44 protein-coding genes (2 of these 44 running past the window's edge) are annotated in these 57,671 nt (G+C 65.2%); 17 read left to right on the top strand and 27 right to left on the bottom strand.

The window, feature by feature from the left end; translation table 11 throughout:
• The 11 genes from QUV25_RS13235 to QUV25_RS13185 all read right to left on the bottom strand — a co-directional run.
• On the bottom strand, window positions 1-299 hold the 5' end (the start) of the coding sequence (locus QUV25_RS13235) for an acyl-CoA dehydrogenase (RefSeq protein ID WP_300864621.1). It extends 1,525 nt beyond the left edge of the window; only the first 299 of its 1,824 coding nucleotides appear in the window; it begins with the start codon at window positions 297-299; its stop codon lies off the left edge, out of view.
• 146 nt (window positions 300-445) lie between these two features.
• Complete coding sequence (locus QUV25_RS13230; protein WP_300864619.1) at window positions 446-1,621, bottom strand: acetyl-CoA C-acyltransferase; 1,176 nt, start codon at window positions 1,619-1,621, stop codon at window positions 446-448.
• Window positions 1,622-1,766: 145 nt separating this feature from the next.
• The gene (locus QUV25_RS13225) at window positions 1,767-3,881 is read right to left on the bottom strand and encodes a 3-hydroxyacyl-CoA dehydrogenase NAD-binding domain-containing protein (protein ID WP_300864617.1); all 2,115 of its coding nucleotides are present in this window, start codon (window positions 3,879-3,881) and stop codon (window positions 1,767-1,769) included.
• A gap of 302 nt (window positions 3,882-4,183) precedes the next feature.
• On the bottom strand, window positions 4,184-4,879 hold the full coding sequence (locus tag QUV25_RS13220) for an ABC transporter ATP-binding protein (RefSeq protein ID WP_300864615.1): 696 nt from the start codon (window positions 4,877-4,879) through the stop codon (window positions 4,184-4,186).
• A gap of 10 nt (window positions 4,880-4,889) precedes the next feature.
• Window positions 4,890-5,672 (bottom strand): ABC transporter ATP-binding protein, encoded by a 783-nt coding sequence (locus QUV25_RS13215; RefSeq protein ID WP_300864828.1) that lies wholly within the window; start codon window positions 5,670-5,672, stop codon window positions 4,890-4,892.
• A gap of 35 nt (window positions 5,673-5,707) precedes the next feature.
• Window positions 5,708-7,057 carry a branched-chain amino acid ABC transporter permease gene (locus tag QUV25_RS13210; protein WP_300864613.1) on the bottom strand — a complete coding sequence of 450 codons (1,350 nt, stop codon included), beginning with the start codon at window positions 7,055-7,057 and terminating at the stop codon, window positions 5,708-5,710.
• Window positions 7,058-7,061: 4 nt separating this feature from the next.
• Complete coding sequence (locus QUV25_RS13205; protein WP_300864611.1) at window positions 7,062-8,009, bottom strand: branched-chain amino acid ABC transporter permease; 948 nt, start codon at window positions 8,007-8,009, stop codon at window positions 7,062-7,064.
• A 147-nt stretch (window positions 8,010-8,156) separates the two neighbouring features.
• Window positions 8,157-9,389: a branched-chain amino acid ABC transporter substrate-binding protein gene (locus QUV25_RS13200; RefSeq protein ID WP_300864609.1), complete on the bottom strand. Its 1,233-nt coding sequence runs from the start codon at window positions 9,387-9,389 to the stop codon at window positions 8,157-8,159.
• Window positions 9,390-9,599: 210 nt separating this feature from the next.
• A complete protein-coding gene (locus tag QUV25_RS13195) occupies window positions 9,600-11,240 on the bottom strand; it encodes a 3-(methylthio)propionyl-CoA ligase (protein ID WP_300864607.1) in 1,641 nt (546 codons plus the stop codon).
• A gap of 167 nt (window positions 11,241-11,407) precedes the next feature.
• Window positions 11,408-12,979, bottom strand: coding sequence for a M81 family metallopeptidase (locus QUV25_RS13190; RefSeq protein ID WP_300864606.1), 1,572 nt, complete (start codon window positions 12,977-12,979; stop codon window positions 11,408-11,410).
• The gene (locus tag QUV25_RS13185) at window positions 12,979-13,977 is read right to left on the bottom strand and encodes a tripartite tricarboxylate transporter substrate binding protein (RefSeq protein WP_300864604.1); all 999 of its coding nucleotides are present in this window, start codon (window positions 13,975-13,977) and stop codon (window positions 12,979-12,981) included. The genes QUV25_RS13190 and QUV25_RS13185 overlap by 1 nt, the downstream gene beginning before the upstream one ends.
• A 144-nt stretch (window positions 13,978-14,121) precedes the next feature.
• Here QUV25_RS13185 and QUV25_RS13180 point away from each other — a divergent pair, with 144 nt between their 5' ends.
• Together QUV25_RS13180 and msrB are read left to right on the top strand one after the other, a co-directional pair.
• Window positions 14,122-15,201 (top strand): helix-turn-helix domain-containing protein, encoded by a 1,080-nt coding sequence (locus tag QUV25_RS13180; RefSeq protein ID WP_300864603.1) that lies wholly within the window; start codon window positions 14,122-14,124, stop codon window positions 15,199-15,201.
• A gap of 110 nt (window positions 15,202-15,311) precedes the next feature.
• Entirely contained in the window at window positions 15,312-15,725 is a 414-nt protein-coding gene (gene msrB, locus QUV25_RS13175) for a peptide-methionine (R)-S-oxide reductase MsrB (RefSeq protein ID WP_300864602.1), read from the top strand.
• Window positions 15,726-15,768: 43 nt separating this feature from the next.
• Here msrB and QUV25_RS13170 read toward each other — a convergent pair whose 3' ends face one another.
• Window positions 15,769-17,373 carry a hypothetical protein gene (locus QUV25_RS13170; protein WP_300864601.1) on the bottom strand — a complete coding sequence of 535 codons (1,605 nt, stop codon included), beginning with the start codon at window positions 17,371-17,373 and terminating at the stop codon, window positions 15,769-15,771.
• 360 nt (window positions 17,374-17,733) lie between these two features.
• Complete coding sequence (locus QUV25_RS13165; RefSeq protein WP_300864599.1) at window positions 17,734-18,744, bottom strand: DUF533 domain-containing protein; 1,011 nt, start codon at window positions 18,742-18,744, stop codon at window positions 17,734-17,736.
• Between the two features lie 140 nt (window positions 18,745-18,884).
• On the opposite strand from QUV25_RS13165, the gene QUV25_RS13160 reads away from it, so the two are divergent.
• From QUV25_RS13160 to QUV25_RS13140, 5 genes are all read left to right on the top strand, one after another.
• Window positions 18,885-19,433 (top strand): septation protein A, encoded by a 549-nt coding sequence (locus tag QUV25_RS13160; RefSeq protein WP_300864598.1) that lies wholly within the window; start codon window positions 18,885-18,887, stop codon window positions 19,431-19,433.
• Window positions 19,430-19,711 carry a BolA family transcriptional regulator gene (locus QUV25_RS13155; protein ID WP_300864597.1) on the top strand — a complete coding sequence of 94 codons (282 nt, stop codon included), beginning with the start codon at window positions 19,430-19,432 and terminating at the stop codon, window positions 19,709-19,711. Before QUV25_RS13160 ends, QUV25_RS13155 begins: the two co-directional genes overlap by 4 nt.
• Before the next feature lie 105 nt (window positions 19,712-19,816).
• Entirely contained in the window at window positions 19,817-20,596 is a 780-nt protein-coding gene (locus QUV25_RS13150; RefSeq protein ID WP_300864595.1) for a peptidylprolyl isomerase, read from the top strand.
• Window positions 20,597-20,772: 176 nt separating this feature from the next.
• Complete coding sequence (locus tag QUV25_RS13145; RefSeq protein ID WP_300864594.1) at window positions 20,773-22,119, top strand: glutamine synthetase family protein; 1,347 nt, start codon at window positions 20,773-20,775, stop codon at window positions 22,117-22,119.
• A 169-nt stretch (window positions 22,120-22,288) separates the two neighbouring features.
• Window positions 22,289-23,677, top strand: coding sequence for an aspartate aminotransferase family protein (locus tag QUV25_RS13140; protein WP_300864593.1), 1,389 nt, complete (start codon window positions 22,289-22,291; stop codon window positions 23,675-23,677).
• A gap of 1 nt (window position 23,678) precedes the next feature.
• Here QUV25_RS13140 and QUV25_RS13135 read toward each other — a convergent pair whose 3' ends face one another.
• The 7 genes from QUV25_RS13135 to purL form a co-directional block, all read right to left on the bottom strand.
• A complete protein-coding gene (locus QUV25_RS13135) occupies window positions 23,679-24,422 on the bottom strand; it encodes a heparan-alpha-glucosaminide N-acetyltransferase (RefSeq protein WP_300864592.1) in 744 nt (247 codons plus the stop codon).
• Window positions 24,419-25,201, bottom strand: a complete 783-nt coding sequence (locus tag QUV25_RS13130; protein ID WP_300864591.1) for an alpha/beta hydrolase — start codon at window positions 25,199-25,201, stop codon at window positions 24,419-24,421. Before QUV25_RS13130 ends, QUV25_RS13135 begins: the two co-directional genes overlap by 4 nt.
• A gap of 162 nt (window positions 25,202-25,363) precedes the next feature.
• On the bottom strand, window positions 25,364-25,738 hold the full coding sequence (locus QUV25_RS13125; protein WP_300864590.1) for a hypothetical protein: 375 nt from the start codon (window positions 25,736-25,738) through the stop codon (window positions 25,364-25,366).
• Between the two features lie 108 nt (window positions 25,739-25,846).
• Window positions 25,847-26,167 carry a heavy metal-binding domain-containing protein gene (locus QUV25_RS13120; RefSeq protein ID WP_300864589.1) on the bottom strand — a complete coding sequence of 107 codons (321 nt, stop codon included), beginning with the start codon at window positions 26,165-26,167 and terminating at the stop codon, window positions 25,847-25,849.
• A gap of 29 nt (window positions 26,168-26,196) precedes the next feature.
• Window positions 26,197-26,736, bottom strand: coding sequence for a hemerythrin domain-containing protein (locus QUV25_RS13115; protein WP_300864588.1), 540 nt, complete (start codon window positions 26,734-26,736; stop codon window positions 26,197-26,199).
• Between the two features lie 127 nt (window positions 26,737-26,863).
• Window positions 26,864-27,835 carry a DUF808 domain-containing protein gene (locus tag QUV25_RS13110; protein WP_300864587.1) on the bottom strand — a complete coding sequence of 324 codons (972 nt, stop codon included), beginning with the start codon at window positions 27,833-27,835 and terminating at the stop codon, window positions 26,864-26,866.
• A gap of 31 nt (window positions 27,836-27,866) precedes the next feature.
• Window positions 27,867-31,895, bottom strand: a complete 4,029-nt coding sequence (gene purL, locus QUV25_RS13105; RefSeq protein ID WP_300864586.1) for a phosphoribosylformylglycinamidine synthase — start codon at window positions 31,893-31,895, stop codon at window positions 27,867-27,869.
• Window positions 31,896-32,010: 115 nt separating this feature from the next.
• Between purL and map the strand changes: the two genes are divergently transcribed.
• Both map and QUV25_RS13095 read left to right on the top strand, forming a co-directional pair.
• On the top strand, window positions 32,011-32,838 hold the full coding sequence (gene map / locus QUV25_RS13100; RefSeq protein ID WP_300864585.1) for a type I methionyl aminopeptidase: 828 nt from the start codon (window positions 32,011-32,013) through the stop codon (window positions 32,836-32,838).
• 10 nt (window positions 32,839-32,848) lie between these two features.
• The gene (locus QUV25_RS13095; RefSeq protein ID WP_300864583.1) at window positions 32,849-35,605 is read left to right on the top strand and encodes a [protein-PII] uridylyltransferase; all 2,757 of its coding nucleotides are present in this window, start codon (window positions 32,849-32,851) and stop codon (window positions 35,603-35,605) included.
• A gap of 7 nt (window positions 35,606-35,612) precedes the next feature.
• Here the strand turns inward: QUV25_RS13095 and QUV25_RS13090 are convergent, their stop codons facing one another.
• From QUV25_RS13090 to def, 4 genes are all read right to left on the bottom strand, one after another.
• The gene (locus QUV25_RS13090; RefSeq protein WP_300864582.1) at window positions 35,613-38,771 is read right to left on the bottom strand and encodes an efflux RND transporter permease subunit; all 3,159 of its coding nucleotides are present in this window, start codon (window positions 38,769-38,771) and stop codon (window positions 35,613-35,615) included.
• Window positions 38,772-38,901: 130 nt separating this feature from the next.
• Window positions 38,902-40,035 carry an efflux RND transporter periplasmic adaptor subunit gene (locus QUV25_RS13085; protein ID WP_300864580.1) on the bottom strand — a complete coding sequence of 378 codons (1,134 nt, stop codon included), beginning with the start codon at window positions 40,033-40,035 and terminating at the stop codon, window positions 38,902-38,904.
• Window positions 40,032-41,480, bottom strand: a complete 1,449-nt coding sequence (locus QUV25_RS13080; RefSeq protein ID WP_300864578.1) for an efflux transporter outer membrane subunit — start codon at window positions 41,478-41,480, stop codon at window positions 40,032-40,034. The genes QUV25_RS13085 and QUV25_RS13080 overlap by 4 nt, the downstream gene beginning before the upstream one ends.
• A gap of 113 nt (window positions 41,481-41,593) precedes the next feature.
• On the bottom strand, window positions 41,594-42,133 hold the full coding sequence (gene def / locus QUV25_RS13075) for a peptide deformylase (RefSeq protein WP_300864577.1): 540 nt from the start codon (window positions 42,131-42,133) through the stop codon (window positions 41,594-41,596).
• 104 nt (window positions 42,134-42,237) lie between these two features.
• On the opposite strand from def, the gene QUV25_RS13070 reads away from it, so the two are divergent.
• The gene (locus QUV25_RS13070; RefSeq protein ID WP_300864575.1) at window positions 42,238-42,621 is read left to right on the top strand and encodes a hypothetical protein; all 384 of its coding nucleotides are present in this window, start codon (window positions 42,238-42,240) and stop codon (window positions 42,619-42,621) included.
• Between the two features lie 7 nt (window positions 42,622-42,628).
• Here QUV25_RS13070 and ligA read toward each other — a convergent pair whose 3' ends face one another.
• The 3 genes from ligA to smc form a co-directional block, all read right to left on the bottom strand.
• Window positions 42,629-44,719, bottom strand: coding sequence for an NAD-dependent DNA ligase LigA (ligA, locus tag QUV25_RS13065; protein ID WP_300864572.1), 2,091 nt, complete (start codon window positions 44,717-44,719; stop codon window positions 42,629-42,631).
• A 112-nt stretch (window positions 44,720-44,831) separates the two neighbouring features.
• Window positions 44,832-45,974: a cell division protein ZipA C-terminal FtsZ-binding domain-containing protein gene (locus tag QUV25_RS13060; RefSeq protein WP_300864570.1), complete on the bottom strand. Its 1,143-nt coding sequence runs from the start codon at window positions 45,972-45,974 to the stop codon at window positions 44,832-44,834.
• Between the two features lie 30 nt (window positions 45,975-46,004).
• Window positions 46,005-49,526, bottom strand: coding sequence for a chromosome segregation protein SMC (smc, locus tag QUV25_RS13055; protein WP_300864568.1), 3,522 nt, complete (start codon window positions 49,524-49,526; stop codon window positions 46,005-46,007).
• A gap of 147 nt (window positions 49,527-49,673) precedes the next feature.
• On the opposite strand from smc, the gene dapC reads away from it, so the two are divergent.
• From dapC to QUV25_RS13020, 7 genes are all read left to right on the top strand, one after another.
• Window positions 49,674-50,897 carry a succinyldiaminopimelate transaminase gene (dapC, locus tag QUV25_RS13050; RefSeq protein ID WP_300864565.1) on the top strand — a complete coding sequence of 408 codons (1,224 nt, stop codon included), beginning with the start codon at window positions 49,674-49,676 and terminating at the stop codon, window positions 50,895-50,897.
• 44 nt (window positions 50,898-50,941) lie between these two features.
• Window positions 50,942-51,766 (top strand): 2,3,4,5-tetrahydropyridine-2,6-dicarboxylate N-succinyltransferase, encoded by an 825-nt coding sequence (gene dapD, locus QUV25_RS13045; protein ID WP_300864563.1) that lies wholly within the window; start codon window positions 50,942-50,944, stop codon window positions 51,764-51,766.
• Window positions 51,767-51,907: 141 nt separating this feature from the next.
• A complete protein-coding gene (locus QUV25_RS13040; protein WP_300864561.1) occupies window positions 51,908-53,071 on the top strand; it encodes a PilT/PilU family type 4a pilus ATPase in 1,164 nt (387 codons plus the stop codon).
• Window positions 53,071-54,246 carry a succinyl-diaminopimelate desuccinylase gene (gene dapE, locus QUV25_RS13035; RefSeq protein WP_300864559.1) on the top strand — a complete coding sequence of 392 codons (1,176 nt, stop codon included), beginning with the start codon at window positions 53,071-53,073 and terminating at the stop codon, window positions 54,244-54,246. Before QUV25_RS13040 ends, dapE begins: the two co-directional genes overlap by 1 nt.
• A complete protein-coding gene (prmB, locus tag QUV25_RS13030; RefSeq protein WP_300864556.1) occupies window positions 54,243-55,136 on the top strand; it encodes a 50S ribosomal protein L3 N(5)-glutamine methyltransferase in 894 nt (297 codons plus the stop codon). The genes dapE and prmB overlap by 4 nt, the downstream gene beginning before the upstream one ends.
• Window positions 55,133-57,112 (top strand): ATP-binding cassette domain-containing protein, encoded by a 1,980-nt coding sequence (locus QUV25_RS13025; protein ID WP_300864555.1) that lies wholly within the window; start codon window positions 55,133-55,135, stop codon window positions 57,110-57,112. Before prmB ends, QUV25_RS13025 begins: the two co-directional genes overlap by 4 nt.
• Window positions 57,113-57,292: 180 nt before the next feature.
• Window positions 57,293-57,671, top strand: the 5' portion of a protein-coding gene (locus QUV25_RS13020; RefSeq protein WP_300864552.1) for a hypothetical protein. The gene runs 20 nt beyond the window's last position; only the first 379 of its 399 coding nucleotides appear in the window; it begins with the start codon at window positions 57,293-57,295; its stop codon lies off the right edge, out of view.

Genomic DNA, 57,671 nt, shown 5'->3' with positions numbered 1-57,671 from the left:
AGCTGCATGCCACCTATGTCGGCGTCCTGCGCAGCGCTCAGCATGCCACTCTCGGCATAGGCCTTGTGTGCTTCGTGCGTGGCCTGAGGCAGGATCACCTTCTCGCCATCAAAGTGCGGCTCCTGCGTGTCCACCAGCCGGTTGAATGGCGCGTATTTTTCGCGTGCGATGCGCTCGCAGGTGTCGAGCACCGCGTCGAAGGTTTCGCGCGAGTGGTCAGCAAAGCGCTCGCGCTGGTTGAGGCTTTCAACCGCCAACCAGTCGTTGAGCAGGAAATCGATCGTGGGGCGCAGGCTCATCAAAAGTCCAATCAAGCGTCATCAATGGCAACAACCACCCAAGGATGCCGTGGAACCGGCTCTGCCGGGCCACTGGCATCGCCCCCCTCTGGGGGGTGACGCGAGGCGGCGCGGGGGAGTGTTGTACGCCCGCGCAGCGCGCGGCGTCACAACACTTCAAACACCCCCGCCGCCCCCATGCCGCCGCCGATGCACATCGTCACGCACACCCGCTTGGCGCCACGGCGCTTGCCTTCGATCAGCGCGTGGCCGGTCAGCCGCTGCCCGCTCACGCCGTAGGGATGGCCCACGGCGATGGCGCCGCCGTTGACGTTCAGGCGGTCGGCCGGGATGCCCAGCTTGTCGCGGCAGTAGAGCACCTGCACCGCGAAGGCTTCGTTGAGTTCCCACAGGTCGATGTCGCTCACCTTCAGGCCCAGGCGCGAGAGCACCTTGGGAATGGCGAACACCGGGCCGATGCCCATTTCGTCGGGCTCACAGCCGGCGACGGCAAAACCCAGGAAGCGGCCCAGCGGCTGCAGGCCACGCTTTTCGGCCAGGGTCTCGTCCATCAGCACGCAGGCACCGGCGCCGTCGCTGAACTGGCTGGCGTTGCCGGCAGACACCAGGCCACCAGGCAGCGCCGAGCGCAGGCCGTGGATACCTTCGAAGGTTGTGCCGGCGCGGATGCCTTCGTCGTTCTCGACCGTCACCTCTTTGGTGATCAGGCCCAGTGTCTTGTCGGCGATACCGGCGGTGACGGTGATGGGCGCGATCTCGTCCTTGAACAGGCCTTTTTCCAGCGCAGCCGTGGCTTTCTGCTGGCTGGCGGCGCCGTACTCGTCCATGGCATCGCGGCCGATGCTGTAGCGCTTGGCCACGTTCTCCGCCGTTTGCAGCATGTTCCAGTAGATCTCGGGCTTGGACTTCATCAGCGCCGGGTCGGCCAGCATGTGGGTGTTCATTTCCTGCTGCACGCAGGAAATGCTTTCCACACCACCGGCCACATAAACACTGCCTTCGCCAGCGATGATGCGTTGCGCGGCCATGGCGATGGTTTGCAGGCCAGAAGAGCAGAAGCGGTTGACCGTCATGCCCGAGACGGTGATCGGCAGGCCGGCGCGCAGGGCGATCTGGCGCGCGATGTTGGCGCCGGTGGCGCCTTCGGGATTGGCGCAGCCCATGATGACGTCTTCCACCTCAGCGGCGTCGATGCCGGCGCGCTGCACGGCGTGCTGCACCGCGTGGCCGCCAAGCGTGGCGCCATGGGTCATGTTGAAAGCGCCCTTCCAGCTCTTGGCCAGGGGCGTGCGGGCGGTGGAAACGATGACGGCGTTGGTCATGATGATGTCCTAGTGATCTTGCGAGTTGAACAATGGCACGAGAGAAGAGATCCACCCCAGGGCGCCCGAGGAACCGGCTTTGCCGGGCCCAGGGTGCGTCCCCCCTTTGGGGGGACGACGCGAAGCGGCGCAGGGGGGCATCACTTCATGAGTTGAAAGTTTTGGCTTCAGCGACCAGGCGCGCGAGCAAGGGCGCGGGCTCCCAGAACTTCGCGTCGTCCAGCGGGTTCTTGGCGAAACGCTTCATGGCCTGCACCACGTTGAACAGACCGACCTCATCGGCATAGCGCAGCGGACCACCGCGGTGCACCGGGAAGCCGTAGCCAAAGATGTAGACCACGTCGATGTCGCTGGCCTTGTTGGCAATGCCCTCTTCCAGGATGTGCGCGGCTTCGTTCACCAGCGAGAACACCAGGCGCTGCACGATTTCTTCGTCGGAGATCTTGCGCGGCGTGATGCCGATGGCCTTGCGGTGGTCGGCAATCATTTGCTCGACCTCGGCATTCGGGATCGCGTCGCGCTTGCCCGGCACGTAGTCGTACCAGCCGGCGCCGGTCTTTTGACCAAACCGGCCCTTTTCGCACAGCAGGTCGGCGGTCTTGCTGTATTTCATGTCCGGCTTTTCCTGATAGCGGCGCTTGCGGATCGCCCAGCCGATGTCGTTGCCAGCCAGGTCGCCCATGCGGAACGGACCCATGGCCATGCCGAACTTCTCCATCGCCTTGTCGACCTGCTGCGGCGTGCAGCCTTCGTCCAGCAGAAAGCCGCCCTGGCGGCCGTACTGCTCGATCATGCGGTTGCCGATGAATCCGTCGCACACGCCAGACACCACCGCGGTCTTGCGGATCTTCTTGGCCACGGTCATCACAGTGGCCATCACGTCTTTGGCGGTCTTCTCGCCACGCACCACTTCAAGCAGCTTCATCACGTTGGCCGGGCTGAAGAAGTGCAGGCCCACCACGTCTTGCGGGCGCTGGGTGAAGGACGCGATCTTGTTGACGTCCAGGGTCGAGGTGTTGGATGCCAGGATGGCGCCGGGCTTCATCACCCGGTCGAGTTCCTTGAACACGGCTTCCTTGACGCCGATCTCTTCAAACACCGCTTCGATCACCAGATCGGCGTCTTTCAAGTCGTCGTAGCTCAGCGTGGTGCTCAGCAAGGCCATGCGCTGCTCGTACTTGTCCTGCTTGAGCTTGCCCTTCTTGACCTGGGCTTCGTAGTTCTTCTTGATGATGCCCACCCCCTTGTCGATGGCCTCTTGCTTCATCTCCAGAATCTTCACCGGCACACCGGCGTTCAGGAAGTTCATGGCGATGCCACCACCCATGGTGCCGGCGCCGATCACCGCCACCGACTGGATGTTGCGCTGTGGCGTGTCGGCCGGCACGTCCGGGATCTTGCTCGCGGCACGCTCGGCCAGAAACAGATGGCGCAGGGCGCGGCACTCGGGCGTCCACATCAGGTTGATGAAAATCTCGCGCTCGGTGACCATGCCCTGGTCGAACTTCTGCTTGGTCGCTGCTTCAACGGCGTCCACGCATTTGGCTGGCGCCGGGAAATTCTTGGCCATGCCTTTGACCATGTTGCGCGCGAAGGCGAAGTAGGCATCGCCCTTGGGGTGTTTGCACGGCAGGTTGCGCACCAGCGGCAGCGCCGAACCATCGGCGTGTTTGGCCGCGACTTCCTTGGCGAAAGCCAGCGCTTCTTCGGCCAGTGACTCCGGCGCCTTGGCCAGTTTGTCGAACAGCTTCTGGCCCGGCACGCTGGCCAGCAGTTCGCTCTTGACCGGCTCGCCCGAAACAATCATGTTGAGGGCGGCCTCTACGCCCAGCACGCGCGGCAGGCGCTGCGTGCCACCAGCACCGGGAATCAGGCCGAGCTTCACTTCGGGCAAGGCCACGTTGCAGCCGGGAGCGGTGATGCGGTAATGGCAACCCAGGGCGAGCTCCAGGCCGCCGCCCATGCACACGCTGTGGATGGCAGCCACCACCGGCTTGGTGGTATTTTCGATCGCCAGGATGACGCTCAGCAGGTTGGGCTCGGCCAGAGCTTCTGGCTTGCCAAATTCGCGGATGTCGGCGCCGCCCGAGAAGGCCTTGCCGGCGCCGGTGATCACGATCGCCTTGACGGATGCATCGGCCTCGGCCTTGGCCAGTCCCGCGGTGATGCCCTGGCGGGTGGACATGCCCAGGCCATTGACCGGCGGGTTGTTCATGGTGATGACGGCGACATCGCCGTGGACCTGGTACTCAGCGGTCATGGGATCTCCTCTGTGTGAAGCGGTGAAGGGAAAAGTCCGAAAAAAGAACGATCGTTCGATTCTAGAGTGCTTGTGTGACGCAACAAGGGGCACTTGTCGCGCGTGAGTCAAAGGTCCGAAGCTCCATCCGCGCCGCCTGCTGAGTTGAAGACGAAGCCAGCAACGCGGTTGTCCTGTGGCGATGGCCTCTCCGGCGCGAGATGTCTTCAACTCAGGAATGCCGTGGAACCGGCTCTGCCGGGCCACAGGCGTTGTCCCCCTCTCAGGGGGGTGACGCGCTGCAAGCGCGGCGCGGGGGGTAGTCAAACCTCCAGCCATTCCTTGCGCGTGCGCGGATCCGACCGCAGACTCTCAGGCGTGCCTGAAAACACAATGCTGCCGTGGCCCATGACCAACGCGCGGTCTGAGATGCTCATGGCAATGGTGAGTTTCTGTTCGATCAACAGCACGGAAATGCCGCTGGCTTTGAGCTTTTGCAGGTACTGACCCACCTGTTCGACGATCTTGGGCGCCAGGCCTTCGGTGGGCTCGTCGATGATGATCAGGTCGGGGGCACCCATCAGGGTGCGGCACAAGGTGAGCATCTGCTGTTCACCACCCGACAGCACGCCCGCCTCGGTGTGTTGCCGTTCCTTGAGGCGCGGGAACATGGTGTACATATCGTCAAAGCTCCAGCGCGAGCCTTTGCCGCTGCCCTTCTGGCCCAGCAGCAGGTTCTGATGCACCGTCAGTTTGGGGAAGATGTCGCGGTTCTCTGGCACATGGCCGATGCCCAGGTGGGCAATCTCAAAGGGTTTCTTGCCCAGGATCTCCTGGCCGCGCCACTCGATGCGCCCGGTGCTGTCCACCAGACCCATGATGGCCTTCGCGGTGGTGGAGCGACCCGAGCCGTTGCGTCCCAGCAGGGCCACTATCTCGCCCTTGCCGACCTCCAGGGACACGCCGTGCAACACGTGGCTCTTGCCGTAGTAGGCATGCAGGTTGTCGATTTTCAGCATGGCAATTTCCTCAGTGGCCTGCGGCCTGTTCGTCCGGGGTGCCGAGGTAGGCTTCCTGCACACGCGGGTTGGCGCGCACCGCGTCGGGGGTGTCGAAGGCCAGCACCTCGCCGTACACCACCACCGCAATCTTGTCGGCCAGTCCGAACACCACGCCCATGTCGTGCTCCACCGTCAGCAGGGTCTTGCCCACCGTGACCTCGCGGATCAGCTCGATGAACCGAGAGGTCTCGCTCTTGCTCATGCCGGCGGTGGGCTCGTCCAGCAGGATCACGCCGGCGCCACCCGCAATCGTGATGCCGATCTCCAGTGCGCGCTGCTCGGCGTAGGTGAGGTTCATGGCCAGCACATCGCGCTTCTTGTCCAGCCGGATCATGTGCATCAGCTCGTCGGCGCGTTCGTTGGCGTCGTCCAGGTCGGCCAGGAAGCGGAACAGCGTGTACTTGTAGCCCAGGCTCCAGAGCACGCCGCAGCGAAGGTTTTCAAACACCGACAGCTTGGGAAAGATGTTGGTGATCTGGAAGCTGCGCGAGAGCCCCATGCGGTTGATTTCGTAGGGCTTTTTGCCGTTGATGCGCTGGCCGGCCAGCAGCACGTCACCGCTGGTGGGCGAGAAGCGCCCCGAAATGAGGTTGAACAGGGTGGATTTGCCAGCGCCGTTGGGGCCGATGATGGCCACCCGCTCACCAGGGCGAACGGCAAGGTCAACCCCGCGGATGATCTCGGTCTTGCCGAAGCTCTTGCGCAGGTTGCGCAGCTCCAGCGCATAACCGCCGGCGGCCACATGGCTCATGTTCTGCTCGTGCGGGTGGGTCGGGTTGGTGCTGCTCACAGGGCCTCCCGCCGCTTGATTTCGATTTCGATTTCGGTCTGTATCGCGTTCCACTCACGCTTGAACTGGCGGCGCGCCAGCTCAAACAAAGCCAGCCCGGTCAACGCCACGAAGCCGGAGCCAAACCAGCTGTTGACGCTGCGCGCGTTGAGGGTGACGCCAAAAAAACTCAGCTCATCGCCCATGGCGGCATTGAGCTGCAGGTGGTAGACCATCTCGATCATGGCGCCCGCGCCCGCAAAGAACACCAACGCCAGCAGGCCCAGCGCGAGGTAGCTGGTCCAGATGCGGCGCAACATGCCAAACGCGGCCACGCGCACGTTCATCATGATCAGGCTGGCCACGCCGCCCGGCGCGTACATCACCATGAAGAGAAAGATCAGGCCCAGGTACAGCAGCCAGGCCTTGGTGAACTCGGACAGCAACACAAACGCCAGCACCATGAGGATGCCGCCGATGATGGGACCAAAGAAGAAGGTGGCGCCGCCCAGAAAGGTGAACAGCAGGTAGGCGCCTGAGCGGTAGCCGCTGACCACCTCGGAAGTGACGATCTCGAAGTTCAGCGCCGCCAGACCACCCGAAACCCCGGCGAAGAACGCCGCGATCACGAACGCGATGTAGCGCACCATCTGCGTGTTGTAGCCCACGAACTCCACGCGCTCGGGGTTGTCTCGCACCGCGTTGAGCATGCGGCCCAGCGGTGTGCGGGTGAAGGCAAACATGAGCACCGTGCAGACAAAGGTGTAGATAGCGATCAGGTAATAGAGCTGGATCTGCGGGCCAAAGTTGAAGCCCAGCATGTTGGCGATGCCGCCAGCTTCCGCTCCGGCCACTCGGTCGCCCGAGATACCCCCTTCTCCACCGAAGAAACCGGGGAACATCAGGGACATGGCCCAAACCAGCTCGCCAATGCCCAGCGTGATCATGGCAAAAGGCGTGGCCGCTTTCTTGGTCGTGACCCAGCCGAACAGCAGGGCAAACGCAGCGCCAGCCAGGCCACCGACGATGGGAAGCAGACTCACCGGCAGGCCGAGGTTGCCGTCGGAGATGCTGTTGAGCGTGTGGATCGCGAGAAACGAGCCCATGCCCGAATACACCGCGTGACCGAAGCTGAGCATGCCGCCCTGCCCGAGCAGCATGTTGTAGCTCAGGCAGACGATGATGGCGATACCCATCTGAGACAGCATGGTGTGCGACAGGCTGCTGGTCCAGATCATGGGCGCCACGAGCAGCAGCAGCGCAAACAGGCTCCAGATGATCCAGCGCCCCATGTTGATGGGCTTGAACTCGACGTAGCGGCGGTTTGCCGCGTGCTTGGGCGTCTTGGGCAGTGTGGTGGTGTTCATGGTGTCAGCCTTCGCGTGTACCGAGCAGCCCGCGGGGCCGGAAGATCAGGATCAGCACCAGGAACAGGTACGGCAGGATGGGAGCAACCTGGCTCACCTTGAGCTTCCACAACACATAACCAAAGGTCTCGCTGGTGATCTCCACGCCGACACGCGCCAGCAGGCTCATGAGCGACGAGTCGATGGCCACCGCAAAGGTCTGGATGACGCCGATCAGGATCGATGCGAGGAATGCCCCGGAAAGCGATCCCATGCCGCCGACGACCACCACCACGAAAATGATGGAGCCCACCGTGGCGGCCATGCCGGGCTCGGTCACGAAGGCGTTGCCACCAATCACTCCGGCCAGCCCGGCCAGCGCAGCGCCGCCGCCAAACACCAGCATGAAGACGCGCGGGACGTTGTGGCCCAGCGTCTCCACCGTTTCAGGATGCGTCAGCGCAGCCTGGATGACCAGGCCGATGCGGGTGCGCGTGAGCAATTGCCAGATGGCAATCAGCATCAGGATGGACACACCCATCATGAAACCTCGGTACATCGGGAACTGGGTGCCGTAGATGGTGAACAGCGGACCCGAGAGTTCATCGGGTACGCGGTAGTCGACCGAGCTGGTGCCCCAGACCAGCTGCACCAGCTCCAGGATGATGTAGCTCAGGCCGAAGGTGATGAGCAGTTCGGGCACATGGCCGAAAGCGTGGACCCGGCGCAGCGCGTACTTCTCGAACAGCGCTCCAAGGAGGCCCACCAGCAAGGGCGCCACCACCAGCGCCGGCCAGAAGCCGACAAACAACGTCGTGGTGTAGGCGATGTAGGCGCCCAGCATGTAGAAACTTGCGTGGGCGAAGTTCAGCACGCCCATCATGCTGAAAATCAGGGTGAGACCGGAGCTGAGCATGAACAGCAGCAAGCCGTAGCTCACGCCGTTCAGCATTGAAATGGTGAAAAGTTCCATGGCAGCCTGGCAAAGACAACGGTCAGAAAAAAGCCCGCTCGCCACCGGCATGCCAGCGGCCGAACGGGCCTGTCAGCGGAGAAAGACCCTGTAAGGGCCAGCCTGCCGCCGAGCCAGAGGTGGCCAGGCGACGGCGGGCCGATTCAATCAGGGCCGCTTCATGTTGCAGCTGGTTGGCGTGCTGGCCACATAGGGCTCCATCTGCTTGATCGGGGCAAAGGTGTAGCCGGTGTTTTCCACGCTGTACGGGAACTCCTTGGACACCTTTTGCCACTTGGTCACAAACATCGACTGCTGCAGCTGGTGATCGGTCTTGCGCATGGTGACCTCACCCGCAAAGCTCTTCACAGACAGCCCGCTCATTGCGGCAGCCACAGCCACCGGGTTGGTCGACTTGGCCTTGGCGATCGCTGCGCCCAGCAGGTTGACGCCGTTGTAGGTGGCATAGGTGTAGTAGTCGTCGTTGAACTGCTTCTTGAAGTCCGCAGACATCTTGCCGATTTCGCCCGTGTGGTTGGAGTGACCATAGGCGATCACGTACACCTCGCTGTCACCACCGGCCGCCAGCGCGGTCGGCGTACCGGTTACGCCAGCGTAATAGGTGTACATCGGAATCTTCAGACCGGCGTCGTTCAGGGCCTTGACGAACAGCGTCAGGTCGGTGCCCCAGTTGCCGGTGACGATGGTGTCGGCACCGGATTGCTTGATCTTGGCCACGTAGGGCGCGAAATCCTTCACCTGACCGATCGGGTGCAGGTCTTCACCGACGATCTTCACGTCAGGCCGCTTGCGGGCAATGCCTTCCTTGAAGTACCGGGCCACCTGCTGGCCGTGCGAGTAGTTCTGGTTGAGCAGGAACACGTTCTTGACCTTGGGCTGGTCCTTCATGAACGAGGTCAGCGCCTCCATCTTCATGGTGGTGTCGGCGTCAAGGCGGAAGTGCCAGTAGTCGCACTTCTCGTTGGTCAGCGACGGATCCACAGCCGCGTAGTTGAGATAGACCACCTCTTTGCCGGGATTGCGCGCGTTGTGCTTGCTCACCGCGTCGGAAATGGCGGCTGCTGCACCCGAGCCGTTGCCCTGGGTCACGTAGCGAAAACCCTGGTCAATGGCGGCGCGCAGCGCGTTCAGGCTCTCTTGCGGCGAGCCTTTGTTGTCAAAACCGACCACTTCGAACTTCACATTGGCAGGGTTGGCCTTGCCGCTCTTCGTGGTCGCTGCGAACTGCCAGCTCTTGAGCTGGTTCTGACCCACGTTGGCAAACGGGCCGGACAGCGGGTCGATGAAGGCGATGCGCACCGTCTCGCCACTCTGGGCATTGGCTGCAAAGGCGCAGGCGATCAGTGAGGCGGCGGTCAGGCTCTTGATGGCGAAATGCATGGGGTTGTCTCCGGTGGGTTGAAGTTGACAAGCAGCTTACAAGGCTGGCTGGTCCCGGGGCTCAGGGATAGCCCCTAGGGCCTATCGCACGCGCGACTTTCAACAGGCTCGTTTCGCCTGGCGCTTGGCTCGCGCCGCCCGATCGGCGCGGCAAGCGTTGACCGCCTCGCCTGTCCTGCGCCACCGTCGGGACGCGCGAGGCGGCCGGCATCAGCCTGGGAGGACGTAGTCCTTCAGCTGCTGGCGCAGCGTCATCTTCTGCATCTTGCCGGTGGCGCCCAGGGGAATCACGTCCACAAACACCACATCGTCCGGAATCTGCCACTTGGCGATCTTGCCCTCGTAGTGCGCCAGCAACTCCTCGCGGGTGACTTCCTTGCCAGGCTTCTTCACCACCACCACGATGGGGCGTTCGTCCCATTTGGGGTGCTTCATGCCCACGCAGGCGGCCATCGCCACGGCCGGGTGGGCCATGGCGATGTTCTCCACGTCGATCGAGCTGATCCATTCGCCGCCAGACTTGATCACATCCTTGCTGCGGTCGGTGATCTGCATGAAGCCGTCGGCGTCGATCACCGCCACGTCACCGGTAGGGAACCAGCCATGTCCCGCCTCGTCGCGAACCAGTGGGTCACCGCCCTCGCCCTTGAAGTAGCTGGCGATGATCCAGGGACCGCGCACCAGCAGGTCGCCGTAGGTCTTGCCGTCCCAGGGCAGTTCTTTGCCATCGGCGTCCACGATCTTCATGTCGACTCCGTACACCGCGCGGCCCTGCTTGAGCCGCACCTTCATCTGCTCGGCGGGCGTCAGTTCCATCTGATCGCGCTTGAGCGTGCACACCGTGCCCAGCGGCGACATCTCGGTCATGCCCCAGGCGTGCAGCACCTCCACGCCGTAGTCGTTGTTGAACGCTTCGATCATGGCCGGCGGGCAGGCTGAGCCGCCGATCACCGTGCGCTTGAGCGTGCTGAACTTCAGGCCCTCGGTCTGCATGTGGCCCAGCAGCATCTGCCAGACAGTGGGCACGCCGGCGGCCATGGTCACCTTTTCCGACTCCAGCAACTCGAAGATCGACTTGCCGTCCATCGCCGGACCTGGAAACACCAGGCTGCACCCGGTGGCCGCTGCCGAATAAGGCAGTCCCCAGGCGTTGACGTGAAACATCGGCACCACAGGCAGCACGCTGTCGCGTGCGCTCAGACACAGCGAGTCGGGCAGCGCCGCGCTGTAGGCGTGCAGGATGGTTGAGCGGTGTGAATACAGCGCCGCCTTGGGGTTGCCGGTGGTGCCGCTGGTGTAGCACATGCTCGAGGCCGAGTTTTCGTCGAACTCGGGCCAGATGTAGTCGGTCGACTGCTGGCCCATCCAGGCTTCGTAGGAGAGCAGACCTGGCAGACCGCTGTCGGCCGGCAGCTTGTCGGCATCGCAAAGCGCGATCCAGTGTTTGACGGTGGGGCAATGCGCGGCCACCGCCTTGACCAGGGGCAGAAAGGTCATGTCAAACGCCACCACCCGGTCTTCGGCGTGGTTGACGATCCAGGCCAGCTGCTCGGGATGCAGGCGCGGGTTGAGTGTGTGCAGCACGCGCTGCGAGCCGCTGACACCAAAGTACAGCTCCAGATGGCGGTAGCCGTTCCAGGCCAGGGTGGCGAATCGGTCTCCGACAGCCAGCCCCAGGCCGTTGATGGCGTTGGCTACCTGGCGCGAACGCTGGGCGATCTGGCCCCAGTCGGTGCGGTGGATGTCACCCTCGACCCGGCGCGACACGATCTGACCGCGAGCGTGGTGCCGCTCTGCGTGCACGATGAGAGAAGAGATCAGCAGCGGCTGACTTTGCATGTGTCCCAGCATGGGGAGTCTCCTGTTCTGGTTTGCGTGAAAACGAACGACCGTTCGAGGTCAGCCGGTGATGATGCACCAAATCGGATTCCGTGCGGACAAGTCGGCCAACGCAGCGGGCCCCTTGAGCGAGGAGAGTATCCATCGGATAGCCCGCTGGTTGCGGCAGGTTCGAAGCCTCAGTCGGGCGGCCATTGTGCGTCCGCATCCAGGGGGAATGCGGGTCTGGGCACGCGCTGCAGTGAAAGCCGGCTGAGTACCGGGGTGGTCAATCCGGGTCCATCGACCTCGATCACCCGGTGGGCTGGCGCAAAGTCGCTGAAGGCAGCGCGGAAATGCCCGCGGCTTTTGACCACGAGGGTGCGAATGGAATCTGTCGACTGCGCGAGATCGATGCCGAAGATGTCAAGCTGTGCCGGATCCAGCAACTGCTGCCGCTGGCTGATCACGATCACCTGGACCCCACCCAGCGACAGCAACGCGCTGGACCCCATGGATTGCGTGCTGCCCTGAACCAGACCTTTTCGCCCCACAAAGGTGCCATCGGACAGGGCCAGCACGCGCGCCTCATGGTCTAGCGGGTCGGCAAAGGCCTCGGGCGGACCCCCGGCATTGAAATGGGCCAGAAACCAGGCCCCTACCCCTTCCTGGTGGGCCCGGGCGGCCAGCAGCGGATCGGTGAAGACGCCGAGCAAGACCCGTTTCGCACCGGCCTTGAGCAAGGCGCTGAGCAGGGCCGTCGTGTTGCCGCCTCCGCCTCCACCAGGGTTGTCGCCCACGTCGGCCAGGATCAGCCTGGGCTGTCGCGGCAACAGGTGAGTCGGATCGGCGCCTGCGTCCACCGCCATCGCCACCGCGGTGTCCATGGGCGTGAGTGCCGTGAGAAATGCCTTTCGGGAGTCCCACACCCGCCGCGCCATTCCCGTGGCAGCCACCTGCGCCGCGTCGCGCGCACCTCGGGATGCGGTCACCACCACGCTGAAGCCACACTTCGCGCAATCGGCCAGCGGGAATCCACCGCAAAGGGAAATGTTCAGCACCCGCTCGTCTGGCCACGCCGCAGCCTCGTCCAGCAGGCGGGCATAGGGCGAGCCCGGCGCTATCAGCTGATCCGTGCTGGCTGGCAGAAACGGCAGCTTCTCCAGCACCACGACACCGGGCCCCTCGACCAGCATGCGCCGCATGAGCACCGCCGCTTCGGCGCCCCGCTCCCGCAAATCGACGTGAGGATTGGTCCGGTAGGCGACGAAGGCGGACAGCGCATCGGTCATGCGGCGCGACACGTTGGTGTGCAGGTCAAACACCGCCACCACAGGAACGTTGGGGCCCACCAGGGCACGGATGCGCTCGAAGAGCACGCCGTCCGGATCGTCTTCCTCAGTGGTCAAGGCCGCGCCGTGCGAGCTGATGAAGACACCATCGAGTGGCCCCGCCTCGGCCAGGCGACGCTCGACATCAGCCAGAAAGCGGGTCCACCAGACGTGATCCACCGGGCCACCTGGGTAGGCCAGGGCCATGCGCAACGCCACCGGTTCCCAATCGCCGCTGGCGCCCATGGTGGCCACAAACCCTTGGCTGTCCGGCAGGAGCCGGGGCGCCGGGGCGCGGAGTTCGGCCAGCAACTCGGCCCCTGCCCTGTCACAGGACTGCTCGAAGTGCGCACCGGTGGTGACCGGCGCCAGCCGATTGGCCTCCAGAAAGAAGCCGGCCAGGCCGATGCGCGGCGCTTTGGGCATGAGCCTGGTGCCCATCAGTCCAGCTTGATGCCTTGCACCAGCGGCCGGTACTTCGCCAGCTCGGCGGCGACAAATGCCTTCGTCTCCTCTGGCGACATCGTCGCTTTCAGTTCGACCCCCAGGCGGACCCGCTGCTCCACCGTGGCGGGAAGCATCAGGGCCTGGTTGATCGCGGCATTGAGACGGCTGACCACGGCGGCTGGCGTGCCGGCCGGGGCATAGACCACGCCCCAGGTCGACAGCTCCAGCCCCTTGAGCGCGGGAATATCCCCGAAGGACTGCGCATCCGGAATGGCCGCCAGGCGCTGTGCTGCGGTCACGCCAATCGCCTTCAGCCGGCCGCTGCGCACAAACCCCGCCGCGTTGGCGGCACTGGTGATGCCGACATCAATCTGCCCGCTCATCACGTCGTTGAGGATCTGGGCGCCGCCGCGATAGGGAATGTGCAGCATGAACACGCCGACCTTGGCCTTGAATGCCTCACCAATCACATGCTGGAAAGTGCCTACGCCCGGTGACCCGTAGCTGAGCTTGCCCGGATTGCGCTTGGCCATGGCGATGAACTCGTCCAGCGATTTCGCCGGAAAATCGGGGCGGGTCACAAACACCGCTGGCGTTCCTCCCACAAAAGCCACCGGCAGCAGGTCTTCAACCCGGTACGAAGCGCGTGGGTTGATGAGCGGCACCAGCAGCGCCTCGCTCAGCGATCCGTACAGCACCGTGTGGCCGTCGGGCGTGGCACGGGTCAGCTTCTGCACGCCGAGCGCACCGCCTGCACCTGCGGCGTTGTCGACGATCACGGGCTGACCGAGCAACCGACCCATCTCCTGCGTGATCATGCGAGCGCCGATGTCGCTGGCGCCGCCAGCCGTGTAGGGGACGATCATCGACACCGTGGTCGATGGAAAAGCGGTCTGCGCAAATGCCGCTGTGGTCAACGCCTGCGACAGGCCACCCGCGCACATGGCCAGCATCAGGCTGCGTCGGGTTGAGGTGAATCGAGCGAAAGGCATCTGGGTCTCCTGCAACAAATAGAAGTCGCAGTGTAGAAACCGCAGGGCTTTCGCCATAGGTGCAATTCCGCCAAGCTTGATGGCTATCCCGCCAGCCTGATGTGGCACCATCTGCACAGTTTCTGCCCAGAAAAAATGTCCGTGATGCCTGCCAGTTCATCCCGATCCATGCTGCGGCAGCCTTTGCAGCTGTGGGAAATCCTGCGGTGCGACGAAGGTCTGGAAGGCCCTCTTGGCGCTCTGGCTGATCTGCTTCGCATGGTCAACACCATCGCCAGACTCAGGGGGCTTCGCCACGAACGGGTGGCACTGCAACACAGAACGCCGACCGGCCGCATCACGCGCGGTATGGCGGCCATTCAAACCCGTGAAGCGTCGTCCAAGGAACAGATCGGCCGTGCCCGCCTGCCCTCGCCCTGGCTGCCAGACGTGCTGGTGGTGCCAGGATGGCAGGCACGCAACGGACCCCATCTGAACCGACTGGTTGCCAGGGACCGTGCGGCCTGTGACCGGCTGCGCGCTGTGCACGCCGCTGGGGGACAGGTAATCGGCCTCTTCACGGGTGTGGCTCTGCTGGCGGAAGCTGGCCTGCTGGACAACTCGCCTGCGGTCATTCCCTGGCCCTTTGTGCCGGCTGTGCTGCGCCATGCGCCCAGCCTGCAGATCGTCACCGGCGCGTCGCACGCCCAGCATCAGCGTGTCTGGACCGTGGATTCGCCGTTGCTGGCGACCGACGTCGCACTCATGGTGCTGCAGGCCGGGGGCCTGCAGGCACTCGCCGAATCGGCTCGCGCTGTGCTGCTGCACTCGCCACAGCGGCAGGGTCTGGTCCGTGCGGTGGCACAAGACGCTCGTTCCCGAGTGGGACTGGGCTCGCTTGAACGGGCGCGGCGCTGGCTGGAGGATCACCTGCATGAACCCTACAGCCTGTCAGACACGGCACGAGCCGCCGCCACCAGCGAACGATCGCTGTTGCGGCACTTTGGACAGGCGTTTGGACAGACCCCTTTGCAGATGCTGCACGAATTGCGCGTGACCCGAGCCCGCATGCTGCTGGAGACCACCTACCTCAGCAGCGAGGCCATTGCCGAGCGTTGCGGCTGGCGCGACCCGGTGATGCTGCGCGAGGTATTCCGACGTGCCACCGGCATGACGCCCGCTGCCTACCGCGAACGATTCCGGCTTCGCTCGTCCCGGCGTGAGTGGGGCAAGGACCTCGCTTGAGCGGAGCATGACCCTTCACCGGTGCGCAAGACGTCGCATCCTCGCACGGACGCTTGCGGCCGCTGCCACAATGCGCCGAGATGCCTGACGGGCAAAACCGGAGAATACCTATGAAGCCCTCGTTTCCCATCCAGAAATCCGAAGCCGAATGGCGCGCTGAGCTGGCGGCCAAGAAGGCCGAACCAATGGCCTACGAGGTGACCCGGCTGGCCTATACCGAACGCCCCTTCACCGGCAAATACGAGAAGATCTGGGCCGACGGCAGCTACCACTGCATCGCCTGCGGCAACCACCTCTTCGACGCCGACACCAAGTTCGACGCGCATTGCGGCTGGCCCAGCTTCTCAGAGGCGATTCCCGGCGCCATTACCGAAATTCGTGACACCAGCCACGGCATGGTGCGGGTGGAGACGGTGTGCAGCCAGTGCGGCGCCCACCTCGGGCACGTGTTCGACGACGGCCCCACGGCCACCGGGCTGCGCTACTGCATGAACTCGGCCTCGCTGGACCTGAAGCGCCGGTGATGTCGGCGGGTAGGCCTGCCGGGCCGCCCGTCGACGATCGGCCTCAGCCGCGCACGGCTTTCAGTGCGGTCAGCATCGGCTTCATCAGCTTGAGATCCAGGTTGATGGCTTTCTCCAGCTCTGCCAGGCCAGCTGCTGCCCCCTTGAGAATCATCGCCTCCTCGTCTTTCTCGCTGATCGCAAACACCGGCTTTTTCTGGGCTTCAAACAGGGCCATGACCGGCTTGGTGACTTTCATCGACGCTGACACGATCCCGCCCAGCACGTGGGCCTCCACCACATCCCAGGGCGGACAGCTCAGGCAGACCGGCCCCGGCTTGGGCACCTGCTTGGGTGGCAAGACGTCGACAAGGTAGTCCAGTCGAAGCATCTCGTGCAGTTTTGGGTTGAGTTCCAGCGTGAGGTCCAGCACCCAGGCGCGCACCCAGCATGGGCCCATCCGCTTGTGCAGGTACCGCGCCAGTGCTGCACCCAGCTCCACGGTGGTGGCGTCGCGCCTGAACTCTTCCAGACCTTCGTACTGGAAGTGGCTGGCAGAAAGGTAGAAGCGCGCCATGCAGCGGCGCTGCTGCGCCGTGGCCAGCCAAACGGCGATGTTGATGTAGTACTCGCGAATTTTGGCCCAGTTGCTCACGGCCTCTGTCGTGGCGCCGGTCGCCGCCGCGGCGCTGGTCAAGGCGTCGATGTTCATGCCCATCCAGTGGTGCCAGGTCGAATCCACGACCACACGGCCCAGGCCGATGCGCTGGCCGTCGTAAACGCTGATCATGGGAAAACGCTTGGCTGGCATTGGCACACCCGGGTGGAACGCCCGTTTCTCGTGCCAATAGGGCGGGTCGGCCAGCGTGGTGCCGTAAGCGATGACCTGCGGCAAGGGACGTACGCCCGCCTTGGTCGGGTACTCCGTTGCACTGGAGACATCGACCTGGAAGTTGCCCGGCGCGGTATCGAAACACATGCCCTCATGCGGATGGTCGGGCATGACATTGATGGGGCCGTGCGTGGGATGGCAGAGCACGGGATGGGGGGCATGCCAGCCAAACAGGCCGCCACTGCGCATCACAGGCACCCACTCGATGGGCTGAGGAACGGCATCCGACTGGGCGGCGTCGGGAATCACCGCGTAACCCGGTGGGCCCTGCGTCGCGTTTTGAGGCCGATTGGTGTCAATGCGACCTTCCGGATTGCGAGGCGGCACGCCCTGCGCGTTGGTCCAGCGCCGCATGGTGCCCACGCGTGGCACCTGGCGGCACAGGGCAGCGCCCAGATCTGCGTGGTCACCGGTAGCGAACACGCCACCTTGGCGCTGATCCATCCACTTCTGCAGGGCGGTGCGCTCCGGGGCGCTCAGGCTTCCAGCGCCACCATCAATGCCAAACAACCAGAGCTGGTGGTACTGGTTGAGCAAGGCGTCGGTGAAGGTGGTGGACGAACGGTGGGCGGTGGTCACCCGAAAATCCACCCAGCCACGAGCGGTGCTGTCCAGCAGACTGACCACCGCGCCGATCCCGAATCCGGAACCGAGTCCGATGCTGCCGTCGACCACCACCAGAATCTTCAGTGGTCCGCACAGCTTGAAGCGAGGTTTGAGCTCTCTGAGCGCCTCGATCACGTCGGGGCGCAAGTCCTGAATTGCCTGAATGTCCATGTTGCCTCTCCTGAAACCAGCCATGCCGCTGAGCGGGGCGCTGGCGTGCATGGCAACCGCAAGCGCTGTTCTATTGAGCGCGTGCAAAGGCGTGCTGGCCATCCTTCACAGGATGTAAAACGACCATCAGGTGGGGGAAATGGTGGGCGCTGCGTCCCACAGACATGAGGCAGCGCACGGTGGCAGGCGAATGCCCGGTGGACAGAAATGCCCTCAGGCGCTTCAGACGGGCGTCAAACGCCCGAGCTGATCGCCAGCGAAGTCACTCAACAGCTCAAGAGCCGGACACAAGATCCGTCCCGGGGAACGGGACCCTGCGGAAGGGTCATTCGGAGTGCGCTCAGGCAGTGGGCAGCGGGCTCATGCGGTCGGACTGCCGCGCACCATGGCCAGCACCTTGCCCGCGTCCAGGGTGGACGCGGTTTGCTGGATCTGCGGCAGGTATTGCGTCTGCATCTGCTTGGCTGGTGCCAGCAGACCCTGGAAGGTCTGTTGCAGCAACGCAGTGCTCATGACCCGACCGCCGGCGTAATAGCGCTTGGCCAGCTGACCCAAGGCGTAGGTGGTTGCAAAGGAAAACGCCATGCCCGTGGCGGCGCGCCCGATGCCACCCGCCATGCGACCGGCCGCCTTGCCGAGAAGGCCGCCGATCAGCTTGCGGCCAAATTGCTCGATGTATTGCGACGACAGACCCACGCCGGCGGCAGCGATGAATTCGCGGATGTGGCCCTGGTCCAGCTCCACGCCGTGCGCTTTTCCGATGTTGTAGACCATGCGGATCTGCAGCGGGATGATGGCCATCGAAGCCCAGGACTGAGGCAGCAGCTCAAGTGCGCCATTGAGCAGCGATGCGTTGAGGATGAGCTTGTCCATCTCGGCATCGGGCGGCGCGCTGACCGCCACGGCAACCGGTACGGGCGCGGCTGGGGTTGCGAGCGCGGCGGCAGTTGCCACCGTCGCCACCGTGCCCGCTGCAGGCGCCGCATGGTCAGATGCTTCGACCAGCTGGGCTTCCTGGCGCTCAAAACGCTCGGTCTCGCCGGCGTCCAGGCCCAGTCGCTGCTTGAGATCGTTCAGAAACGCGGTTTCTGCGGGCGATTTTCGACCGTCGGCGTCGCAGACACACACCGCCATCTCGTAGGCCAGCTGGCGCTGACCCGTGTCGGTCAGCCCCGCGACGGCGGTCTGCACCGTGGCCCGCTTGAGCAGCACGTCCTGGTAAAGCTGGGCCAGGCCAGCACCACCCGCCTCGCGACCGAGTGAGTCCGCGATGCCGCGAATCGCTTCGCGCTCGGCGTCCGCCTTGGCGCCGTCCGAGAAAGCGGCCAGCAGGGCTATGGTGAGAATGGCTTGTTGTTCGGCTGTGGTCATGATGAGGTGAAAAACAGGGTGGGACAGAAGAGCGCAGTTGCGCCACCGGGAGTGGACCCCGCCAGCGTGCCACAGTTCCGCACCGGGATGGCCGCAACCCCACGGCTGGCCTTGAGCGCTGCAGGCCCGATAATCGGCCCATGCGTTTCCTGATCGACTTTTTCCCAATTGTTTTTTTCGTCGGCGCCTACAAGCTGCACGACATCTACACCGCGACCGCCGTGCTCATGGCTGCCACCGTGGTGCAGACCGGAATCATCTACGCCATTGACCGCAAGCTGCAGACCATCCACAAGGTGACGCTGGTGCTGGTCATTGTCTTCGGTGCCCTCACCCTGGTCCTGCAAGACGAGCGCTTCATCAAGTGGAAGCCGACCGTGCTCTATGCCAGCATGGCCATTGTGCTCGGGGCAGCGCTGTGGATATGGAAAAAGAACTTCCTTCAGATGTTGCTGGGTACCCAGCTCACGCTGCCCGAGTCGGTCTGGGGCCGGCTGACGGTGATCTGGATCGCCTACTTCTTCTTCATGGCGGCGATCAACGCTTACGTGGCGGCGTACTACTCCACCGAAGCCTGGGTCAACTTCAAGCTCTGGGGTTACGTCTTTCCGGTGATCTTCATCGTCGGTCAGGGTCTTTACATCTCGCGATATCTGAAAGACGACGACGGTGAGGCGAGCAAATCATGAGCGCAGCACCAGACGCCATCCCCACCGCGCCGGCCATTGAGGCCACCTTGCGCGCCACGCTTTCGCCCAGTGTGCTGGAGGTGATCGACGAGAGCGCCGATCACGCTGGGCACGCAGGTTCCAACGGCCTGGGCTACGGCACCCATTTCCGGGTGCGCATCGGTGGCCCGGCCTTCGCCGGCCTCAGTCGGGTGACGCAGCATCGCCTTGTGTATGATGCCCTGCAAAAATTCACCGATGCCGGCCTGCACGCACTGGCCATCGAGATTCAGCGCTGACCAGGTCCGTCGGCTCGTTTACTTTCTGACACGAAATCAGTCCCTTGCGGCCGGGCACTTCGCCCACCGGCCAAAGTCTCACCCCTTTTCATTCCGAGATCCCTCATGAAACGCTCCCTGCACGCCCTTGCCGCGACCGCCCTGCTCGCCGCCGCTCCCTGGTCACTGGCCCAGAACGTGGCCATCGTCAACGGCAAGGCAGTGCCGCTGGCCCGCGTTGAAGCCCTGGCCCAGCAGGTCGCTGCCTCCGGTCGACCGGTGGACGACCAGGTGCGCGAACAGCTCAAGGAAGAAGTCATTCTGCGCGAGATCTTCATGCAGGAAGCCCAGAAACGCGGCATCGGCGCCACCGACGACTACAAGAACCAGATGGAGCTGGCACGCCAGACCATCATGATCCGCACGCTATTCGCCGACTACCAGAAGAAGAACCCGGTGACCGACGCTGACATCCAGGCCGAGTACGACAAGTTCGCGGCGGCCAACGGCGGCAAGGAATACCGCGCCCGCCACATCCTGGTCGACAAGGAAGACGAGGCCAAGGCCATCATCAAGTCGATCAAGGGCGGCGCCAAGTTTGAAGACATCGCCAAGAAGTCGTCCAAGGACCCAGGGTCCGGCGCCAACGGCGGCGACCTGGACTGGGCCGCTGCCGCCAGCTACGTCACAGAATTCTCGGAGGCCATGGTCAAGCTGGACAAGGGCCAGATGACCGAGGAGCCGGTGAAGAGCCAGTTCGGCTGGCACGTGATCCGCGTGGACGATGTTCGCCAGGCGCAACTGCCCAAGCTGGAAGACGTCAAGCCGCAGATCTCGCAGCAGATGCAGCAGCAAAAGCTCAGCGAATTCCAGCGCACGCTGCGCGAAAAGGCCAAGGTCGAGTAAGCGGAGCTTCGCGCATCGGACAGACAGCGCGGCTTAGGTCGCGCTTTTTTTTTGCCCGTGCGCAAGCTGGTGACCGCTCTTGTACCCGCGGGTGGCTCCTCGCAGGCCAGGCCAAGCGGACAGCCGAGAGCCGCTGCTGCTGACCATAATGCCGTCAACCTTATCGGATTGCAGCCATGACACCCGCACCCACCAGCATTCAGGCCTTCCTCAGCGAACACCGCATCCATGAGGTCGAGTGCGTCATCCCCGACATGACCGGCATCGCGCGCGGCAAGATCCTGCCCAAAGACCTGTTCTTGAACTCGGGCCACATGCGCCTGCCCAAGAGCGTGCTGCTCAACACGGTCAACGGTCAGCAGCCGGACAACGCCGCTTTTGTGGGCGATACCGACCCGGACATGGTCTGCGTACCCGATCTCGCCACTGCCCGCGTCGTGCCGTGGGCAGCCGAGCAAGTGGCGGTGATCATCCACGACTGCGAGGAGTTCGACGGCTCGCCGGTGGCGCTGTCGCCGCGCAGCGTGTTGCGCCGAGTGCTGCGGCTCTACGAAACGCAAGGCTGGCAACCGGTGGTGGCGCCCGAGATGGAGTTTTATCTTGTGGCGCGGCATCAGAACCCCCACGAGCCGTTGCAGCCGCCGCTGGGGCGCACCGGCAAACCGGAGGCTGGTCGCCAGTCCTATTCCATTGACGCGGTCAACGACTTTGACCCGTTTTTCCTGGAGCTGTCGCGCTTTTGCGAGGTGCATCGTCTGGGAGTGGAAACGCTGATTCACGAAGCCGGCGCCGGGCAGATGGAGATCAACTTCACCCACGGTGATGCGATGGACCTGGCGGACCGGGTGTTCCTCTTCAAGCGCACGGTGCGCGAGACCGCCCTGCGCCACGGCATCTTTGCCACTTTCATGGCCAAACCCATGGAGACCGAGCCAGGCAGCGCGATGCACATCCACCAAAGCATCCTGGACCGGGCAAGCGGCCACAACATTTTCAGTCAGGAAGGCGGCGAAGTGACACCCGCGTTTCGCCATTTCATTGCCGGCTTGCAGCGCTACGTGCCGCAGTGCATGCCGATCCTGGCGCCGTATGTGAACTCCTACCGCCGGCTCGCGCGCTTCATGTCGGCGCCGATCAATGTGCAGTGGGGCTACGACAATCGCACCTGCGGCATCCGCGTGCCCGAGTCCGACCCCGCCAACCGTCGCCTGGAGAACCGAGTGCCCGGTGTGGACGTCAATCCTTACCTCGCCATGGCGGCCACGCTGGCCTGCGGCTACCTGGGGCTGGTGGAACAACGCGAGCCCACCGAACCCATGACCTCCAGCGCCTGGGACGTGGACTTCGAGCTGCCGAGTCACATGGAAGATTCGATCCGCCGCATGCGGGAATGTGAATCCATGCGCGAGGTGCTCGGATCTGCTTTCGTCGACGCCTTCCTGGCTGTAAAAGAGGTCGAATACGCCACCTACAACCGCGTGATCAGCTCCTGGGAGCGCGAGCACTTGTTGCTGCTGGTGTAGGTGATTCACACCCTGCGCCGCTTCGCGGCTTCCCCCTCTCTCTCTGGCCTTCGGCCGGAGGGGGACGCAGCCCTGTAGCCCGGCGAAGCCGGTTCCACGGCTGCCCTGGGTTGGGCGCACGCGCTCCGCAAGCACTGCAAGCAGTCAAACCTGAAATCAGAGAGGCCAGATGAAGACCACCACGCCTTCCCACACCACCCGCCTCGGCCTCGACTGGTCTCGCGCCCAGGCTTTCCTGGCCCGTGAGCGCACAGCTTATGAGCGCCGCAACCCGCGGTCCGCCGAACTCGCCGCGCAGGCCCGTTGCCACCTGCTGTTCGGCGTTCCCCTGCACTGGATGACCGACTGGGGCACACCCTTCGCCCTGCACGTGGACCACGCTCAGGGTGCCCAGGTGACCGATGTCGATGGTCATGTGCTCACCGACTTCTGCCTGGGTGACACCGGCGCCATGTTCGGCCACGCACCCGCACCCGTGGCCGCTGCGCTGCAACTGCAAGCCACGCGTGGTTACACCACCATGCTCGCCACGGCCGATGCGACCAAGGTCGGCGCAGCCCTGGCCGAGCGCTTCGGCCTGCCCATGTGGCAGTTCGCCATGAGCGCCACCGACGCCAACCGCTACATCGTGCGCTGGATCCGCGCGGCCACCGGGCGCAAGAAGCTGCTGGTGTTCAACGGCTGCTACCACGGCACGATCGAAGACGTGTACGTCGACCTGGTCGAGGGTTTGCCCACCCAGCGCGACAGCCTGCTCGGTCAGGTGCACAACCTGCTGGAGCACACGGTCGTGGTGGAGTTCAACGACCTGGGCGCACTGGAATCCGCGCTGGCGGCAGGCGACGTGGCCTGTGTGCTGGCCGAGCCGGTCATGACCAACATCGGCATGGTGTTGCCCCAGCCGGGCTATTGGGAAGCCGCGCAGGTCCTCATCCGGCGGCACGGCGCACTCCTGGTCGCCGACGAAACCCACACCATCAGCACGGGTCCGGGTGGCTACACCCACGCGCATGGCTTGAAGCCCGATGCGCTGGTGCTCGGCAAACCGGTGGGTGGTGGCGTGCCCTGCGCGGTCTACGGCATGAGCGCCGAACTGGCCGAACGAGCAGTGAAAGCCAAGCTGGAAGCCCCTCCAGGGCACAGCGGCATCGGCACCACGCTCACCGGCAGCATGCTGGCCATGGCCGCCATGCGCGCTGCGCTCACCGAGGTCATGACACCCGCCGCCTACGCCCACATGCTACCCCTGGCCGAGCGCCTGGCCGATGGCCTCCGAGCCGTGATCGCGCGTCACCGCTTGCCCTGGTGCGTGACCCAGGTCGGTGCGCGGGTCGAGTTTCAGTTCACGCCCACGCCACCGCGCAACGGCAGTGAGGCCAGCGCCATCCTCGACGGCGAACTCGAACACCTGATCCACCTGGGCCTGCTCAACCGCGGCGTGATGATCACGCCCTTTCACAACATGATGCTGGTCTGCCCCCAGACCACGGCGGTGGATGTGGACCGGTTGCTGGGCGCGCTGGACGAGGTCCTGACCGAGATCGCCGCCCGCGCCTGAGTCAGCGCACCAGCCAGACCACTGCGCTGATCAACCCCAGCAGCACCGGCTGGTGCAGCAGGTAGTAGCTCAGGCTCCAGCGCCCCAGCACCACGCCGGCCCGAAACAGCCCGGTGGCTGGGACATCGGCTTCGCCCAGCCAGTGCGGCCGGTGATGCAGCGCCCAGCGTCCGGCCGCCACACCCCACCACATCACACCCAGCCAGGGCAGCAGAGGCACGTAGTCCTCGGTTCTGGGCAGGCGGCTGATCAGGCCTATCCAGTTGAGCCATTGGCTGTCAAGTACGGTCAGCGCCGGCAGTGCCGCGATCAGCTCAGGGGCGGCGAACTTGGCGCCAATGGCCAGCGCTCCCAGCGGCCAGAGCCAGACGCCCCAGCCAGCGGTGAGCCGCACCACGATCAGCATCACCGCGATGCCGTGCAGCACGCCGAAGTAGATGAAGCTGTTGGGGAACATCATCAGTGAACCCGCGGTGACCAGCAGCGCCGCACCCGCCACCTGGGCCCAACGCTTCCAGAAGCGCGGCCAGGTCTGACCCTGGTGCACCGCCACCGCCTGGGACAGGCCGGCGGTGAAGAGAAACAGACTGACGATGGTGGTGCGCTGCCAGGTCCAGAACGGGTCGCGGTAGAAGTCCTGCTGGATCAGGCCAAAGTGATCGAGGTCAAAACAGAAGTGGTAGGCCGTCATCCACACCATGGCCAGCGCCCGCAGCAGGTCGATGCGGTCGAGGCGCTGGCTCACGGCTTCTGTTCCCGGGTGGCTGAGGAGCGGGTGGCCTGCTGGTGCACGCCGAGCAGCAGATCGGCCAGGGCCTGCGGCTCGCTCACCATGGGGTCGTGACCGGTTTTCATCTCATGCACCTGCCAGCCCGGCTCCTGCCGCACCCGAATGCGCGAGGCAGCGATGGTCGGCAAGGCTGGGTTGGTGCAGTCGATGAACGTGCGCGGCAAGGCCGCCAAGTGCGCCGCGTCGAAGTGCAGCGGCTGCTGGTACACCGCGAAAGGCTGCGGCGTCTGGCGCCGGTTAACCCAGTCGCGGTCGGCGCCCTCCAGGCCAAACACCGAGGCATCGGGCGGTGGGAAACTCAGGCCCCCGGTGGATGCGGCTGCATCAATGCGGGCTTGCTGCGTTTCGGGGGTGTGGCGGCTGCTCCAGCTCTCACCGGGCTCGGGCACCACCGCGTCCAGATAAATCAGATGGGCCAGCTGGCCCGCGTGGCGGTGTTGCAGGCGATCGGCTACCTCGGTGATCACGATGCCGCCGTAGCTGTGCCCCACCAGCACCACCCGGCTCAGTTCCTCGGCCTCGATCAGCCCGATCACGTCTTGTATGTGCGTGTTCAGGTCAGTGTCGGGCCCCATCAGGTGCGCGCGCTCGCCCACACCGGTCAGCGTGACAGCGTGCGTCTCGACCCCTCTGGCACGCAGCAAAGGCAGCACCCGTCGCCAGCACCAGGCGCCGTGCCAGGCGCCATGCACCAGAACAATGCTGGTCTGCTCAGGCAGAAGGGGTGCACTCATGGGTATCGTTCCCGGAAGCTGTGCGGACACACAGGATTCGCTGATTTTGTATCAGGGAATCACCATCAACACAGTATCGTTATAAAAATCAAATGTCTTTTTGAGATATCTAAAGTAATTTCTTGACCGTGAACGGTGTTCACGGTGGCAAACCTTCCGTGTCTACGGAGCTCTTGCCAACTCCTCATCGGCCTCCACCAGCAACCGCCTGACCCGCGACCCCTTCACCTTCGCGACTGCCCTCACCCGCAGTGCCTGTTCGGTCTCCAGGCGCACGCGCTGGTGGTATTCCAGGCTGTCGGTCTCGCCGGGATTGTGGCTGGGGATGCGGCGGGACCATTGTTGCTGGCCGTCCAGCTCAACGCGCAGTTCGTGCCAGGCGCCAGCGGCATCGGCCGGCACGTCGACCCACAAGGTGACGTCGATGTCGAACACCCGAGCGCGCGAGAGCAGGCCGGGAATGGTGAGCACGGCCACCGGGTCGGGTCCGGCGTCGGTCTGCCAGGTTTCGGGCTGAGGTGTGGGGTCGGGTTTCATGGGGCGCCACTGTAGCCCGAGTCTTGCATCCTGCGACGGATGAAGGACAAGCCATTGGGCTTGGCCTGCCCCTTTCAGCCCGCGCTGAGCTTCATCAGGGCGCCAGCATCATTCCACCACCACGGCCGTCCCACTGGCTGAGACCATGAGCATGCCGTTCCCCTGGCCAAGCACCTCGTAATCCAGGTCAACGCCGACCACCGCGTTGGCGCCCAACTCTTGTGCGCGTTGCTGCAACTCGGTGATGGCAATGTCGCGCGCCTTTTGCAGCTCGCGCTCGTAGGTGGCCGAGCGCCCGCCGACCAGGTCGCGGATGCCAGCGAACAGGTCTTTGAACAGGTTGGCGCCCAGGATGGCTTCACCGGCGACTACGCCGTGGTACTTCGTGATGCGCCTGCCTTCGACGCTGGGGGTGGTGGTGACGATCATGGGCTTTTGCTTGCGTGTGGACGAAAGCCTCAAATGTAGGCGTTGACCGGCTTGGCATGTCGCATGTGTAGCGACATGCCAAGCGCGGCCATGTGGTTGCTGTTGCGACTGAGGATGGTTTCGGACAAAGGCAGGAATTCGGTTTCCTCGTAGCTGGCGTGGGCTTTGTACTCGGCCACCAGGCGCTGCAGGTCGGCGATGTTGAGATCGGTGGCCTGGCCTTTGGCCACGCGCTTCAGTCCGCTCTCCAGCGTTTTCCAGAGCGCCTCCACGCGCCGGTGTTCGTCGGTCAGCCGCTGCGTCATGGCCTTCACCCGGGTCAGTTCTTCGCCGGGCTGGGCGCTCGCGATCACGGCCGGGAACAACTCGCGCTCTTCCTCCAGGTGGTGCTCAAAGATGGCTTCACGGAAAAACTCGAGCGACTGCTCGGCGATCTGGCGCGCACGGGCGGCGGGTTCCAGCAGCGCGGGCAGTTCGTCGAGCGCGTTCAGTCGCTTGAGGATGCCGCCGTGGCAGTTGGTGAAATTGCTCAGTGGCGCCTGATCGGCGGTGGGGTTGGAGGTGGCCATGTTGAGGTGTCTCTGGGAAGCGCGGTTCCGGGCAACACAGGCCCGGACCCTTGGCATTCCCTGGCGAGCCAGTCTAGAGCTGCGCGCGCATCAGACCTTGACCTGAGTCAAGCCCCGGCGCGGTTGCTCAGTGGCTGGGGGCCGAGCCCCGCACCCGCTGCACGGTGTTGAACACCGCCACCGCCGCTGCGCCAGCGAGCAGCCCGGCCAGGCCGCCGGCCACCATGTTGACCAGTCCGCCAGCCCAGCCGAGTCCCTCGGCAAAGTGCTCCACCGCATGGCCCAGGGATGGAATGCCGTGCAGCAAGATGCCGCCACCCACCAGGAACATGGCCGCGGTGCCGACGACCGACAAGGTTTTCATGAGCCGGGGCGCCAGCGCGAGGATGGTGCGGCCGAGCGCCTGTTGCCAGCCGGCCGTCTGGCGCACCAGGTGCAACCCGGCGTCGTCGAGCTTGACGATGCCCGCCACCAGGCCGTAGACGCCCACCGTCATCAGCAAAGAGATGCCCACCAGCACCGCGAGCTGGCGCTCGAAGCTGGCGGCGGCCACCGTTCCCAGGGTGATGACGATGATCTCGGCGGACAGGATGAAGTCGGTGCGGACGGCGCCCTTGATCTTGTCTTTTTCAAACGCCACCAGATCCACCTGTTCGTCGGCCACGGCCTTGACCAGCTCGGCGTGGTGCGCCTGGTCGGCTTCTGGGCGGTGGGAAAACGTGTGCAGCAGCTTCTCCGCGCCCTCAAAACACAGGAACAGGCCACCGAGCATGAGCAGCGGTGTGATGGCCCAAGGCGCCACGGCGCTGATGGCCAGTGCCGCAGGCACCAGGATCGCCTTGTTGCGCATGGATCCCTTGGCCACGGCCCAGACCACCGGCAGCTCGCGGTCGGCCTTCACACCGGTCACCTGCTGTGCGTTCAACGCCAGGTCGTCGCCGAGCACGCCGGCGGTTTTTCGGGCCGCAACCTGTGTCATGGCCGCGACGTCGTCCGCCGCGGCCATGCCCTGGCGCGCAGCCACCTTGGTCATGACGGCCACGTCATCGAGCAAGGTGGCGATGTCGTCAATCAGGGCAAGCAGGCTGGATGCGGCCATAGAGAGTGTCTCGGTGGGGGATCGGGTGGCTTCAGCCCACCCATTTGCGCGCGTTGCGCCAGATGCGCATCCAGGGGCTGGCGCCAGCTGGGTCACCCGAGGTCCAGCTCATCTGGATGTTGCGGAACACCCGCTCGGGGTGCGGCATCATGGCGGTGAAGCGTCCGTCTGCAGTGGTGACTGCGGTCAGTCCGCCCGGGCTGCCGTTGGGGTTGAACGGGTACAGCTCGGTGGCTGCGCCCGCGTTGTCAACGAAACGCATAGCTCCGATGGCCTGGTCCGGGTCACCGCGGTACTTGAAATTGGCATAACCCTCGCCATGCGCCACCGCGATCGGCAGGCGGCTGCCCGCCATGCCTTGCAGAAACAGGCTGGGCGACTCGAGCACCTCAACCATGGACAGGCGGGCTTCGAAGCGCTCGCTCTGGTTGGTGGTGAAGCGCGGCCACGCCTCGGCACCAGGGATGATGCCGGCCAGCTCGGCAAACATCTGGCAGCCATTGCACACGCCCAGGCCAAAGGTGTCCGGGCGTTGGAAGAAGTTGCGGAACTGCTCGGTCAGCACATCGTTGAAGGTGATGCTGCGCGCCCAGCCGATGCCAGCGCCCAGCGTGTCGCCGTAGCTGAAACCACCGCATGCCACCACGCCCTGGAAATGGCTGAGGTGCGCGCGGCCCATCTGCAAGTCGGTCATGTGCACGTCAAACGCCTCGAACCCGGCCTGAGTGAAGGCGTAGGCCATCTCCACATGCGAGTTCACGCCCTGCTCGCGCAGGATGGCGACCCTCGGGCGGGCGAGGTTCAGGAACGGCGCGGCCAAATCCTGCGCCGGATCGAAGCTCAGAGCAACGTGCAGGCCAGGGTCGTCGGGCAGGCCCGCGGCGGCGTGTTCGGCATCGGCACAGGCGGGGTTGTCGCGCTGCTGGTTGATCTTCCAGCTCACGCTGTCCCAGACCTGGTGCAGGTCGAACAGGCTGACACTGAAGACGGACTTGGCGTCGCGCCAGACCTGCAGCTCTCCCTTTCCTGCGTCGATGGGCGACTCAGCGGGGTGGGTCTTGCCGATGAAGTGGCTGTGTTTGGACAGGCCGTGTTCGCGCAGGGTTTGCATCACGGCGTTGCGCTCGGAGGTGGCCACCTGGATCACCACGCCCAGCTCTTCGCTGAACAAGGCTTTGAGCGTGAGTTCTTCGCGCCGGGCGCTGACCTGCTTGCTCCAGTTCTTGGCGTCACCGTACTCGGCGCGGCTGTCGGAAATGCCGTCGCCCTCGGTGACCAGCAGGTCCACGTTGATGGAGACGCCCACGTGGCCGGCGAACGCCATTTCCGCCACGGTGGCGAGCAAGCCACCGTCACTGCGGTCGTGGTAGGCCAGGATGCGGCCCTGGGCGCGCAGCGCGTTGATGGCGTCGACCAGGCGCACCAGGGCCTGCGGGTCGTCCAGATCGGGCACGCCGTCTTGCACCGGGCAGCCCGGTTGGTTGAGCGTCTGTCCCAGGATGCTGCCGGCGAGCCGGTGCTGGCCCTGGCCCAGGTCGATCAGGATCAGCGTGGTGTCGGCCACCTCGGTGCTGAGCTGGGGCGTGAGTGTGCCGCGCACGTCGGCCAGGGTGGCAAAGCCGCTCACGATCAGGCTGACCGGCGAGGTCACCTTGTGCTGTTCTTCGCCGTCGGCCCACTGCGTGCGCATGGACAGGCTGTCTTTGCCCACGGGGATGGAAATGCCCAGCGCCGGGCACAGCTCCATGCCCACCGCCCTCACCGTTTCGTACAGCGCGGCGTCCTCCCCCGGCTCGCCGCAGGCAGCCATCCAGTTGGCGCTGAGCTTGACGCGCGGGAGCTCAATGGGTGCGGCCAGCAGGTTGGTGATGGCTTCGGCCACCGCCATGCGGCCCGAGGCCGGCGCGTGCAGCGCGGCCAGCGGCGTGCGCTCTCCCATGCTCATGGCCTCACCCGCAAAGCCACTGAAGTCGGCCAGGGTGACCGCGCAGTCGGCCACCGGCACCTGCCAGGGGCCGACCATCTGGTCGCGATGGCTCAGGCCACCCACGGTGCGGTCGCCGATGGTGATGAGAAACCGCTTGGAAGCCACCGTGGGGTGGCTTAGCACGTCAATCACGGCCCTTTCCAGTCCCACACCCGTGAGGTCCATGGGGACAGCCTGGCGCTCCACAGACTTCACATCGCGGTGCATCTTGGGCGGCTTGCCCAGCAGCACATCCATCGGCATCTCCACCGGAGATTCCCTGCCCTCGTCAAACACCGTCAGGTGGCGCTCTTCGGTCGCCACACCCACGACAGCGAACGGGCAGCGCTCACGTTCACAGAAGGCTTTGAACTGCTCCAGCGATTCGGGCGCAATGGCCAGCACGTAACGCTCCTGGCTTTCGTTGCACCAAATCTCCTTGGGCGCCAGGCCGCTTTCCTCGAGCGGTACCGCATTCAGGTCGAAGCGCGCGCCGCGCCCGGCGTCGTTCACCAGCTCGGGGAAGGCGTTGGACAGGCCGCCCGCGCCCACGTCGTGGATGAAGAGGATGGGATTCTTGTCGCCCTGAGCCCAGCAATGGTTGATGACCTCCTGCGCCCGGCGTTCGATTTCAGGGTTGCCGCGCTGCACCGAGTCGAAATCGAGCGCGGCGGCATTGGTGCCGCTGGCCATGGAGCTGGCTGCGCCGCCGCCCATGCCGATTTTCATGCCCGGGCCACCGAGCTGGATCAGCAGCGAACCGGCGGGAAAGTCGACCTTTTTCGTCTGCCCGGCGTCGATCACGCCCAGGCCGCCGGCGATCATGATCGGCTTGTGGTAACCGCGCAGGACACCGGTGACGGCTTGCTCGTACTCGCGGAAGTAGCCCAGCAGGTTGGGCCGACCAAACTCATTGTTGAACGCCGCGCCGCCCAGCGGGCCTTCGGTCATGATCTGCAGCGGGCTGGCGATGTGTTCGGGCTTGCCGCCCGGTTGGTCGCTCAGGCCGCCCCAGAGCTTGGAGACGGTGAAGCCGGTGAGGCCGGCCTTGGGCCTGGAGCCGCGACCGGTGGCGCCTTCGTCCCGAATCTCGCCCCCCGCCCCCGTGGCGGCACCGGGGAATGGCGAAATCGCGGTCGGGTGGTTGTGGGTTTCCACCTTCATCAGAATGTGGTGGGTGGCCGGTTCGCCCACATAGCTGGGCGAGGCGGCGGTCTGGCCCTGCCCTGCCCTCGCCACGAAGCGCTCCACTGCGCTGCCTTCCATGATGGAAGCATTGTCCGAATACGCCACGATGGTGTGCTGCGGCGCCGTCTGGTGCGTGTGCCGGATCATGCCGAACAGGCTCTTGTCCTGCAGCACGCCGTCGATGGTGAACTGGGCGTTGAAGATCTTGTGGCGGCAGTGCTCGCTGTTGGCCTGCGCGAACATCATGAGCTCCACATCGGTCGGGTTGCGTCTCAGGCTGGTGAAGGCGCTGACCAGGTACTCGATTTCGTCCTCGGCCAGGGCCAGACCCCAGGCCTTGTTGGCGGTCTCCAGCGCCCCTTTGCCGCCGCCCAGCACATCCACATGCTCCATGGGTGCGGGGTGCAGTTCGGTGAACAGCGCCTCGGCCTGGACGCGCTCGGTGGTGACGGCTTCGGTCATGCGGTCGTGCAGAAGCCCGGCCACCGCCCTGAGCTGCTCGGGCTTGAGGCTGGGTTTGCTCAGCAGGCCGGTCTTGAGCACGATGCGGTATTCCACCAGCCGTTCCACCCGGTGCAGTGCCAGGCCACAGTTGTGGGCGATGTCGGTAGCCTTGGAGGCCCAGGGCGAGACGGTGCCCAGGCGCGGCATCACCAGCACCGCTGGCGCGCCGGCTTTCACTGCCTCACCAAACGCCGGCAACACCGGTTCTCCGTAGGCCATCAGCTGGCCCAGGCGCTGCAAGGTGCGCTCGGTGGGTTCGGCGTCAAACGCCGCCAGGTGCACGAAGCGGGCCGAGAGGCCGGAGATCTTGTCGGAAATCGCCGCCAGCCGCGGCAGCAGTTGCTGGACTTTGAAATCGCTGAGCGCGTTGCCGCCCTCGAAAAAACGCAGATGCAGGGTCACGACGGGTGGCCTAGGTTCGGGAGACGGTGGAAACCGCTGATTTTATCCGGCCGAGGTCTGCGGTCTCCGTCCGGGCAGCGACCCGAATTGGGCACGGGTGGGATAATTCGTCCCCATGAGCATCACCTACAAAGACGAAGCGGGCGTGGCCGGCATGCGACTGGCCGGTCGGCTGGCATCCGAAGTTCTGGACCACCTCACGCCGCTGATTCAGCCAGGCGTGACCACGCTGCAGATCGACCAGTGGGCCGCCGCGTTCATGAAGCAGCAGGGCACGACCTCGGCCACCATCGGCTACCAGCCCAGCGGTTACCCGCCCTTCCCAGGTCACCTGTGCACGTCGATCAATCACGTGATCTGCCACGGGATTCCCGGCGACAAGGTGCTCAAGAAGGGTGACATCGTCAACGTGGACGTGACCGTCATCAAGGACGGCTGGTACGGCGACACCAGCCGCATGTTTCTGGTGGGTGGCGAAGCCGCGGCGTCGGTCGCGGCCAGGCGCCTGTGTCAGGTGACGTACGAGGCCATGTGGAAGGGCATCGTCATGGTTCGGCCGGGCATTCGCCTGGGCGACATCGGCCATGCGATCCAGGTCTTTGCCGAGGGCAACGGCTTCACAGTGGTGCGCGAGTTTTGCGGCCATGGCATCGGCCAGCGCTTTCACGAGGAGCCACAGGTGCTCCACTACGGCCGCCCGGGCACGCTGGAAGAGCTCAAACCCGGCATGACCTTCACGATCGAGCCCATGATCAACGCCGGCAAGCGCGATATCAAGGAAATGGGCGACGGCTGGACCATCGTCACCAAGGACCGTTCGCTGTCGGCTCAGTGGGAACACACGGTGCTCGTCACCGAAAGCGGCTACGAGGTGCTCACGCTCTCCGACGGCTACCCGCCCCTGCCCGAATTCGCCGCGCCCGTCTCCACCGCAGCAGCTTGAGCGGTTGATCGTGGAGCGGCCCGTCACCGAACCCTCGGCTCCTGGCGTCCAAGACATCGCCACACTGCGCCAGCGCTACCGCGAGGGCAAGGCCGTGCTCATGGCCGAGCTTGGTGGCGAGAACGCATCGGCCCGGGGGATGCGCCGTGCGCTGCGCCAGCTGGCCCGTCTGACCGACCAGACCCTGCGCACGCTCTGGTACCGCGCCGGCTTCAAGACCACCTACGCGCTGCTGGCGGTGGGTGGCTATGGGCGCGGTGAACTGTTTCCCTATTCCGACGTGGACGTGCTGGTGCTGATGCCCGACGGAATGAAGCCCGAGGACGACGAGATCCTGCGCGGGCGCCTGGAAACCTTCATTGGCGCCTGCTGGGACGTGGGCCTGGAGATCGGGTCGGCGGTGCGCACCACGCAAGACTGCCTGACCGAGGCCGCCAAGGACGTGACGGTGCAGACCTCATTGCTCGAATGCCGGCTGATCCGTGGCAACAAGGCCCTGTTTGACCGTTTGGTCCGGCAGCTTCAGGAAGCGATGGACCCGCGCGCCTTCTTCGTGGCCAAGAGCCTGGAGATGCGCCAGCGCCACAACAAGTTCGAGAACACGCCCTACGCACTGGAGCCCAACTGCAAGGAGTCCCCCGGCGGACTGCGTGATCTGCAGATCATCCTCTGGGTGGCCAAGGCGGCAGGCTATGGCCGCAGCTGGGACGAGCTCGCCCGCAAGGGCCTCGCCACCCCCCTGGAGGCCCGGCAGATCAAGGCCAACGAAGCCATGCTCAGCCTGATCCGGGCGCGCTTGCACCTGCTGGCCAAGCGCCGCGAAGATCGACTGGTGTTCGATCTGCAGACAGCGGTGGCGGAGTCCTTTGGCTTCAGGGCCCACACACCGCCAGTGGAAGTGCCTACGGGCGATGGCCCCAATCACGCCCCCACGCCGCCCAGCGCCAAGGGCGTGCGCCGCGCCAGCGAGCTGCTGATGCGGCGCTACTACTGGGCCGCCAAGGCCGTGACCCAGCTCAATCAGATCCTGATGCTCAACATCCGGGAACGGCTCAACAGCGAGGCCATGATGATCGACCGCCTGCGGCCGATCAACGAGCGTTTTTTCGACAAGGGCGGCACGCTGGAGATCGCCCGAGACGACCTTTACGAAAGCCAGCCGCACGCGATTCTCGAGACCTTTCTGCTGTACCAGACCACGGTCGGCATCAAGGCGCTGTCGGCGCGCACGCTGCGTGCGCTCTACAACGCCCGCCCGATCATGAACGCAGCGTTCCGCGCCGATCCAGTCAACCGCGCCACCTTTCTCGCCATTTTGAAGCAGCCCGAGGGCATCACCCACGCCATGCGGCTGATGAACGAGACCTCGGTGCTGGGTCGCTACCTCTGGGTGTTCCGCCACATCGTGGGGCAGATGCAGCACGACCTGTTCCACGTGTACACCGTGGACCAGCACATCCTGATGGTGCTGCGCAACGTGCGCCGCTTTTTCATTCCCGAGCATTCGCATGAATACCCGTTCTGTTCGCAGCTGGCAGCTGGCTGGGACAAGCCCTGGATTCTGTACATTGCCGCCTTGTTTCATGACATCGCCAAGGGTCGTGGCGGAGATCATTCCGAGCTGGGTGCTCAGGATGTTCGTGTGTTCTGCCGGCAACACGGCATTCCCCGCGAAGACACCCAGCTGATCGAGTTCCTGGTGGCCGAGCACCTGGCCATGAGCCGCATCGCGCAAAAGGCCGACCTGAGTGACCCGGACGTGATCGGTGCTTTCGCCCGCCGCGTCGGCAACGAGCGTTACCTGACGGCGCTCTACCTGCTCACGGTCGCCGATATCCGCGGCACCAGCCCCAAGGTCTGGAACACCTGGAAGGGCAAGCTTCTCGAAGACCTTTACCGGTACACGCTGCGCGCCCTGGGCGGTCGCGCTCCCGACCCGGACGCCGTGGTCGAGGCGCGCAAGCGCGAAGCCCTCACCTTGCTGGCGCTGCACGCTCTGCCCCACAAGGCCCACGAAAAGCTGTGGGCCACGCTGGACGTGAGCTACTTCATGCGCCACCAGGCCGACGAAATTGCCTGGCACACCCGCGTTCTGACGCGCGCGCTGGCGCAGCAAGCGACACAGTCGCGCGCCGTGCCCGCTGCGCTCGCCGTACCGGGTTCCCCGGAGTCAACGCCTCGGGCTGAAAAGTGCATCGTGCGCGCCCGTGTCTCGCCAGAAGCCGACGGCCTGCAGGTCATGGTCTACGCGTCTGACCAGAGTGACCTGTTCGCGCGCATTTGCGGCTACTTCGATGAGTCGGACTTCAACATCCTGGACGCCCGTGTGCACACCACCCGCGACGGCCACGCCATGGACACCTTTCAGGTGGTGGCGCCCACGCTTTCGGAGCATTACCGGGAACTCATTGGCATGGTGGAAAACGACCTGGCGCAGGCCATCGACCGCAAAGGCCCGCTGCCGCTTCCCAGCAAAGGTCGTCTGTCGCGCCGCGTCAAGAGCTTTCCCGTGGCGCCTCGGGTCGACCTTCGGCCCGACGACAAGGCGCAGCGCTGGTTGCTCAGCGTCTCGGCCAGCGACCGCAACGGCCTGCTTTACTGCATCTCGCGCGTGCTCGCCGAACACCATGTGAGCGTCGAGCTGGCCAAGATCAGCACACTGGGGGAGCGCGTGGAAGACACCTTCCTCATCAGCGGGCCCCAGCTGCAGGTCAACAAGCGCCAGATCGAGATCGAAACCGAGCTGCTCAAGGCGCTGGAGAGCTGAGCGCGCCTCAAGCTTGCTGCTCGATCAGGCCCGGGCGCGCCGGCTCGGCTTTTCGCCCAAACAGCTTGTTGAAGAAGATCGCCACATCGTCCACCACGGTGAACACCGCCGGAATCACCAGCAGGCTGAGGAAGGTCGAGGTGATGAGGCCACCGATCACCGCCCAGGCCATGGGTGAACGGAAGCTGCTGTCGGCAGCACCCCAGCCCACCGCGATGGGCAGCATGCCCGCGCCCATGGCGATGGTGGTCATGACGATGGGGCGGGCCCGCTTGTGGCAGGCGTCCATGAGCGCGTCGAACCGGTTCAGACCGTGCAGGCGGCGCGCTTCGATGGCGTATTCCACCAGCAGGATGGAGTTTTTGGTGGCGATACCCATGAGCATGATCAGGCCGATGAGCGAAGGCATGGAAAACGCCTTGTCGGCCAGCAGCAGCGCCACAAACGCACCACCCAGCGACAGCGGCAGCGCCGCCAGAATGGTGAACGGGTGCAGGAAGGCTTTGAACAGCAGCACCAGCACGATGTAGATGCACAGCACACCCGTGAGCATGGCCAGACCGAAGCTGGCGAACAGCTCGCTCTGCACCTCGGCGTCGCCCAGCTCCAGCACCTTGACGTCGGCAGGCAGGTTGTTCACGCTGGGCAGCGCCTCCACCTGGGTCTTGATGTCGCCCAGGGCAATGCCAGCCAGTTCGACCTCGAAATTGATGTTGCGGGCGCGGTTGAAGCGATCGATCACGGCTGGACCGCCACCGAATTCGAGCGACGCCACCTGCCCGATCATGACCGGGCCGCGCGCGCCCGGCACGGTCAGGCGCTCCAGCACCGCCAGGTCTTCGCGGGCAGCGGCGTCGAGCTTGACCACGATGGGAATTTGCCGCTGCGGCAGGTTCATCTTGGGCAGCGCACTGTTGTAGTCACCCACGGTCGCGATGCGAAGGGTTTCGGCGATGGCGCTGCTGGTCACACCCAGCTCGGCGGCTCGCGCCAGATCGGGTTTGACGATGATCTCGGTGCGCACCAGCGCGGCACTGCTCTGGATGCTGCCCACGCCGTTGATGGTGCGCAGATCGCGCTCGATCACGCTGGCAGCCGTGCTGAGTGCGGCGGCGTCGTTGCCGGTGAGGGTGAGCACGTATTTTTCACCCGATCCGCCCAGGCCGACCTTGCTGCGCACGCCGGGAAGGTTGCTCATGGCCTCGCGCAACTGGTTTTCAATGACCTGTTTGCGCGGTCGCTCGCCGCGCGCATCGAGCTGGATGGTGAGCGCCGCCTTGCGCGATTCCACCGCGCCCTGCGGCGCAAACGGATCGCTGCCCGCCGAGCCTGAGCCGATGGTGGTGTAGACCGACTTCACATGCTTCACCGCAGCGACCAGCTGACGCGCGCGTTCGGCGGTCTGCACCGTCTGCTGCAGGGTGGCGCCTGGCGGCAGCTCAATGTAGACCTGCGTCTGCGAGTTGTCGTCGGGCGGGATGAAGCCTTGCGGCAGCAAGGGAATCAGCATCACCGAGCCGATAAAAAACGCCGCCGCAAAGGCCATGGTGATCCACCGGTGGCGCACGCACCAGCCGGCCCAGCCCTGGTAGGTGTCGAGCCATTTCGGCTCTTCCTGCGGATGCGCCCAGGCCCACAAGCCGCCCAGCAGCGCATTCTTCTTGGCCCAGGCTGGCCGGTCTTCGGTCAGCACAAACGGCCGCAGGATGTAAGCCGCCATCATGGGCGTGAGCGCGCGCGCCACGATCAGCGAGGCAAACACCGCGAGCGATGCCGTCCAGCCGAATTGCTTGAAAAATTTGCCCGGAATGCCCGACATGAAGGCGGTGGGCAGAAACACCGCGATCAGGGTGAAGGTGGTGGCGATCACGGCCAAACCGATCTCGTCCGACGCTTCCATGGCCGCCTGGTAGGGCGTTTTGCCCATGCGCATGTGGCGCACCGTGTTTTCCACCTCGACGATGGCGTCGTCCACCAGGATGCCGATCACCAGCGAGAGCGCGAGCAGCGTCACCACGTTGATGGTGAAGCCCAGGTAGTGCATGCCGATGAAGGCCGGGATGGCGGACAAGGGCAAGGCCACTGCTGAGACGATGGTGGCGCGGAAGTCGCGCAGGAACAGCCACACCACCAGCACGGCGAGGATGGCGCCCTCGTAGAGCAGCACCATGGAGCCGTCGAACTCCTCCTGCACCGGTGTCACGAAGTCGAACGACTCGGTGATCTGCAGGTCGGGTCGGGATTGCCGCAGTTCCTGCAGTCGCTCGCGCACCCCTTCACCCACCTCGATCTCGCTGGCGCCGCGGCTGCGCGCGATCTCGAAGCCCACCACCGGCCGGCCGTCGAGAAACGCGGCGGCGGTGCGCTCAGCCACCGTGTCTTCGATCTTCGCGATCTGATCGAACCGGATGCTGCGCCCGTCTGACAGGGCAATCTCCATGCGCGCCAGCTCATCGGCCGATTTCAGCGCCGAGACGGTGCGCAGCGGCTGCTGGCTGCCGCCAATGTCGGCCACGCCGCCGGCGCTCTCGATCTGCACCCGCGCCAGCTGGCGCGAGATGTCGGCCACCGTGGTGCCCAGCGCCTGCAGCTTGAGCGGGTCGAGCTGAATCTGCACCTCGCGGTCCACGCCGCCGACCCGGTTCACCGCGCCCACGCCACGCACCGAGAGCAGCAGCTTGGACACCTCGTTGTCGACAAACCAGGACAGCGCCTCTTCGTCCATCTTGTCCGAGGCCACGGTGTAGGCCAGCACCGCACCGCCAGCGAGCTCCAGCTTGTTGATGATGGGCTCTTGCATGTCGCTGGGCAGATCGCCGCGCACCCGGGCCACCGCCGAGCGCACATCGTCCAGCGCTTCCTGCGTACCCTTTTCCAGGCGGAACTCGGCGGTGATCGAGACCACGCCGTCCTGCACTTTGGTGAAGATGTTCTTGAGGCCTTGCACCGTAGCCAGGCTGTTCTCGATCACCCGCGCGACGTCGTTTTCGAGCTGGTTCGGCGCAGCGCCCGGCAGGCTGGCGACGATGGTGATGTTGGGCACGTCCAGGTCGGGGAAGTTTTGCACCTTCATCGACTTGAACGAATACAAGCCCGCCAGCGTCAGCATGACGAACAGCATGACCGCAGGAATCGGGTTCTTGATGGACCAGGCTGAGACGTTCATATTGGCTTTCCAGCACCAGTGCCGAAGCGGTGACTTGGCACAAAAATCCCGTGGAACCGGCTTTGCCAGGCCGCAGGGATTGCCCCCTGGAAGGGGGTCGCGCGCCGCGCGGCCGGGGTGGTCTCTTGATTCACTGGACCACCTTGACCAAGTCGCCTTCGTTGAGGAAACCCGCACCCTGCACCGCCACGCGTTCGTCGCCTTTCAGGCCACTGAGGATTTCGACGCGTTCGCCCACGCGGCGACCGGTTTGCACCTTGATGGCGCTGGCTTTGCCCGCTTCGTCCACAACGAACACGAAGTTGCTGCCGTCGCGCACCACGATGGCGGGCGTTGGCAGGGTCAGCGCTTCGCTCTGGCCTATGGCAAAGCGGCCCCGGGCAAAGGTGCCCGACTTCAGGTCTTTGTGGCGCGGCAGGTCCACGTAGACCAGGATGTTGCGGGTCTGTTCGTTGGCCGACGGCGAGATCGCGCGCACCTTGCCTTCCACGCTGGCACCGGTGGCCATCGTCACCTGCGCCCGCTGACCCACCTCGATGCGCCCTACCTCGCTGGCCGTGACCTCGGCGCGCCACTCCATGCGGCTCTGGCGAACCAGACGAAACAGCTCCTGGCCCGAGCCCACGACAGCACCCACGGTGGCGCTGCGCGCCGAGATCACGCCATCGTCAGGCGCCTTCACCGAGGTATTGCCCAGGCGGATCTGGGTGGCACCCAGCACCGCCTTGGCGGCCTCCCACTGGGCTTTCGCCACCTTCTCCTGCGTCAGGTACTGCGCTACCTGCGAGGCTGAGAGCGCACCCGTGTCCTGGATGGAGCGGGCCCGGTCGGCGTCGGCTTTGGCGTTGAGGTAGCTGGCCTCGGCCTGCACCGCGCTGGCCTCGCTTTGCAGCATTTCGGCGCGCGCGCTGTCGCTGGCGAAGACCGCCAGCACCTGACCCTTGCGCACCACATCGCCCACGTTCACATTCACCTGCGCCAGCCGCAGGCCGCTCACCTCGGCCCCCACGCTGGCTTCCTGCCAGGCGCTTACATTGCCGTTGGCATCCAGCGACAGCGACAGGGTCTCTCGGCTCGGCTGGGTCACGGTCACCGTCATCGATGGCTTGGCGGCCACTTCGTCGGCCGGCGCGGCCGCAGATGCAGCGCCGGGCGCTGGCTGCCGCGAAAACCAGACCAGGGCGGCAATGAAGATGAGTGCCAGGACAGCGGCCAGGGCCAGCCAACGTCGGCGGCTGTTGGGAGAGGTTGGCGCATTGCTCATGAGGGATCTTTGGCGGCGTTGTGTTGGAGGGGGTCGGCCACACGGGCTGGGTCGAAACCGCCGCCGAGGGCGACGTAAAGGTCGATCCAGGCCTGGATACGGTCTTGCTGCAGCGTGACCGCGCTGCTGCTGGCGTTGAGCTGCAGGCGGCGCGCTTCCTCCAGTTCGTTCAGATTCGCCAGCCCGACCCGGTAGCGCGCCTGCGTGGCGGTGAACGACTGGCTGTAGCCATCGAGTGCCGTCTGAGTGGTGCCAGCCTGCTCCCGCAAAGACGCGAGCGCCACCAGCGAGCGTTCCACCTCGGCCACGGCATTGCGCAGCGTGGCGGCGTAAGCCACCGCTGCACTCTCGTAGCGCGCCTGGGCACTGTCGACCCCGGCCTGCAGCGCACCGCGTCCGAGCAGCGGCAGGCTGAGGGTGAAGGGCCCGACCGACCAGCTGTTGAACGAATCGCTGGCGCCCGCGCTGCTGACCCGGTTGCGCAGCAGGCTGCCCGAGAGGCTCAGGCTCGGCAAGAGCGCGGCTCGCGCCACTCCCACCGACTCGGCGGCCGCAACCAGCTCGCGCTGCGCCTGGTACACATCGGGTCGCTGGCGGATCACGGCAGCGGGCACCGCATCCACCGACAGCCAGTCGTTGAGCGCCGCATCGGCTGGCACGGCGGGTGCCTGCGCGAGCTGGGCGCGCAGCTCAGGCTCAGGGAGGCCCGTGAGCGAGACCAGCGACTTGATCTGCTGCTCGCAGCGCTGCTGCTGCGCGCGGGTGCGGCTCGCCGCGTCGGCGGCGCTCGCACGCGCCAGCGCCGCAACCGCGGGCGCGGTCAGCCCGGCGCGCTCGGTTTCGCCAGCGGCCTGGGCCGTGGCGGCGCGCGAATCGCGGTCTTCTTGAGCCACGGTCAGCTGGGCCTGGCACTGGCGCTGGGCGTAGTACAGACTGGCCAGCTCGGCGGCCACCAGCACGCGAGCTTCGTGCCAGCCCGCACCCGCCGCGTCCTGGCGGGCCTGCGCGGCCGCAATACCGGCCGACGCCCCACCCCAGAGGTCGAGCGCCCAGGACGCCTGCACGCCAGCTCCGAATGCTGTTGCGGCCGGCTGACCCAGCACTTGACGGCTGCGGCTGGCGCTGCCCACCGCGGCCAGCTGTGGCCCACTGGCAGTCTGCTCGCCCTGCAACTGCGCGCGGGCGTCAAACACTCGGGCCCGGGCGGCCGCGATCGACGGGCTTTCCGCCTGGGCCAGCGCGATCCAGCGGGTGAGCACCGGGTCGTCGAGTCGCGCCCACCATTGCGTCAATGATGCCGAACGGCCCTGATGCGCCAGCGGTGGCGCGTACCAGGCCGGTGGCGTGGCGGCCGAGGCGGCTTGGGTGCTCGGCAACTCAGAGTTGACCGCGCAGGCGCCCAGGAAGGACGCAGCGAGCAACGCGGCGCAGGTTCGGATCGTCAATTCGGGTGTTCCTGTGGAGTTCGATCAGGTGGCGACTCTAGCGGCGAGTGCCACGCGATTTGTGTCGCTGTGTTTCGGAGCCGCATCGGAATGTTTCGCCGGCGATGCGCAGGTCAATCGTCGGCCTGGTCGGACAGCTCGGGAAACAGCACCTCGATGAAACCAAAACGGGAAAAATCACGCACCCGCATGGGGTACAGCTTGCCCCAAAGGTGGTCGCATTCGTGTTGTACCACGCGCGCATGAAAGCCCTCTGCCACACGGTCGATCACCCCGCCCAGCGGATCAAAGCCCTGGTAGCGGATGCGTGCCCAGCGCGGCACCACGCCCCGCATCCCGGGCACCGACAAACAGCCTTCCCAGTCTTCGATTTCTTCATCCCCCATCGGGGTGATGGTGGGGTTGATCAGGACCGTTCGCGGCACAGGCTCGGCGTCCGGGTAACGCGGCACCACCGCACCGGTACCGAAAATCACCACCTGCAGGTTCACGCCGATCTGTGGCGCGGCCAGGCCGGCCCCGTTGGCCACCGCCATGGTTTCGCGCATGTCTTCGATCAGACGGTGCAGTTCGGGTGTGTCGAATGCGGTCACCGGCTGGGCGGTCAACAGCAGGCGCGGATCGCCCATTTTGAGAATGGTGTGAAGGGTCATGGTCGGGCAGAAAAACCGCGCAGGCGGTGTGTGAGCGGGTGACAGGCCATTTTGATGCAGGTAGAGTGTCCCAGACACACGCGACCACGTTCTGGAGGCACCACATGACCCCACGCCACACCCCCACCCTGACCGCCCGCCCCCACTGGAGCCGCCGCGCCCTGCCCTGGGCCACGGCCAGCCTGTTGCTGCTGGGGGGAGCCCTCACCTGGCACAGCGCCCAGGCCCAGGGCGCCGAGATCTTCAAAGACGCCGACCTCGCCCTGGGACAAAAGCTGATTGCGGACAACAAATGCGTGGCCTGCCACATCAGCAAGGTGGGCGGCGACGGCAGCGCCATGTACAAGCCGCAAGGCCGGATCAACAGCGCCGGCCTGCTGCGCGGCATGGTGGAGATGTGCAACACCACCATGAACTTGGGGCTGTTCCCGGAAGAGGTCACCGCCGTGGCCGCGGTGCTGAACCGGGATCACTACAAGTTCAAGTGAAGTTCGCTCAGATGGGTGGTTGCTCCAGCAGCAGCGCCAGCATGCCCGCTTCGTCCAGCACCGCCACACCCAGTTCCTGTGCCTTGGTGAGCTTGCTACCCGCCTCAGCGCCGGCCACCACGTAGTCGGTTTTTTTGCTCACCGATCCAGCGACTTTGGCGCCGGCGGCTTCCAGCATGGCTTTGGCGTCTTCGCGGCTGATGGTGGGAAAGGTGCCGGTCAGCACAAAGGTTTTTCCCGCGAGTGGTTGCGGCGCCTGTGCGGCAGGCTCCCCCTCGGGCCAGGTCACGCCGCAAGCGCGCAGTTGTTCGACCACTTCGCGGTTGTGTGGCTGATCGAAGAAGGTGCGGATGCTTTGCGCCACCACCGGGCCCACGTCGTTCACGGCCAGCAGAGCTTCTTCAGTGGCGTTCATCACGCCGTCCAGCGTGCCGAAGTGACGCGCCAGGTCTTTGGCGGTGGCTTCGCCCACGTGGCGGATGCCCAGGCCGAACAGAAAGCGCGGCAATGTGGTCTGCTTGGATTTTTCCAGTGCGCCCAGGATGTTTTGCGCTGACTTGTCTGCCATGCGGTCCAGGGTCAGCAGCGCCGTCAAGCCGAGCCGGTAGAGATCGGGCAAGGTCTTGACCACGCCAGCGTCGACCAGCTGCTCGACCAGTTTGTCCCCCAGCCCTTCTATTTCCACCGCGCGGCGCTGCGCAAAATGCAGGATGGCCTGCTTGCGCTGGGCGCCACAGAACAGACCACCGGTGCAGCGGTGGTCGACCTCGCCTTCCTCGCGCACCGCGGCACTGCCGCACACCGGGCAGTGCGCCGGCATGGTGAACACCGGCGGTTCGCCCACACGCTTGTCGGGCAGCACCGCCACCACTTCGGGAATCACGTCGCCCGCTCGGCGCACGATCACCGTGTCGCCCACGCGCACGTCTTTGCGACGCGCCTCGGCTTCGTTGTGCAGCGTGGCGTTGGTCACGGTCACGCCGCCGACGAATACCGGCGCGAGCTTGGCCACCGGCGTGAGCTTGCCGGTGCGGCCGACCTGCACGTCGATGCCCAGCACGGTAGTGAGCTGCTCCTGAGCCGGGTATTTGTGTGCCACCGCCCAGCGCGGCTCACGCGAGACGAAGCCGAGCTGGCGCTGCAGCGCGAGCGAATTCACCTTGTAGACCACGCCGTCGATGTCGTAAGGCAACTGATCGCGCGCGGCGCCGATTCGCTGGTGAAACGCCACCAGCTCGTCTGCCCCGGTGGCCAATGCAGTCTGCTCGGCAACTGGAAACCCCCAGGCCTTGAGCTGCATGAGCATCTGCAAGTGCGTTTCAAATGCTGGGCCGCCCTGCTCGGCCGGGGTGAGCTCCCCGAGCCCGTAAGCGAAGAAGCTCAAGGGGCGCTGGGCCGCGATGCCCGAATCGAGCTGGCGCACGGCGCCAGCCGCGGCGTTGCGCGGATTCACAAACGTCTTTTCGCCCTTGGCGCCAGCGGCGATCTTGGCGCGCTGGCGCTCATTGAGCGCATCAAAATCGTCGCGCCGCATGTAGACCTCGCCACGCACTTCCAACACCGGCGGCGCTTCGACTGGCAGGCGCAGCGGGATCTGCCCGATGGTGCGCACGTTGCTCGTGACGTCTTCACCCACTTCGCCATCGCCTCGCGTGGCGGCCTGCACCAACACGCCCTGCTCGTAGCGCAGGCTCATGGCCAGCCCGTCGAACTTGAGTTCAGCCACATACTCGACTGCCAGATCGCCCTCGCCCAGGCCCAGTGCACGGCGGACCCGGGCGTCAAAGTTCCGGGCACCGCTGGGCTCGGTGTCGGTCTCGGTGTTGATCGACAGCATGGGCACGGCATGGCGCACGGGTGTGAAGCCATCAAGCACCTGACCACCCACGCGCTGAGTGGGCGAATCCGGCATCAGCAGTTCTGGGTGGGCCGCTTCCAGTGCCTGCAACTCGCGAAACAGGCGGTCGTACTCCGCGTCGGGGATTTCCGGATCGTCTAGCGTGTAGTAACGGTGAGCGTGGTGGTGCAGCTGGGCGCGCAACTCGGCCGCGCGCTCGGCCGGCGTGGGCTCGGACGAAAAAAGATCAGAAGTGCTCATGCAACGAGAGAGGTGAATTCCACCCAGATCGCCGCGGAACCGGCTCCGCCGGGCCGCCAGCGCTGCCCCCTTGAGGGGGTCGCGCGCAGAGCCGCGGGGGTGGGTCAATCATTCAACTGAACAGCCGGCGCGCCTGCGCCGACCCTGCCGACAGATCCCGGCTGTCCAGCGCGTCGTAAAGCCCCTCCAGGTCGGCGCCGATGCGGTCCAGCGCCTCGGCCGTCAGGTGCTGGCCGGCGTCGTCGGTGACCACGCCATCCATGGCCTCGGCCAGGGCGGCAGCGGCCTCGCGCATGCGCACGAAAGGCTGCTCGATGCGTGCCACGTGGGTGACCTCCAGCGACAAGGCCAGTTCGCGCAGGGCGCTTAGCTCCGGGTCTTCGGCCATGGCGGCCTGGGGATCAAAGGCCAGGCTCAGAATAGGCGCCTGTCCCGCGGCGCTGCCCGGAAGCACCATGCGGCCGGGCAAGGCACCTGCCACAAAGCCGAGCCGCGCGGCCTGCTGCGTCACGTAGCCCGGGCTCCAGGCGGCGCGACGCGCTCTCAGGGTGAAGCCGAGCTGGGCATCGTGGCCGCTGGCAAAGGCGTCGAGCTCGCGCGCGCGCGCCACCTCGGCTCGCATGTCCGGGAAATCCGGCGCGGCGCCCACCGCATCCGCAAAGGTCTGGGCCTTGACCACGAACTCGGAAAATTCGATGTCGTTGAGGGCACCAGCGCGGTTGGCCAGCTGCACACCGGCCTGGAGCGTCCGATAGCGTTGACCAGGGCGCGGAGTCTCCCACTCGCCATTCATCTCGCTCAGGCCTTCTACGGCGAAAGGTTTGCTGCCCACGCGCCGGGTGCCCGGCAAAGCGGCGAGCAGTGCATCGCCCGACACCTCGGACTCCAGGGCCAGTGGCGTGATGACGTCGATCAGCGCGTCCAGGCCGGGCCGCTTCTCCGGGGTTGCCACCATGTGGTTCAACGTGACGGGCACCGTCTGAGGCGTTGCGGGCTCGGCGAGAGGTGCGGTGTTGGGTCCGTCCCCGGGAAACGCGTCCAGCACGGGGTCGATGCGGCCATCGCCCTCGCCGCCGGGCGCGGTCTCGGCAAATACCGGCGTTGCCACCGGACCTGCCGGGACGGCGACAGATTCACCCCCGCGCTCGCGCAGGGTTCGAGGCACGTTGCGGCGGGTGATCCAGGCGTTGTAGGCCACCACGCCCGCCAGAATGAGACCGCCGATGATGGCCAGGCTGACTTGCAGTGTGCTCATGGTTCGTGCGTGGGGCGCGAGGTCAAAAGATCAGGTGGCTTCGAGCATACCGGCAGCCGACTCCATGTCCACGGCCACGATGCGCGAAACACCTTGCTCCTGCATGGTCACACCGATCAGCTGTTCGGCCATTTCCATGGCGATCTTGTTGTGGCTGATGAAAAGGAACTGTGTGTCCTTGGCCATCTGGGTCACCAGCTTGGCGTAGCGCTCGGTATTGGCGTCGTCCAGGGGCGCATCAACCTCGTCGAGCAGACAGAACGGTGCCGGATTGAGCTGGAAAATGGCGAACACCAGGGCGATCGCGGTGAGTGCCTTCTCACCGCCCGAGAGCAGGTGGATGGTCTGGTTCTTTTTGCCCGGTGGCTGGGCCATGACCTGCACGCCTGCATCCAGAATTTCTTCCCCGGTCATCACCAGCCGGGCGTTGCCGCCGCCGAAAAGCTCGGGGAACATGCGACCGAAATGGGTGTTGACGGTGGCGAACGTGCTGCCCAGCAGGTCGCGGGTTTCGTTGTCGATCTTCTTGATCGCGTCTTCCAGCGTCGTCATGGCCTCGGTCAGGTCGGCGGTTTGAGCATCCAGGAAATTCTTGCGCTCGCGCGCGGCGGTGAGCTCGTCCAGCGCGGCCAGGTTGACGGCGCCGAGCGATTGGATCTCGCGGTGCAGGCGCTCGATCTCGCCTTGCAACCCGCTCAGGCGCACGTTGCCTTCGGTGATGCTTTGCGCCACCGCCGCCAGATCGGCCTGGGCCTCTTCGAGCTGCAGGCTGTACTGCTCCACACCCAGGCGGGCAGCCTGCTCCTTGAGCTGAAAGTCGGTGATGCGCTGACGCAGCGGGTCGAGCTCGCGCTCCAGCTTCAGGCGGCGTTCGTCGCTGGCGCGCAGTTTGTTGGTGAGGTCGTCGTAGTCGCTGCGCAAGGCGCCCAGCGACTGTTCCCGCTCCAGCTTGGTGGCCAGGGCGCTCTGCAGTCCGGCCTGCGCCGCAGCATCGTTGAGGCGCGCGAGCTCGTCAGACGCGCGTTGCTGCTCCTCGGCCAGCAGCTTTTCCTGGCTGGCTGCGCCTTCGAGCGAGCGCTGAAGTTCACCCTGGCGCGCCTGCAGGCTGCGCAATGCAAACACGGCTTCCTGTGCGCTGCGCTCCAGACCACGCTGCTGTTCGCGCGCCTGAGCGAGCCGGCGCTCGGCGTCGATCACCGCGTCGTCGAGCTGGGCGTGGCGCTCCTGGTGATCGGCCAGCTGCAGGTCGAGCTCTTCGAAGCGCGCTTCGGCGGTGATCCGACGCTCCTGGAGGACTTCGAGCTGCGCGTCGACCTCGGCCAGATCGGCAGCGATCTGCTCGCTGCGGGCGCGGGTCTGCTCGGCGAGCTGGGTCAGGCGCAAAGCTTCGACTTGAAGCTCGTGGGCACGGGTGCGCGTCTCGGCGCCTTCTCGTCGGGCACTCACCAGGCGCTGCGAGGCTTCGGTGTAGGCGGCCTCGGCACGCACCAGCGCGGAGCGCGCCTGCTCGGCGATCAGGACCTGCGCCTTGATCTGCTTGTCGAGGTTCTCGATTTCCTGGGCGCGCGCCAGCAGGCCGGCCTGTTCACTGTCGGGCGCGTAAAAACTGACGCTGTGCGCGCTGACTGCGTGCCCGCTGGGCACGTAGATCACCTGACCAGGCTGCAGTTGATCGCGTCTGGACAGGGCTTCATCCAGGCTGGCGGCACTCAGACAACCTTGCAGCCAGTCAGCGAGCAAGGCGCGCTGGCCGGCGTCGTTCAGGCGCAGCCAGTCGGCCAGTGGCTTGAGACCCGACGCGCCCGGCTGGGCAGCGGCAGCGGCGGCGGGTGCATGGTAGAACGCCAGCTTGGCGGGTGGGGCGTCGTTGCCAAACGCGCGCACCATCTCCAGACGGGAAACCTCAAGCGCACCCAGGCGCTCACGCAGGGCGGCTTCCAGCGCGTTTTCCCATCCGGTTTCGACATGGATGCGGCTCCACAGCCCCTGGAGCCCATCCAGCCCGTGCTTGGACAGCCAGGGCGCCAGCTTGCCGTCGGTCTTGACTTTCTCTTGCAAGGCCTTGAGTGCTTCCGAGCGGGCCGACAGGTCGGATTGCCGGGCAGATTCCTGGTTCACGGCTTGCTGGGCGGTGCGGCGCTCTTCATCGAGCTGGGGCACGCGGTCTTGCAGTTCGTGCAGAACGCCCTCGGCCACCTCGGCGAGCGCCTGAGCGCTGGCCAGTTCGCTCTGTGCGCTCATCACACGGGCTTCGTCGGGTGCGGCAAGGGCATTGCGGTCGGCACTCAGCCGCTCGTGGCGCTGGTTGAGCTGGCGGCTCTGCTCTTCGATACTGCGCTGTTCGGCGGCGAGCACCTGAATTTGCTGCTGCACCTGGCCCACGCTGTTGCGCTGTTCGTTGGCGCGGCCCTGCGCCTGGCGCAAGGCGTCTTCGAGGGCTGGCAGGGCGTGCGCCTGTTCCTCGCCCTGGGCGGCCAGCACCACCGACTGCTCTTCAGCCTCGACCAGGCTGGCTGCGATCTGCTCCAGCTCGATACCCGCATCGGCGCTGCGCGTGCTCCAGGATCCGATCTGTTCCCTGAGCTGCACGAGGCGCTGTTCGACCCGGGTGCGCCCTTCGACCACAAAGCGGATTTCGGCCTCGAGCTTGCCCACCTCGGCGGTCGCTTCGTACAGCCGGCCTTGCGCCTGGTTGACCTGATCACCCGCCGCGTAGTGCGCCTGGCGAATGGTCTCCAGCTCAGATTCGACGCGTCGCAGATCGGACGTGCGCGACTCCAGGTCGGTCAGCGCCTGGGCCGCGTTTTGCTTGACCTGCGCCTGGTCCGCCTCGGCTTCGGACCGCTTGAGGAACCAGAGCTGATGTTGCTTGAGCGTGGCGCTGGACTGCAGCTGCTGGTATCGGGCAGCGACCTCGGCCTGCTTTTCCAGCTTGTCCAGGTTGGCATTGAGCTCGCGCAGAATGTCTTCCACCCGGGTCAGGTTTTCGCGCGTGTCGGCCAGGCGGTTGGCGGTTTCGCGGCGGCGTTCCTTGTACTTCGAGACCCCGGCGGCTTCTTCGAGAAACAGGCGCAGTTCTTCGGGCTTGGACTCGATGATGCGGCTGATGGTGCCCTGGCCGATGATGGCGTAGGCGCGTGGTCCCAGACCGGTGCCCAGGAACACATCCTGCACATCTCGACGGCGCACCGGCTGGTTGTTGATGTAGTAGCTGCTGGTACCGTCGCGCGTGAGCACGCGCTTGACCGCAATCTCCAGGAACTGGCCCCACTGGCCACCGGCGCGGTGATCGCTGTTGTCGAACACCAGCTCCACGCTGGAGCGGCTGGCCGGCTTGCGGTTGTTGGTGCCGTTGAAGATCACGTCCTGCATGGACTCGCCACGCAGCTCGGAGGCCCTGGACTCGCCCAGCACCCAGCGCACCGCGTCCATGATGTTGGACTTGCCGCAGCCGTTGGGCCCCACCACCCCCACCAACTGACCCGGCAGCAGGAAGTTGGTCGGCTCGGCGAAAGACTTGAAGCCGGAGAGCTTGATCGAGTTAAGGCGCACGTGGAATCGGTCGCAGAACGCTAACTATTTGATTTGTAAGGAAAATCCTCCCCCTGTCGGGGCCGGAGCGCGATCCGCATGATACCGCGTCGCTCCAGCGGCACGGCGCACCGCCAGAGGTTTGCACCGCTGGGGATAATTGGCGCGATGAATCCCAAGTTGTCGCTTCTGCAGCCCTACCCGTTCGAGCGGCTGCGCCAGCTCTTTGCCGGCGTCACCCCCAACCCCGCCCACCAAGCCATCAGCCTGGGCATCGGCGAGCCCAAGCACGCCACGCCCGCCTTGCTCAAACAAGCCCTGGCTGACGCGCTGGACACGGGCCTCGCGGGCTATCCCGCTACAGGCGGCGAGCCCGGTCTGCGTGCCGCCTGCGCGGCGTGGCTGCAGCGCCGGTATGGGGTCTCGGTGGACCCGGCGACGCAGGTTTTGCCCGTCAACGGTTCGCGTGAGGCCTTGTTTGCTTTCGCGCAGACGGTGATCGACCCCACCCGGGAAGGGGCGACGGTGGTGTTTCCCAATCCCTTCTACCAAATCTACGAAGGTGCGACCTTGCTGGGTGGGGCGCTGCCGCACTATGTGGCCAGCGACCCGGCGCGCAACTTTGCTCCCGACTGGGACAGCGTGCCGGCCGAGGTCTGGTCACGCACCCAACTGCTCTATGTGTGTTCGCCCGGCAACCCGACCGGCGCGGTCATGCCGCTGGACGAGTGGCGCAAGCTGTTTGCCCTCAGCGACCAGCACGGTTTCGTGATTGCCTCGGACGAGTGCTACAGCGAGATCTATTTTCGCGAAGAACCGCCCCTGGGCGGACTGCAAGCCGCGAAGGAGCTCGGGCGCACCGACTTTCGGCGGCTGGTGGCCTTCACCAGCCTGTCCAAGCGCAGCAACGCGCCTGGCCTGCGCAGCGGTTTTGTCGCGGGAGATGCGGCGCTCATCAAGCCCTTTCTGCTCTACCGCACCTACCACGGTGGCGCCATGAGCCCGGCGGTGCAGGCCGCCAGCGTGGCCGCCTGGGGAGATGAAGACCATGTGGTGGAGAACCGGCGCCTGTACCGCGAGAAGTTTGCCCAGGTCACCCCGCTGCTGGCCGAGGTGCTGGACGTGGCGTTGCCCGATGCCGCCTTCTACCTCTGGGCCGGCGTGCCCGCCCGCTTCGCCAGCCACACCCCTGGCCTGAGCGCGGACGAGGCGTTCGCCCGCGCCTTGCTGGCTCAATACAATGTGACGGTGTTGCCTGGCAGCTACCTGGCGCGTGAAGTCGGCGGGCACAATCCGGGCATGGGCCGGATCCGCATGGCCCTGGTGGCTGAAAGCGCCGAATGCCTTGAAGCCGCGCAACGCATCCACCGCTTTGTAAGCGGCGCTCGCTGATGGTGTGAACGCCACGCTCCCTTTTTTCAATTCAACCGTTTCTCATGACCCAACAACTGCAAACCCTGATCGACAACGCCTGGGACAACCGCGCCGAGCTCACACCCGCATCGGCGCCCAAGGAAGTGCTCGACGCGGTGGAACACGTGATCGCCGAACTCAACAACGGCCAGCTGCGCGTCGCCACGCGCGAGTCGGTGGGCCAGTGGACCGTGCACCAGTGGGTCAAGAAGGCGGTCTTGCTCTCCTTCCGCCTGAAGGACAACGTGGTCATGAAAGCGGGTGACCTCGCGTTCTTCGACAAAGTGCAGACGAAATTCGCGCACCTGAGCGAAGCCGAGATGAAGGCCACCGGCGTGCGCGTCGTGCCACCGGCCGTGGCGCGGCGCGGAAGCTTCATCGCCAAGGGCGCCATCCTGATGCCAAGCTACGTCAACATCGGCGCCTATGTGGATGAAGGCACCATGGTCGACACCTGGGCCACGGTCGGTTCGTGCGCACAGATCGGCAAGAACGTGCATCTTTCTGGTGGTGTCGGCATCGGCGGCGTGCTGGAGCCGCTGCAGGCCGGTCCGACCATCATCGAAGACAACTGCTTCATCGGTGCGCGCTCGGAGGTGGTTGAAGGCGTGGTGATCGAGGAAAACTCGGTGATCTCCATGGGCGTCTACATTGGGCAGAGCACCCCCATTTACGACCGCGCCACGGGAACCACCACTTACGGTCGGGTGCCGGCGGGTTCAGTGGTCATCAGCGGCAGTCTGCCCAAAGACGGCGGCAAGTACAGCCTGTACGCGGCCATCATCGTCAAGCGGGTGGATGCACAGACGCGCGCGAAGACCAGCTTGAACGAACTGCTCCGAGATTGACCCTCCTGCACCGCTTCGCGTTTTCCCCTTCAGGGGGACAACACCTGCGGCCTGGGAAAGCCGGCTGCGGGGTGTTCGCTGGACAAGGTGCCTCTCGTTGGCGTGGAATGTGTTGATGCTTGATGTGTTGAAAGGCCTGACATGAGCAGTGGAACGATGGAGCGCATCCTGCGCCTGATGGCGGACAAAAAGGCGTCGGACGTGTATCTGTCGGCGCAGGCGCCGGCCATGATCAAGATCAATGGGCAGACGATCCCGATCAACAGCCAGGTGCTGCCACCCGAGGCGCCGCGCAACCTGCTGTCCGAGCTGGTGCCATCGACCCGGATCGAGGAGCTCACCGAAACCGGGGAGCTCAACATGGCCGTGCCGCTGGATGGGGTGGGCAACTTCCGCGTCAGTGCCATGCGCCAGCGCGGCAGCTATGCGGTGGTGATCCGTTACGTGCCTGGCGACATTCCTTCGCTCGATTCGCTCAACGTGGCGCCGATCCTGGCCGACCTGGTGATGGAAAAGCGTGGGCTGATCCTGATGGTCGGCTCCACCGGCGCCGGCAAGAGCACCACGCTTGCGGCCATGATCGACCATCGCAACGAAAACGCCAGCGGTCACATCCTGACTGTTGAAGATCCGATCGAATACGTCTACAAGAACAAGCGCTCGGTGGTCAATCAGCGCGAAGTGGGGCCCGACACCGCCTCGCTTCAGATCGCACTCAAGAACGCGCTGCGCCAGGCACCCGATGTGATCCTGATCGGCGAAATCCGCGACCGCGAGACCATGTCGGCCGCGATCTCTTATTCGCAGTCGGGCCACCTCTGTCTGGCGACCTTGCACGCCAACAACAGCTACCACGCGCTCAACCGCATCCTGAGCTTCTACCCGGTGGAAGTGCGCCCGACCATGCTGGGCGATCTCGGGTCTGCGCTGCGCGCCATCGTGTCGCAGCGCCTGCTGCGCACCCACACCGGTGGCCGTGTTCCAGCGATGGAAGTGATGCTCAACACGGCGTTGATCTCCGATCTGATCCAGAAGGCCGACTTTTCGGGCGTTCGTGAGGCGATGGAGAAATCACTCGCCGAGGGATCACAAAGCTTCGAGCAGGATCTTGCCCGCCTCGTGGCCGATGGCATCGTCACCCGCACCGAGGGCATGGCCCAGGCCGACTCGCCGAACAACCTGCTCTGGCGCCTGCAAAACGACTTCAATGCGGCCAAGTCGGCCAACACCGCGTCGGCCCCGCTGGAAGACGAGGCCCAGGACCGAGCGACCTTCACCGAGTTCACGCTCGACGTCAAATTCTGATGACCGCCACCCTGCGCCTGACCGAAGCCCTGATCGCACTCCCCTCCGTCACCCCTCGGGATGAGGGATGCCAGGCCATCATCGGCGAACGGTTGTCGGCACAGGGCTTTGTTTGTGAAACGATGGAGAGCGGTCCAGCCGACCTGCGCGTCACCAACCTGTGGGCCCGGCTGGGCAGTGGACAACAACCGACTCTTATCTTCGCTGGCCACACGGATGTGGTGCCCACCGGCCCGTTGAGCGCATGGACCAGCGACCCGTTTGTGCCCACACACCGTGACGGCAAGCTGTTTGGTCGGGGCGCGAGCGACATGAAAGCATCACTCGCGGCCATGGTGGTCGCCTGCGAAGAGTTCCTGGCCGCCACACCCCAGCCGCCCATCGACATTGCCTTCTTGCTCACCAGCGATGAAGAGGGCCCTGCCACCGATGGCACGGTCATGGTCTGCCGCGAGCTCACCCGACGCAAACAGCGAATGGACTGGGCCATCGTCGGCGAGCCCACCTCGGTGGAGCAGACCGGCGACATGATCAAGAACGGCCGCCGTGGCTCGCTCAGCGGCAAGCTCACCGTCAAGGGCGTCCAGGGCCACATCGCCTACCCCCACCTCGCCAGGAACCCCATCCACCTGGCCGCGCCGGCGCTGGCCGCGCTGGCCGCCGAAGTCTGGGACGCGGGCAATGCGTTTTTTCCGCCCACCAGTTGGCAGGTCAGCAATATCCACGGCGGCACGGGTGCCAGCAATGTCATCCCCGGCACCGTGGTGATCGACTTCAATTTCCGTTTCTCCACCGAGTCCACGCCAGACAGCCTGCAGCAACGCGTCGCGGCCATTCTGGCGGCGCACCAGCTGCAACCAGGGGAAAGTTGCGACCTGGAGTGGAACCTGAGTGGTCTGCCCTTCCTCACTCCGCCAGGCACCCTGGTCAACGCCGTGCGGGATGCGGTTCGCAGCGAAACCGGCATCGAGACCCAGCTCTCGACCACCGGCGGTACCAGCGATGGACGATTCATTGCCCAGATCTGCCCCCAGGTGATCGAACTCGGTCCACCCAACGCGACCATCCACAAGATCGACGAATGCGTGGCCGTGGCCGATATCGAACCGCTGAAAAACATCTATCGGCGCGTACTGGACAACCTGGCCGCGCAGGTCCGTGGCCAGCAGCCATGACCCTGCAAGATCTCCTGACCCAGGCCACCGAGCGCCTGGCGGCCGCGCCATTGGCCTTTGGCCACGGCACCAGCAACGCCCGCGACGAAGCGGCCTGGCTGGTCCTCTGGCAGCTTGGCCTGCCGCTGGACTGCGATCTCGAAGCCCTGGCTGCTCATGCCGTCACTGAAGCGCAGTCGCAAGCGGTTCAGTCGCTGATCACCCGCCGCATCGAGACTCGCCAGCCCGCTGCCTACCTCACCCGCGAAGCCTGGTTGCAGGGTGTTCCGTTTTATGTCGATGAGCGCACCATCGTGCCGCGCAGCTTCATCGCCGAGCTGATCGCCGAAGGCGGCTTTGACGCCTGGCTGAGCGAGTCCACCCGCGAGGTGCTCGACCTGTGCACCGGCAATGGCAGCCTGGCGGTGCTGGCGGCCATGGCCTGGCCCGATGTGCACGTGCTCGCGGCCGATCTGTCCGTCGACGCCTTGGCCGTGGCGCGCATCAATGTCGACAAACACGGGCTGCAAGACCGCATCGACCTGGTCGAGTCCGACGGCTTGCAGGCCTGCCCCGGTCCTTACGACCTCATTCTCTGCAACCCGCCCTATGTGAACGCGCAGAGCATGAGTGCCCTGCCCCCGGAGTACCAGGCAGAGCCCGTGCTGGCCCTGGCGGGCGGTGCGGATGGCATGGACTTCATCTGTCAACTGCTGCGCGACGCACCCTCTCGCTTGTCCCCGCAAGGCGTGCTGGTGCTGGAAATCGGTAACGAGCGCCCGTTCTTTGAAGCCGCGTTCCCGCAACTCGAAGCTGTGTGGCTGTCCACCAGCGCCGGCGACGACCAGGTGCTCTTGCTCACCGCTGAATCTCTTTTGGCGCCGGCCTCGCTGCCTGCGCCCGCCCCATGATCACCATCAAGAACATCGTCCTGCGACGCGGCACCAAGGTGCTGCTGGACAACGCCTCCGTCACCATCAACCCGGGCGAAAAGGTGGGCCTGGTTGGCCGCAACGGAGCGGGCAAGTCCAGCCTGTTTCGCTTGCTGGATCACAGCCTGCACGAAGACAAGGGTGACTTCTACGTGCCACCGCAATGGCGCATGGCGCAGGTGGCGCAGGACATGCCCGAGACGGACATGCCCGCTACCCAGTTCGTGATCGAAGGCGACACCACGCTGCTCGCCGCGCAAGCCGAGGTAAGCGCGGCAGAAGCCAGCGACGACGGCGAGCGCATGGGCAACGCCTACATGGCGCTGCACGATGCCGGCGCCCACGACGCACCCGCACGTGCACAGGCGCTCATTCTCGGGCTGGGTTTTCGCACCGACGAGCTCGAGCGCCCGGTCAACAGCTTCTCTGGCGGCTGGCGCATGCGCCTGCAGCTGGCGCGCGCGCTGATGTGCCCGAGTGAACTGCTGCTGCTCGACGAACCCACCAACCACCTGGACCTGGACGCCCTGGTGTGGCTGGAGGCCTGGCTGCAGCGCTACGAAGGCACCATGCTCGTGATCAGCCACGACCGCGAGTTTCTGGACGCGGTGACCAACGTCACGGTGCACATCGAGCGAGCCCAGCTCACCCGCTACGGCGGCAACTACAGCCGCTTCGAAGACATGCGAGCCGAGCAGATGGCGCTTCAGGCCTCGGCGTTCTCGCGCCAGCAGGAAAAGATGGCGCACCTGCAGAAGTTCATCGACCGCTTCAAGGCCAAGGCCAGCAAGGCCAAGCAGGCACAAAGCCGCGTGAAGGCGCTGGAGCGCATGGAGAAGATCGGCCCGGTGCTGGCCGAAGCGGATTTCACCTTTGAATTCTCCGAGCCGCAGAACCTTCCCAACCCCATGCTGGCCATGCAGAACGTGGATTTTGGTTACCCACCGCCGGCTGGCAGCAGCGAGCCGATCACCATCGTGCGCGGCATCAGCCGCTCGGTGCAGGCGGGGCAACGCATCGGCATCCTGGGCGCCAACGGCCAGGGAAAGTCCACCGTGGTCAAGACGATTGCCCGCGCACTGCAGCCGCTGGCTGGTCAGGTCACCGAGGGCAAGGGACTGAACATCGGCTATTTCGCGCAGCAAGAGCTGGACGTACTGAGGCCGGCCGACACGCCGCTGGAGCACATGATCCGGCTGGTGAAAGAGTGCACGGCCGAAGGCCGTCTGCAAGGTCAGGCCACGCGCGAGCAGGATCTGCGCAGTTTCCTCGGCAGCTTCAACTTCACGGGTGACCAGGTCAAGCAGACCGTGGGCAGCATGAGCGGCGGCGAAAAAGCCCGCCTGGTGCTGTGCATGATCGTGTGGCAGCGCCCCAACCTGCTGCTGCTCGACGAACCCACCAACCACCTGGATCTGGCGACGCGCGAAGCCTTGTCGATGGCGCTCAACGAGTTCGAAGGTACCGTGATGCTGGTCAGCCACGACCGCGCCTTGCTGCGTGCGGTGTGCGATGAGTTCTGGCTGGTCTCCCGCGGTGGCATCGAACCCTTCGATGGCGATCTGGATGACTACCAGCGCTATCTGCTTGACGTGGCCAAGCAGTCGCGCGAAGCCCAGCGCCAGGAACAGCGCGCCGCTCAGGCAACACCGCCGCCCGTCCCTGCGCTTCAGACCGCGACCGTGCCCACGGCAGGTCCCGACCAGCGCAAGCAGGAAGCCCTCAAGCGCGAACAGCTCAAACCGCTGAAGAAGGAGCTCGAGCGCGTCGAAAAGCAGATGGCGCAGTTCACGCAGGAGCGAACCGCCCTGGAGGCCAGACTGAATGGGCCTGCCGCACCTGCCGAGCTGGCCGAGGCGGGGCGCCAGCTCAAGGCCGTCCATGCCAGCCTGGAACCTCTGGAAGAGCGCTGGCTGGAACTCACCGAGCAGATCGAGGCCGCGAGCACAACGTAGTCGCAGCTGCAAAAGGCAGGCCGCACCGCCCGTGACCCAGGTCATGTCACGGGGAGTCCTCGGGGATTCTTTTTCCTGTGCCAGTCATGACCAGGCATGGGACTTCTTGACTCTTGCCCCCTGACTGGCTCAACAGGCCGGTGTTCCTGCACCCTCACGCGCACCGATTAGCATCGGAGCATGAGTACCCAGCCACTGCGCCGCTTGAGCGCGGCAGAAGCCACCGAACTGGCCCTGTCTGCCCCCGGCAGCGCCTGCAACCAATGCCGAGCCTTTTCTAGCCCCGGCTGGAGTTCGTTTCCGGCCACGGCCAGTGCTGAGGTACTGCAGGCTGTTGGCGCTCTGTGGCTGCCGGGTGATGACGAACCGACGCAGGAAGAAACACCTCGGCCCACCGGTGTGGACGAATGGTCGGCCGCCGCACCCATTTCGCTCTCGCGCCGCCCTTACAACCGCTGCGAGATCTGGTCATGCCGGCACTGTCGCCTGCCCTTCCTGCGTTACACAGAGTACGGCGGCTACTACGTGGACTCGCGCATCCGCGAGCTGCACGCCGAGC

Source organism: Hydrogenophaga sp. (genome assembly GCF_030373245.1).
In the GTDB taxonomy this organism is placed as follows: Bacteria; Pseudomonadota; Gammaproteobacteria; order Burkholderiales; family Burkholderiaceae_C; genus Hydrogenophaga.
This window is presented reverse-complemented; position numbering and strand designations above follow the sequence as displayed.

Bases quoted from the DNA above. Each gene is read 5' to 3' on its own strand.
- QUV25_RS13230 (WP_300864619.1), bottom strand. From the start codon at position 1,621: ATGACCAACGCCGTCATCGTTTCCACCGCCCGCACGCCCCTGGCCAAG.
- QUV25_RS13225 (WP_300864617.1), bottom strand. From the start codon at position 3,881: ATGACCGCTGAGTACCAGGTCCACGGCGATGTCGCCGTCATCACCATG.
- QUV25_RS13220 (WP_300864615.1), bottom strand. From the start codon at position 4,879: ATGCTGAAAATCGACAACCTGCATGCCTACTACGGCAAGAGCCACGTG.
- QUV25_RS13215 (WP_300864828.1), bottom strand. From the start codon at position 5,672: ATGAGCCATGTGGCCGCCGGCGGTTATGCGCTGGAGCTGCGCAACCTG.
- QUV25_RS13210 (WP_300864613.1), bottom strand. From the start codon at position 7,057: ATGAACACCACCACACTGCCCAAGACGCCCAAGCACGCGGCAAACCGC.
- QUV25_RS13205 (WP_300864611.1), bottom strand. From the start codon at position 8,009: ATGGAACTTTTCACCATTTCAATGCTGAACGGCGTGAGCTACGGCTTG.
- QUV25_RS13200 (WP_300864609.1), bottom strand. From the start codon at position 9,389: ATGCATTTCGCCATCAAGAGCCTGACCGCCGCCTCACTGATCGCCTGC.
- QUV25_RS13195 (WP_300864607.1), bottom strand. From the start codon at position 11,240: ATGCTGGGACACATGCAAAGTCAGCCGCTGCTGATCTCTTCTCTCATC.
- QUV25_RS13190 (WP_300864606.1), bottom strand. From the start codon at position 12,979: ATGGGCACCAGGCTCATGCCCAAAGCGCCGCGCATCGGCCTGGCCGGC.
- QUV25_RS13185 (WP_300864604.1), bottom strand. From the start codon at position 13,977: ATGCCTTTCGCTCGATTCACCTCAACCCGACGCAGCCTGATGCTGGCC.
- QUV25_RS13180 (WP_300864603.1), top strand. From the start codon at position 14,122: ATGCCTGCCAGTTCATCCCGATCCATGCTGCGGCAGCCTTTGCAGCTG.
- msrB (WP_300864602.1), top strand. From the start codon at position 15,312: ATGAAGCCCTCGTTTCCCATCCAGAAATCCGAAGCCGAATGGCGCGCT.
- QUV25_RS13170 (WP_300864601.1), bottom strand. From the start codon at position 17,373: ATGGACATTCAGGCAATTCAGGACTTGCGCCCCGACGTGATCGAGGCG.
- QUV25_RS13165 (WP_300864599.1), bottom strand. From the start codon at position 18,744: ATGACCACAGCCGAACAACAAGCCATTCTCACCATAGCCCTGCTGGCC.
- QUV25_RS13160 (WP_300864598.1), top strand. From the start codon at position 18,885: ATGCGTTTCCTGATCGACTTTTTCCCAATTGTTTTTTTCGTCGGCGCC.
- QUV25_RS13155 (WP_300864597.1), top strand. From the start codon at position 19,430: ATGAGCGCAGCACCAGACGCCATCCCCACCGCGCCGGCCATTGAGGCC.
- QUV25_RS13150 (WP_300864595.1), top strand. From the start codon at position 19,817: ATGAAACGCTCCCTGCACGCCCTTGCCGCGACCGCCCTGCTCGCCGCC.
- QUV25_RS13145 (WP_300864594.1), top strand. From the start codon at position 20,773: ATGACACCCGCACCCACCAGCATTCAGGCCTTCCTCAGCGAACACCGC.
- QUV25_RS13140 (WP_300864593.1), top strand. From the start codon at position 22,289: ATGAAGACCACCACGCCTTCCCACACCACCCGCCTCGGCCTCGACTGG.
- QUV25_RS13130 (WP_300864591.1), bottom strand. From the start codon at position 25,201: ATGAGTGCACCCCTTCTGCCTGAGCAGACCAGCATTGTTCTGGTGCAT.
- QUV25_RS13125 (WP_300864590.1), bottom strand. From the start codon at position 25,738: ATGAAACCCGACCCCACACCTCAGCCCGAAACCTGGCAGACCGACGCC.
- QUV25_RS13120 (WP_300864589.1), bottom strand. From the start codon at position 26,167: ATGATCGTCACCACCACCCCCAGCGTCGAAGGCAGGCGCATCACGAAG.
- QUV25_RS13115 (WP_300864588.1), bottom strand. From the start codon at position 26,736: ATGGCCACCTCCAACCCCACCGCCGATCAGGCGCCACTGAGCAATTTC.
- QUV25_RS13110 (WP_300864587.1), bottom strand. From the start codon at position 27,835: ATGGCCGCATCCAGCCTGCTTGCCCTGATTGACGACATCGCCACCTTG.
- map (WP_300864585.1), top strand. From the start codon at position 32,011: ATGAGCATCACCTACAAAGACGAAGCGGGCGTGGCCGGCATGCGACTG.
- QUV25_RS13090 (WP_300864582.1), bottom strand. From the start codon at position 38,771: ATGAACGTCTCAGCCTGGTCCATCAAGAACCCGATTCCTGCGGTCATG.
- QUV25_RS13085 (WP_300864580.1), bottom strand. From the start codon at position 40,035: ATGAGCAATGCGCCAACCTCTCCCAACAGCCGCCGACGTTGGCTGGCC.
- def (WP_300864577.1), bottom strand. From the start codon at position 42,133: ATGACCCTTCACACCATTCTCAAAATGGGCGATCCGCGCCTGCTGTTG.
- QUV25_RS13070 (WP_300864575.1), top strand. From the start codon at position 42,238: ATGACCCCACGCCACACCCCCACCCTGACCGCCCGCCCCCACTGGAGC.
- ligA (WP_300864572.1), bottom strand. From the start codon at position 44,719: ATGAGCACTTCTGATCTTTTTTCGTCCGAGCCCACGCCGGCCGAGCGC.
- QUV25_RS13060 (WP_300864570.1), bottom strand. From the start codon at position 45,974: ATGAGCACACTGCAAGTCAGCCTGGCCATCATCGGCGGTCTCATTCTG.
- dapC (WP_300864565.1), top strand. From the start codon at position 49,674: ATGAATCCCAAGTTGTCGCTTCTGCAGCCCTACCCGTTCGAGCGGCTG.
- dapD (WP_300864563.1), top strand. From the start codon at position 50,942: ATGACCCAACAACTGCAAACCCTGATCGACAACGCCTGGGACAACCGC.
- QUV25_RS13040 (WP_300864561.1), top strand. From the start codon at position 51,908: ATGAGCAGTGGAACGATGGAGCGCATCCTGCGCCTGATGGCGGACAAA.
- dapE (WP_300864559.1), top strand. From the start codon at position 53,071: ATGACCGCCACCCTGCGCCTGACCGAAGCCCTGATCGCACTCCCCTCC.
- prmB (WP_300864556.1), top strand. From the start codon at position 54,243: ATGACCCTGCAAGATCTCCTGACCCAGGCCACCGAGCGCCTGGCGGCC.
- QUV25_RS13025 (WP_300864555.1), top strand. From the start codon at position 55,133: ATGATCACCATCAAGAACATCGTCCTGCGACGCGGCACCAAGGTGCTG.